Source organism: Mesorhizobium sp. M1428 (assembly GCF_040317515.1).
Lineage (GTDB): Bacteria > Pseudomonadota > Alphaproteobacteria > Rhizobiales > Rhizobiaceae > Mesorhizobium.
The window spans coordinates 112,365-166,082 of record NZ_JAMYKT010000014.1 but is presented as its reverse complement, the minus strand read 5'-3'; the positions used below and the strand labels follow the sequence as shown (position 1 = coordinate 166,082).

59 protein-coding genes, 2 tRNA genes and 3 pseudogenes (1 of these 64 cut by a window edge) are annotated in these 53,718 nt (G+C 62.6%); 34 read left to right on the top strand and 30 right to left on the bottom strand.

What is annotated here, in order from left to right:
• Positions 1-12 precede the first annotated feature (12 nt).
• The gene (locus NKG60_RS20735) at positions 13-270 is read left to right on the top strand and encodes a type II toxin-antitoxin system Phd/YefM family antitoxin (protein WP_095483249.1); all 258 of its coding nucleotides are present in this window, start codon (positions 13-15) and stop codon (positions 268-270) included.
• Positions 267-650: a type II toxin-antitoxin system VapC family toxin gene (locus NKG60_RS20730; protein ID WP_352670188.1), complete on the top strand. Its 384-nt coding sequence runs from the start codon at positions 267-269 to the stop codon at positions 648-650. The genes NKG60_RS20735 and NKG60_RS20730 overlap by 4 nt, the downstream gene beginning before the upstream one ends.
• A gap of 70 nt (positions 651-720) precedes the next feature.
• Here NKG60_RS20730 and NKG60_RS20725 read toward each other — a convergent pair whose 3' ends face one another.
• Complete coding sequence (locus NKG60_RS20725) at positions 721-1,722, bottom strand: GlxA family transcriptional regulator (RefSeq protein WP_352867362.1); 1,002 nt, start codon at positions 1,720-1,722, stop codon at positions 721-723.
• A 126-nt stretch (positions 1,723-1,848) separates the two neighbouring features.
• On the opposite strand from NKG60_RS20725, the gene NKG60_RS20720 reads away from it, so the two are divergent.
• The gene (locus tag NKG60_RS20720; protein ID WP_352975425.1) at positions 1,849-2,676 is read left to right on the top strand and encodes an alpha/beta fold hydrolase; all 828 of its coding nucleotides are present in this window, start codon (positions 1,849-1,851) and stop codon (positions 2,674-2,676) included.
• A 123-nt stretch (positions 2,677-2,799) separates the two neighbouring features.
• On the opposite strand, the gene NKG60_RS20715 is transcribed toward NKG60_RS20720, so the two are convergent.
• Positions 2,800-2,876: transfer RNA gene (locus NKG60_RS20715), tRNA-Pro, on the bottom strand.
• Positions 2,877-3,036: 160 nt separating this feature from the next.
• On the opposite strand from NKG60_RS20715, the gene NKG60_RS20710 reads away from it, so the two are divergent.
• The 3 genes from NKG60_RS20710 to NKG60_RS20700 all read left to right on the top strand — a co-directional run bounded on the left by NKG60_RS20710 (position 3,037) and on the right by NKG60_RS20700 (position 4,747).
• Positions 3,037-3,342: an ETC complex I subunit gene (locus NKG60_RS20710; protein WP_352670180.1), complete on the top strand. Its 306-nt coding sequence runs from the start codon at positions 3,037-3,039 to the stop codon at positions 3,340-3,342.
• A gap of 49 nt (positions 3,343-3,391) precedes the next feature.
• Positions 3,392-3,468 (top strand) — tRNA-Arg (locus NKG60_RS20705).
• A gap of 58 nt (positions 3,469-3,526) precedes the next feature.
• Complete coding sequence (locus NKG60_RS20700) at positions 3,527-4,747, top strand: anion transporter (protein ID WP_352975423.1); 1,221 nt, start codon at positions 3,527-3,529, stop codon at positions 4,745-4,747.
• A gap of 105 nt (positions 4,748-4,852) precedes the next feature.
• On the opposite strand, the gene NKG60_RS20695 is transcribed toward NKG60_RS20700, so the two are convergent.
• The 4 genes from NKG60_RS20695 to NKG60_RS20680 all read right to left on the bottom strand — a co-directional run bounded on the left by NKG60_RS20695 (position 4,853) and on the right by NKG60_RS20680 (position 7,903).
• A complete protein-coding gene (locus tag NKG60_RS20695; RefSeq protein WP_352975457.1) occupies positions 4,853-5,164 on the bottom strand; it encodes a cupredoxin domain-containing protein in 312 nt (103 codons plus the stop codon).
• A gap of 14 nt (positions 5,165-5,178) precedes the next feature.
• Positions 5,179-5,703 carry a DUF4142 domain-containing protein gene (locus NKG60_RS20690; protein ID WP_352975420.1) on the bottom strand — a complete coding sequence of 175 codons (525 nt, stop codon included), beginning with the start codon at positions 5,701-5,703 and terminating at the stop codon, positions 5,179-5,181.
• Between the two features lie 104 nt (positions 5,704-5,807).
• Positions 5,808-6,479: an RNA polymerase sigma factor gene (locus NKG60_RS20685; protein ID WP_352867371.1), complete on the bottom strand. Its 672-nt coding sequence runs from the start codon at positions 6,477-6,479 to the stop codon at positions 5,808-5,810.
• A 254-nt stretch (positions 6,480-6,733) separates the two neighbouring features.
• Positions 6,734-7,903: a cystathionine beta-lyase gene (locus NKG60_RS20680; RefSeq protein WP_352867373.1), complete on the bottom strand. Its 1,170-nt coding sequence runs from the start codon at positions 7,901-7,903 to the stop codon at positions 6,734-6,736.
• Positions 7,904-8,329: 426 nt separating this feature from the next.
• Here NKG60_RS20680 and NKG60_RS20675 point away from each other — a divergent pair, with 426 nt between their 5' ends.
• The 4 genes from NKG60_RS20675 (at position 8,330) to NKG60_RS20660 (ending at position 12,590) form a co-directional block, all read left to right on the top strand.
• On the top strand, positions 8,330-9,358 hold the full coding sequence (locus NKG60_RS20675) for an amino acid ABC transporter substrate-binding protein (protein WP_254820740.1): 1,029 nt from the start codon (positions 8,330-8,332) through the stop codon (positions 9,356-9,358).
• Positions 9,359-9,421: 63 nt separating this feature from the next.
• Entirely contained in the window at positions 9,422-10,609 is a 1,188-nt protein-coding gene (locus NKG60_RS20670; RefSeq protein ID WP_352867375.1) for an amino acid ABC transporter permease, read from the top strand.
• A gap of 4 nt (positions 10,610-10,613) precedes the next feature.
• Complete coding sequence (locus NKG60_RS20665; protein WP_352867378.1) at positions 10,614-11,771, top strand: amino acid ABC transporter permease; 1,158 nt, start codon at positions 10,614-10,616, stop codon at positions 11,769-11,771.
• 69 nt (positions 11,772-11,840) lie between these two features.
• The gene (locus tag NKG60_RS20660) at positions 11,841-12,590 is read left to right on the top strand and encodes an amino acid ABC transporter ATP-binding protein (protein ID WP_502911905.1); all 750 of its coding nucleotides are present in this window, start codon (positions 11,841-11,843) and stop codon (positions 12,588-12,590) included.
• Positions 12,591-12,713: 123 nt separating this feature from the next.
• Here NKG60_RS20660 and NKG60_RS20655 read toward each other — a convergent pair whose 3' ends face one another.
• Positions 12,714-13,154, bottom strand: coding sequence for a YqaA family protein (locus NKG60_RS20655; protein WP_352867384.1), 441 nt, complete (start codon positions 13,152-13,154; stop codon positions 12,714-12,716).
• Positions 13,155-13,167: 13 nt separating this feature from the next.
• The gene (locus NKG60_RS20650; protein WP_352975419.1) at positions 13,168-14,604 is read right to left on the bottom strand and encodes a multicopper oxidase family protein; all 1,437 of its coding nucleotides are present in this window, start codon (positions 14,602-14,604) and stop codon (positions 13,168-13,170) included.
• A 667-nt stretch (positions 14,605-15,271) separates the two neighbouring features.
• Between NKG60_RS20650 and NKG60_RS20645 the strand changes: the two genes are divergently transcribed.
• On the top strand, positions 15,272-17,188 hold the full coding sequence (locus tag NKG60_RS20645; protein WP_352975418.1) for a multicopper oxidase domain-containing protein: 1,917 nt from the start codon (positions 15,272-15,274) through the stop codon (positions 17,186-17,188).
• A gap of 73 nt (positions 17,189-17,261) precedes the next feature.
• Here NKG60_RS20645 and NKG60_RS32300 read toward each other — a convergent pair.
• The 3 genes and pseudogenes from NKG60_RS32300 to NKG60_RS20625 form a co-directional block, all read right to left on the bottom strand.
• A pseudogene (locus NKG60_RS32300) lies at positions 17,262-17,976 on the bottom strand (HoxN/HupN/NixA family nickel/cobalt transporter).
• Positions 17,977-18,006: 30 nt separating this feature from the next.
• On the bottom strand, positions 18,007-19,029 hold the full coding sequence (locus NKG60_RS20630) for a cation diffusion facilitator family transporter (RefSeq protein WP_502911903.1): 1,023 nt from the start codon (positions 19,027-19,029) through the stop codon (positions 18,007-18,009).
• Complete coding sequence (locus tag NKG60_RS20625; RefSeq protein ID WP_352867392.1) at positions 19,026-19,289, bottom strand: metal-sensing transcriptional repressor; 264 nt, start codon at positions 19,287-19,289, stop codon at positions 19,026-19,028. Before NKG60_RS20625 ends, NKG60_RS20630 begins: the two co-directional genes overlap by 4 nt.
• A gap of 104 nt (positions 19,290-19,393) precedes the next feature.
• Here NKG60_RS20625 and NKG60_RS20620 point away from each other — a divergent pair, with 104 nt between their 5' ends.
• Positions 19,394-20,065 carry a TIGR02117 family protein gene (locus NKG60_RS20620; RefSeq protein ID WP_352867394.1) on the top strand — a complete coding sequence of 224 codons (672 nt, stop codon included), beginning with the start codon at positions 19,394-19,396 and terminating at the stop codon, positions 20,063-20,065.
• Between the two features lie 220 nt (positions 20,066-20,285).
• Here the strand turns inward: NKG60_RS20620 and NKG60_RS20615 are convergent, their stop codons facing one another.
• Both NKG60_RS20615 and NKG60_RS20610 read right to left on the bottom strand, forming a co-directional pair.
• Complete coding sequence (locus tag NKG60_RS20615; RefSeq protein ID WP_352867397.1) at positions 20,286-21,521, bottom strand: FAD-dependent monooxygenase; 1,236 nt, start codon at positions 21,519-21,521, stop codon at positions 20,286-20,288.
• 19 nt (positions 21,522-21,540) lie between these two features.
• Positions 21,541-21,786, bottom strand: coding sequence for a zinc-finger domain-containing protein (locus NKG60_RS20610; RefSeq protein WP_254820632.1), 246 nt, complete (start codon positions 21,784-21,786; stop codon positions 21,541-21,543).
• Between the two features lie 149 nt (positions 21,787-21,935).
• On the opposite strand from NKG60_RS20610, the gene NKG60_RS20605 reads away from it, so the two are divergent.
• The 3 genes and pseudogenes from NKG60_RS20605 (at position 21,936) to NKG60_RS20595 (ending at position 26,791) form a co-directional block, all read left to right on the top strand.
• Positions 21,936-24,137, top strand: a complete 2,202-nt coding sequence (locus tag NKG60_RS20605; protein ID WP_352867400.1) for an RNA degradosome polyphosphate kinase — start codon at positions 21,936-21,938, stop codon at positions 24,135-24,137.
• Positions 24,137-25,669, top strand: a complete 1,533-nt coding sequence (ppx, locus tag NKG60_RS20600; protein ID WP_352867402.1) for an exopolyphosphatase — start codon at positions 24,137-24,139, stop codon at positions 25,667-25,669. Before NKG60_RS20605 ends, ppx begins: the two co-directional genes overlap by 1 nt.
• Positions 25,670-25,725: 56 nt before the next feature.
• Positions 25,726-26,791, top strand: a pseudogene (locus NKG60_RS20595) (serine hydrolase domain-containing protein).
• A 25-nt stretch (positions 26,792-26,816) separates the two neighbouring features.
• On the opposite strand, the gene NKG60_RS20590 reads toward NKG60_RS20595, so the two are convergent.
• From NKG60_RS20590 to betI, 5 genes are all read right to left on the bottom strand, one after another.
• Positions 26,817-27,239 carry a DoxX family protein gene (locus tag NKG60_RS20590; RefSeq protein WP_352867405.1) on the bottom strand — a complete coding sequence of 141 codons (423 nt, stop codon included), beginning with the start codon at positions 27,237-27,239 and terminating at the stop codon, positions 26,817-26,819.
• A 118-nt stretch (positions 27,240-27,357) separates the two neighbouring features.
• On the bottom strand, positions 27,358-27,792 hold the full coding sequence (locus NKG60_RS20585; protein WP_352663318.1) for a DoxX family protein: 435 nt from the start codon (positions 27,790-27,792) through the stop codon (positions 27,358-27,360).
• Between the two features lie 128 nt (positions 27,793-27,920).
• Positions 27,921-29,318: a class II fumarate hydratase gene (fumC, locus tag NKG60_RS20580; protein ID WP_352867408.1), complete on the bottom strand. Its 1,398-nt coding sequence runs from the start codon at positions 29,316-29,318 to the stop codon at positions 27,921-27,923.
• Between the two features lie 146 nt (positions 29,319-29,464).
• The gene (locus NKG60_RS20575) at positions 29,465-30,223 is read right to left on the bottom strand and encodes an SDR family NAD(P)-dependent oxidoreductase (protein WP_352867411.1); all 759 of its coding nucleotides are present in this window, start codon (positions 30,221-30,223) and stop codon (positions 29,465-29,467) included.
• A 112-nt stretch (positions 30,224-30,335) separates the two neighbouring features.
• Entirely contained in the window at positions 30,336-30,938 is a 603-nt protein-coding gene (gene betI, locus NKG60_RS20570) for a choline-binding transcriptional repressor BetI (protein WP_352867413.1), read from the bottom strand.
• A gap of 123 nt (positions 30,939-31,061) precedes the next feature.
• On the opposite strand from betI, the gene choX reads away from it, so the two are divergent.
• The 3 genes from choX to NKG60_RS20555 are packed head-to-tail and all read left to right on the top strand — an operon-like array spanning position 31,062 to position 34,290.
• Complete coding sequence (choX, locus tag NKG60_RS20565) at positions 31,062-31,997, top strand: choline ABC transporter substrate-binding protein (RefSeq protein WP_352867416.1); 936 nt, start codon at positions 31,062-31,064, stop codon at positions 31,995-31,997.
• Positions 31,994-32,833, top strand: a complete 840-nt coding sequence (locus tag NKG60_RS20560; protein WP_352975415.1) for an alpha/beta fold hydrolase — start codon at positions 31,994-31,996, stop codon at positions 32,831-32,833. The genes choX and NKG60_RS20560 overlap by 4 nt, the downstream gene beginning before the upstream one ends.
• 8 nt (positions 32,834-32,841) lie before the next feature.
• Positions 32,842-34,290 carry an amidase gene (locus NKG60_RS20555; RefSeq protein ID WP_352867422.1) on the top strand — a complete coding sequence of 483 codons (1,449 nt, stop codon included), beginning with the start codon at positions 32,842-32,844 and terminating at the stop codon, positions 34,288-34,290.
• 45 nt (positions 34,291-34,335) lie between these two features.
• Here NKG60_RS20555 and NKG60_RS20550 read toward each other — a convergent pair whose 3' ends face one another.
• Positions 34,336-35,130 carry an NIPSNAP family protein gene (locus NKG60_RS20550; protein ID WP_352867424.1) on the bottom strand — a complete coding sequence of 265 codons (795 nt, stop codon included), beginning with the start codon at positions 35,128-35,130 and terminating at the stop codon, positions 34,336-34,338.
• A 150-nt stretch (positions 35,131-35,280) separates the two neighbouring features.
• Between NKG60_RS20550 and NKG60_RS20545 the strand changes: the two genes are divergently transcribed.
• Positions 35,281-35,892, top strand: coding sequence for an LmrA/YxaF family transcription factor (locus NKG60_RS20545; RefSeq protein WP_352867426.1), 612 nt, complete (start codon positions 35,281-35,283; stop codon positions 35,890-35,892).
• 49 nt (positions 35,893-35,941) lie between these two features.
• Here the strand turns inward: NKG60_RS20545 and NKG60_RS20540 are convergent, their stop codons facing one another.
• A complete protein-coding gene (locus NKG60_RS20540) occupies positions 35,942-36,535 on the bottom strand; it encodes a hypothetical protein (protein WP_352867428.1) in 594 nt (197 codons plus the stop codon).
• 119 nt (positions 36,536-36,654) lie between these two features.
• Here NKG60_RS20540 and NKG60_RS20535 point away from each other — a divergent pair, with 119 nt between their 5' ends.
• The gene (locus tag NKG60_RS20535) at positions 36,655-37,785 is read left to right on the top strand and encodes a metallophosphoesterase (RefSeq protein ID WP_352867430.1); all 1,131 of its coding nucleotides are present in this window, start codon (positions 36,655-36,657) and stop codon (positions 37,783-37,785) included.
• Between the two features lie 64 nt (positions 37,786-37,849).
• Here NKG60_RS20535 and NKG60_RS20530 read toward each other — a convergent pair whose 3' ends face one another.
• Positions 37,850-38,029 carry a CsbD family protein gene (locus tag NKG60_RS20530; RefSeq protein ID WP_352867433.1) on the bottom strand — a complete coding sequence of 60 codons (180 nt, stop codon included), beginning with the start codon at positions 38,027-38,029 and terminating at the stop codon, positions 37,850-37,852.
• 147 nt (positions 38,030-38,176) lie between these two features.
• Between NKG60_RS20530 and NKG60_RS20525 the strand changes: the two genes are divergently transcribed.
• Positions 38,177-38,845 (top strand): glutathione S-transferase family protein, encoded by a 669-nt coding sequence (locus NKG60_RS20525; RefSeq protein ID WP_352867435.1) that lies wholly within the window; start codon positions 38,177-38,179, stop codon positions 38,843-38,845.
• Positions 38,846-38,928: 83 nt separating this feature from the next.
• Positions 38,929-39,684 (top strand): SDR family NAD(P)-dependent oxidoreductase, encoded by a 756-nt coding sequence (locus NKG60_RS20520; protein ID WP_352867437.1) that lies wholly within the window; start codon positions 38,929-38,931, stop codon positions 39,682-39,684.
• 19 nt (positions 39,685-39,703) lie between these two features.
• On the opposite strand, the gene NKG60_RS20515 is transcribed toward NKG60_RS20520, so the two are convergent.
• Complete coding sequence (locus NKG60_RS20515) at positions 39,704-40,555, bottom strand: LysR family transcriptional regulator (protein ID WP_352867439.1); 852 nt, start codon at positions 40,553-40,555, stop codon at positions 39,704-39,706.
• A 97-nt stretch (positions 40,556-40,652) separates the two neighbouring features.
• Here NKG60_RS20515 and NKG60_RS20510 point away from each other — a divergent pair, with 97 nt between their 5' ends.
• Together NKG60_RS20510 and NKG60_RS20505 are read left to right on the top strand one after the other, a co-directional pair.
• Positions 40,653-41,114, top strand: coding sequence for a RidA family protein (locus NKG60_RS20510; protein ID WP_352975411.1), 462 nt, complete (start codon positions 40,653-40,655; stop codon positions 41,112-41,114).
• A 67-nt stretch (positions 41,115-41,181) separates the two neighbouring features.
• Entirely contained in the window at positions 41,182-41,973 is a 792-nt protein-coding gene (locus NKG60_RS20505) for an SDR family oxidoreductase (protein WP_352867441.1), read from the top strand.
• Positions 41,974-42,278: 305 nt separating this feature from the next.
• On the opposite strand, the gene imm45 is transcribed toward NKG60_RS20505, so the two are convergent.
• Positions 42,279-42,620 carry an Imm45 family immunity protein gene (gene imm45, locus NKG60_RS20500; protein ID WP_352867444.1) on the bottom strand — a complete coding sequence of 114 codons (342 nt, stop codon included), beginning with the start codon at positions 42,618-42,620 and terminating at the stop codon, positions 42,279-42,281.
• Between the two features lie 688 nt (positions 42,621-43,308).
• On the opposite strand from imm45, the gene NKG60_RS20495 reads away from it, so the two are divergent.
• From NKG60_RS20495 to NKG60_RS20475, 5 genes are all read left to right on the top strand, one after another.
• On the top strand, positions 43,309-43,518 hold the full coding sequence (locus tag NKG60_RS20495) for a cold-shock protein (protein ID WP_010915421.1): 210 nt from the start codon (positions 43,309-43,311) through the stop codon (positions 43,516-43,518).
• Positions 43,519-43,862: 344 nt separating this feature from the next.
• Positions 43,863-44,090 carry a hypothetical protein gene (locus NKG60_RS20490; protein WP_352492637.1) on the top strand — a complete coding sequence of 76 codons (228 nt, stop codon included), beginning with the start codon at positions 43,863-43,865 and terminating at the stop codon, positions 44,088-44,090.
• Positions 44,090-44,497, top strand: coding sequence for a hypothetical protein (locus NKG60_RS20485; protein WP_292664441.1), 408 nt, complete (start codon positions 44,090-44,092; stop codon positions 44,495-44,497). The genes NKG60_RS20490 and NKG60_RS20485 overlap by 1 nt, the downstream gene beginning before the upstream one ends.
• Position 44,498: 1 nt before the next feature.
• Positions 44,499-44,663 carry a hypothetical protein gene (locus NKG60_RS20480; RefSeq protein ID WP_352867447.1) on the top strand — a complete coding sequence of 55 codons (165 nt, stop codon included), beginning with the start codon at positions 44,499-44,501 and terminating at the stop codon, positions 44,661-44,663.
• Positions 44,664-44,713: 50 nt separating this feature from the next.
• On the top strand, positions 44,714-45,052 hold the full coding sequence (locus NKG60_RS20475; protein WP_352867485.1) for a YkgJ family cysteine cluster protein: 339 nt from the start codon (positions 44,714-44,716) through the stop codon (positions 45,050-45,052).
• 38 nt (positions 45,053-45,090) lie between these two features.
• On the opposite strand, the gene NKG60_RS20470 is transcribed toward NKG60_RS20475, so the two are convergent.
• Complete coding sequence (locus NKG60_RS20470; RefSeq protein ID WP_352867450.1) at positions 45,091-46,011, bottom strand: AraC family transcriptional regulator; 921 nt, start codon at positions 46,009-46,011, stop codon at positions 45,091-45,093.
• A 162-nt stretch (positions 46,012-46,173) separates the two neighbouring features.
• On the opposite strand from NKG60_RS20470, the gene NKG60_RS20465 reads away from it, so the two are divergent.
• Both NKG60_RS20465 and NKG60_RS20460 read left to right on the top strand, forming a co-directional pair.
• The gene (locus tag NKG60_RS20465; RefSeq protein WP_352975407.1) at positions 46,174-46,593 is read left to right on the top strand and encodes a nuclear transport factor 2 family protein; all 420 of its coding nucleotides are present in this window, start codon (positions 46,174-46,176) and stop codon (positions 46,591-46,593) included.
• An 86-nt stretch (positions 46,594-46,679) separates the two neighbouring features.
• On the top strand, positions 46,680-47,291 hold the full coding sequence (locus NKG60_RS20460) for a LysE family translocator (protein WP_292664434.1): 612 nt from the start codon (positions 46,680-46,682) through the stop codon (positions 47,289-47,291).
• A 58-nt stretch (positions 47,292-47,349) separates the two neighbouring features.
• Here NKG60_RS20460 and NKG60_RS20455 read toward each other — a convergent pair whose 3' ends face one another.
• Positions 47,350-47,673, bottom strand: a complete 324-nt coding sequence (locus NKG60_RS20455; RefSeq protein WP_352867456.1) for a helix-turn-helix domain-containing protein — start codon at positions 47,671-47,673, stop codon at positions 47,350-47,352.
• Positions 47,674-47,790: 117 nt separating this feature from the next.
• On the opposite strand from NKG60_RS20455, the pseudogene NKG60_RS20450 reads away from it, so the two are divergent.
• Positions 47,791-48,305: pseudogene (locus tag NKG60_RS20450) on the top strand (OsmC family protein).
• Positions 48,306-48,406: 101 nt separating this feature from the next.
• On the opposite strand, the gene NKG60_RS20445 reads toward NKG60_RS20450, so the two are convergent.
• The 3 genes from NKG60_RS20445 to NKG60_RS20435 are packed head-to-tail and all read right to left on the bottom strand — an operon-like array spanning position 48,407 to position 50,315.
• On the bottom strand, positions 48,407-48,793 hold the full coding sequence (locus tag NKG60_RS20445; protein WP_352867460.1) for a nuclear transport factor 2 family protein: 387 nt from the start codon (positions 48,791-48,793) through the stop codon (positions 48,407-48,409).
• Between the two features lie 16 nt (positions 48,794-48,809).
• Positions 48,810-49,256 (bottom strand): OsmC family protein, encoded by a 447-nt coding sequence (locus NKG60_RS20440; protein ID WP_352867462.1) that lies wholly within the window; start codon positions 49,254-49,256, stop codon positions 48,810-48,812.
• A 48-nt stretch (positions 49,257-49,304) separates the two neighbouring features.
• Positions 49,305-50,315, bottom strand: a complete 1,011-nt coding sequence (locus tag NKG60_RS20435; RefSeq protein WP_352867464.1) for a zinc-dependent alcohol dehydrogenase family protein — start codon at positions 50,313-50,315, stop codon at positions 49,305-49,307.
• Between the two features lie 99 nt (positions 50,316-50,414).
• Between NKG60_RS20435 and NKG60_RS20430 the strand changes: the two genes are divergently transcribed.
• A complete protein-coding gene (locus NKG60_RS20430; protein ID WP_352663251.1) occupies positions 50,415-51,014 on the top strand; it encodes a TetR/AcrR family transcriptional regulator in 600 nt (199 codons plus the stop codon).
• Between the two features lie 216 nt (positions 51,015-51,230).
• Here NKG60_RS20430 and groL read toward each other — a convergent pair whose 3' ends face one another.
• Together groL and groES are read right to left on the bottom strand one after the other, a co-directional pair.
• On the bottom strand, positions 51,231-52,886 hold the full coding sequence (gene groL / locus NKG60_RS20425) for a chaperonin GroEL (RefSeq protein WP_352481739.1): 1,656 nt from the start codon (positions 52,884-52,886) through the stop codon (positions 51,231-51,233).
• Between the two features lie 62 nt (positions 52,887-52,948).
• Entirely contained in the window at positions 52,949-53,245 is a 297-nt protein-coding gene (groES, locus tag NKG60_RS20420; RefSeq protein WP_006203049.1) for a co-chaperone GroES, read from the bottom strand.
• 218 nt (positions 53,246-53,463) lie between these two features.
• Between groES and NKG60_RS20415 the strand changes: the two genes are divergently transcribed.
• A protein-coding gene (locus NKG60_RS20415) for a bifunctional helix-turn-helix transcriptional regulator/GNAT family N-acetyltransferase (protein ID WP_352867470.1) crosses the window boundary here: on the top strand, positions 53,464-53,718 show its 5' end (the start). It continues 681 nt past the right edge of the window; only the first 255 of its 936 coding nucleotides appear in the window; the start codon lies at positions 53,464-53,466; its stop codon lies beyond the right edge, outside the window.

The window sequence follows — 53,718 nt, the reverse complement described above, 5'->3', positions numbered from 1 at the left end:
GAGGAGCGGCTCATGCAGGTATCCGTTACAGACGCCAAGGGACAGCTGACCGAATTGGTGCGTCGTGCCGAGGCAGGTGACGAGATCATTCTGACCCGTCACGGTCATGCGGCCGTGCGCCTAGTTCCCGTCAAGGCAGTGCCGGACAGGAAAAGCCGTCGGGCGTTGCTGGAGGCGATGCGCGCATCCGGCGCCGCGAGGGCGAAGGCCGGGCCATCTGCCGCGCGAAGCCAGGATTTCCTCTACGGCGATGATGGCCTGCCTGAATGATCGTGGTCGATACCTCGGCGCTGATGGCGATCGTTCTTGACGAGCCGGAGGCTGATGTCTGCATCGCGGCGCTCGAGGCCGAAGACGAAATTCTGATTTCCGCCGGCACCGTGGCAGAAGCGCTGATCGTCGCGTCGCGGCGAAATGTCGGCGAAGAGCTGTCCGGCCTGATCGACGGGCTTGGTTTCGAAATCGCGGCAGTGACGCCGGCCTCTGCGCGTCGCATTGCCGAGGCCTACGCAAAATGGGGTAAGGGCATTCACTCGGCCGCGCTCAATTTCGGTGACTGCTTCGCCTATGAAGTGGCGAAGGAACATGCCTGCCGCCTGCTTTATGTCGGCGACGATTTTTCGAGGACCGATATCGAAAGCGCTCTCTAAGGAAGCAAGGCAAGGACCATAGGCGCGATTTTGCTTTGCTGCCCGGGTCGAGCCGCCACCGCTGCCACGTTCAGTTCCCGCCGTCCGACAGGGCGGCGCGTTCCGTGCCGAAGCGCTTGCGATAGTCGCCGGGCACAAGCCCGGTTATCCTGGCGAATACTTTGCGGAAGGAGCCGGGATCGTCATAGCCGACCTCCCAGGCGATCTGGTCGATCGATCGCATCGTGGTTTCCAGCATCTCGCGCGCCTTGCCGACGCGCAGGTGCTGGCAATATTCGGTCGGCTTGAGGCCGGTGGCGTTGCGGAAGCGCCGCAGGAAAGTCCGCTCCTCCAGCCCGGCTTGCTCTGCCATGGCGCCGAGCGTCACGTCACGCGCGCCGTTCGCCTGCAGCCAGTGCTGCACCTTGAGGATCGCTTCGTCGCCATGGGTCAGCCGTGGCGCGAACGGGCTGTAAAAACGTTGCTCGCGGCCCGGCGGATCGACCAGCATGAAACGCGCCGTGTCCATCATAACGGTCGGCCCGAGCACCCTGTCCACCAGCTTCAGGCCGAGGTCGGTCCAGGCCATGTAGCCGCCCGCGGTGATGATGTCGCCATCGTCGATGACCAGCCTGTCGGCGTCGAGCAGGATGCCTGGAAAGCGTAGCGCCAGCGCGTCGCGATAGGCCCAGTGCGTTGTCGCCGCGCGACCGGACAACAGGCCGGTCTCGGCAAGCACGAAGGCGCCGGCGCAGACCGAACCGAGCGTCGCCCCTGCCGCATGACGGTCCCTGAGCCAGCCGGCATAGGGCGCGGCTGCTTCCCGAGCGATCGGATCTCCCAAGGTCGGCGGGATGATAGCCATGGCTGGTTCATTGTCGGCGTCGGGGTCGCTGTCGAAGGTGCGGACTACAGTCTGGCCGGCGTTCTCCAATTGCCAATGGCTGACGCGAAGCCTCAACGCGTCCAGCGACCGATCGGCCGCCAGCCGGTTGGCCAGCATGAAAAGATCGGTCAAGCCGAGCACGGCTGCTTCCTGAACGCCGGGGTACAGGACAAGGCCGATCTCGACCGATTTACGTGCGACGCTCATTTGTCAGTTTTGCCATGCCCGATGTCCGTTTTGCCAATCCCATAATGACGGTGCTTCAATATTTGTCTAGCCGAAGGAGCAAAACCTCTGACTGCAACTCCAATTTTCGGATCAAGGACTACGAAAATGAGCACATTCACCACCCATGACGGCACCGAGATTTTCTACAAGGATTGGGGCAAGGGCCAGCCGATCGTGTTCCATCACGGCTGGCCGCTGAGCGCCGACGACTGGGACAACCAGATGCTGTTCTTCCTCGAAAAGGGGTATCGCGTCATCGCACACGACCGCCGCGGCCACGGCCGCTCGTCGCAGACCGCGACCGGCAACGAGATGGATACCTACGCCGCCGATGTTGCGGCGCTGGCGGCGCATCTCGATCTCAGGGATGCGATCCACATTGGCCACTCGACCGGTGGCGGCGAGGTGGCGCGTTACGTCGCGCTTTATGGCGGCGGCGGCCGTGTTGCCAAGGCGGTGCTGATCGGCGCCGTGCCGCCGATTATGGTCAAGACCGACAGCGACCCCGGCGGCTTGCCGATCGAAGTCTTCGACGGCTTTCGCGCGGCTCTGGCCGCTAACCGCGCCCAGTTCTACAGGGATGTGCCGGCCGGCCCGTTCTATGGCTTCAACCGCGAGGGCGCCAAGGTCTCGCAAGGCGCCGTCGACAATTGGTGGCGCCAGGGCATGATGGGCGGAGCCAAGGCCCATTACGACTGCATCAAGGCATTCTCGGAGACCGATTTCACCGACGACCTCAAAAAGATCGAGGTTCCCGTCCTGATCATGCATGGCGACGACGACCAGATCGTACCGATCGCCGATTCCGCGCTGCTTGCGGCCAAGCTGGTGAAGCACGGCACGCTCAAGGTCTACAAGGGCCTGCCGCACGGCATGTGCACCACCCACCCGGAGATCATCAATCCGGATCTGCTGGCCTTCATCCAGGGCTGACGGCTTACATGTCGGACGGGCAGCGCGGGCTCGTGCTGTCCGTCCGTCGCTTAACCATGACCGGGGATGGAGACACGCTAGAGCGCGATCCGCTTGCCCTGCCGACGAGATTTGCTTGATGAATGGTCGGAGTGGAGAGATTCGAACTCCCGACCCTCTGGTCCCAAACCAGATGCGCTACCAGGCTGCGCTACACTCCGAACGGTCTGTTGCCTAGTGATTTCAGCCCGCCAAAGCAAGCGTAAAAAGCCATCGGCCTTGCTGCCGGCGGCATTGCGCAGTAATGACGGGCTAGTGCATGGCCAGAGAACAGTAATCCGGTCTCGGGGTCGTGTGCTTGCAACCAGCAATGAGGTGGTCATGTCAGTCCGCATTTTCAGCCCAGCCAAAACCGCGATGCAGTCCGGCAAGGCCAAGACCGGCTATTGGGTGCTGGAATTCGATCCTGAGCAGCGCAAGAAGATCGATCCGCTGATGGGCTACACCACGTCCGGCGACATGCGAAGCCAGATCAGGCTGACCTTCGACACAAGAGAAGAGGCGGTCGCCTATGCCGAGAAGGAAGGGCTGGCTTTCCGCGTCGAGGAGCCGAAGGAAATCAAGCGCCGCCAGATTTCCTATGCGGAGAATTTCCGCTATGACCGCAGGACGCCCTGGACGCATTGATCCATACCGGCCCTGCCGGCACAATCCGCCGGTCACGCGGCCGGCCAGCGGTCCCGTAGCTCAGCTGGATAGAGCACCGGCCTTCTAAGCCGATGGTCACAGGTTCGAACCCTGTCGGGATCGCCAATATTTCCAGGTCCATTCCGGACAGGTTCACTCGCCAGTCGCACAGGATTTCCGACACATGACAGCGATGGGCGCGGCGGCATTGCTGATCCTGGTCCTGACCTATGCCGGCGTCGCCATCGGCAGGATACCCGGGCTGCGCCTCGACCGGGCAGGCATCGCGCTGCTCGGCGGTGCGGCGATGATCGCCATCGGCGCCCTCGATATGGAAGACGCCTACCGCGCCATCAGCTTCGACACCATCACGCTTCTGCTCGGCATGATGATCGTCGTGGCGCATCTGAAAGTGTCGGGCGCCTTTCGCGCGCTCGGCGGGTTCGCCATCGAGCATGCGCATGCGCCGTTCATGCTGCTGGTGATGGTGACGCTGTTGACCGGCGTCCTGTCGGCATTCCTGGTCAATGATGCCATCTGCCTGGTCATGGCGCCGATCGTCGTCCATGTCACCCGCGTCATCAACCGCAACCCGGTTCCCTACCTGATCGCCACGGCGACCGCATCCAATTGCGGCAGTGTCGCCACCATCACCGGCAATCCGCAGAACATGGTCATCGGCGCCCTGTCGGGGATTTCCTATCCGGCCTTCTCGGCGGCGCTTGCGCCGGTCGCGGCGTTCGGCCTCGTCGCCGTCATCGTTATCATCCGCATCGTCTACCGCACTGAATTTTCACGCAAGGCCGAGCTCAGCCCCGAAGTCTATCGCGGCCGCATGCTGCCGGGGCAGGTGCTGAAGGCGGTGGTCGTCTGTATCGGTTTGGCGATCGCCTTCTTTGCCGGCGTTCCGGTCGCCAAGGCAGCGCTGATCGGCGGCGCGATTCTGTTGCTGACCCGCGCCATCAAGCCTGAGCGCATCTATCGCGAGATCGATGGGCCGCTGCTGTTCATGTTCGCCGGGCTGTTCATCGTCGTCGCCGGGGCGGAGAAGACATTGCTTACGCCCGACATCGTCGCTTGGGCAAAAGACCTCGGGCTGAATGATGTCTGGCGACTGTCCGGCTTCACCGCAGTGCTGTCCAACATCATGAGCAATGTCCCGGCCGTGCTGGCGCTGAAGCCGTTCGTGCCCGGACTGGAAGATCCCGAGCGGGCCTGGCTGGTCGTCGCCATGAGCTCGACGCTAGCGGGCAATTTCACGCTGCTCGGCTCGGTCGCCAACCTGATTGTCGCCGAGCACGCGCGGGTCTCCGGCAAACCGCTGGGCTTCATCGCCTTCTTCAAGGTCGGCCTGCCGTTGACGCTGGTCACGCTTCTTGTCGGGACGGCGTGGCTGGCGGCCTAAAACGCGTCGCATTCGACCGGCCGCATGCGACGCACTTCAGGCTCTTTTTATACATGTCGTTATCGCAAAACCGCTGCACACTTTTGCGCGACATGCAGTAGCCAGTCAGGGCGACGTCACCGTGAGATGGCCTCTCATGTTCGGATGGAAGCGGCAGAAATAATCGACCGATTCCGCCTTCTTCACCGTCAGGCTCGCCGCCTTCTTCGGCGGGATCATCACTTCCCAGCCGCCGTTGACGGTTGCCGTGTGGGCGAACACGTCCTTGTTCACCCACTTGATCGTGTCGCCGACCTTCGCCTCGATCTTTGCCGGCGAAAACACAAGCTTCTCGATCGTCACCTCGATGGTTTCGGCCTTGGCCGGCGCGGCGCCGATGGTCAGCGCCAGCGCAACCCACAGATGCCGCCTCGACATCATTGGCTCAATCCTCACTTCAGCATGCCGGCGACGTGTTCGGCGTGCTGTTCGTGGCCCTGGAATATTTTCAGGCCGGTTTCCAGCAGGCTCTTCAGCTCGGCATTGCTGGCCGACGGGATCAGCAGTGTTTCGAGCGCGCCGTCGACCTGCTTGTGGTAGGCCACTTCATTGGCGACATAGGCCTTGTCGAACGCTGCGCCCTTGAGCTTGGCAAGCTTGGCACGTTCCTCGGCCGCCGCCTTGGTCAGCGCCTTGCTGGTCGGATTGTCCTCAGGCGTGACCTTGAGCTTCTTGACCAGGTCGAGAGCCTGTTTGTTGACCGCTTCGTGATCTCGCAGCATGTCCTTGGCGAAATCCACGACCTCCTTGTTCTTCGATTTCTTCAGCGCCTGCTTGGCCGCCTCGACGTCAAGCACGCCGGCTGTGTAGGCGATATGTGCGATCTGCGGATCGGTCGGCTTGTCGGCAGCTTGCGACAAGGGTGCTGCGCTAAGCAGGAGAAATGCGGTCAGTGCCGCGGTCGATCGAATAAACATGATGCTCTCCTTCGCCCCGACGCGGAACGGCATCGGGCTTCGTTTTCAGTGATGCTCATTGGATGCAGGTCGCCGCCAAACGTTCCCGCGAAAATCGGCGCGGCCTATCCGGAAAGACCAAGCCGCTGCATCACGGCATTGGTCAGCCGCTCGCAGCGCCGGCCGGCGAACGGAAAGGCGTCGAGCAGCACCGGCCCGATCTGGTCGTCCAGCGCTTTGCGCACTAGCACACGGGCGCGGTGGAGCCGGGTCTTGATGGTTTCTGGTCGCACGCCAAGCAGTTCAGCGGTCTCCTCGATGCTCAATCCCTCGATGACTCGCGCCACGAACACCATCCGGTAGACATCGGGAAGACTGTCGGTTGCCCGTTCGACAAGCTCAAGGATCTGCCGTTGCGCCATCGTCCGCTCCGGATCGTCGCTCGGGTTGAGGGGAAACCGGATGATTTCGGCTTGCGGGTTTTCGGGCATCGCTACCATTCGCCGCCTTTTGCGCAAGCGGCCGAGCGCTTCGTTGATGACGATACGCGACAGCCACGTGGCGAGTGAGGCATCGCCGCGAAAGGACTCGAGATGGGCAAAGGCGCTGACATAGGCCTCCTGGACGATGTCCTCGGCCTCGCTGTCGTTACGCACGACGCCGCGGGCGATGCGGTAGAGCCTTTGGTTGTGCGTCTTGATGATGGTACGGAATGCATCGCCATCACGTGCCAGCGCGCGGCCGACAAGCTGCATGTCGCCAGAAGCGGCGGGCGTTGCCGTCAACGCAGCAGGCATGGCCGATCTCCTGATAGGCTTCTCATCGCGACATTGGATGCATCAGCCGACAAAAGGTTCCCGACCGATTCCGCCGGCCAGCCTCAATCAGTGTCAAGGACTGGCATAGGCTGTTCTACCGCCTTCACCGCACCGCCGCCTCTATTTTGTAGACACCGTTTTCATCGGCTGATCGGTCGCATGACATCGCTCAGGATCGCAAGTTTTCCAGGCTGTTACGTCGATTTCCTGACTCAGCCTGGAAAGGTGCTGGCTCAGGCCTCAGCGGCCGCCGCCAGCCCGCGCGCCAGGTCGGCTTTCAAATCCTCGACATCCTCGAGCCCGATCTGCAGACGCACTAGCGGCCCGTCATACGGGCCTTTGGCGACAGTGCGGTCGCCCAGGAATACCGGCACGGCAAGGCTCTCATAGCCGCCCCAGGAATAGCCGAGGCCGAAAAACTTCAACGCGTCGAGGAAGGCGTGCTGCTGCTTCTGTCCGCCGCCTGCAAGAACGATCGAGAAGATGCCGCTCGATCCGCAAAAATCGCGCTTCCACATCGCGTGGTCGGGATGGCTGGGCAGCCCCGGATGCAGCACCTGCGCTACGCCCGGCTGACCCTCCAGCCAGCCGGCGAGGGCAAGCGCGCTCTTTTGATGGCGCTCCAGCCGCACACCCATCGTGCGCAGGCCGCGCAGCACCTGGTAGACGTCGTCAGGCCCGGCGCAGCAGCCCATCGTGTTGAACGTCTCGAAAAGCTGCTTCCAGCAGTCCGCATTGGCCGACACCGTACCGAGCAGCACGTCGGAATGGCCGGCCGGGTATTTCGTCGCCGCGTGGATCGAGATGTCGACGCCATGGTCGAGGGGGCGAAAGTAGAGCGGCGTCGCCCAGGTATTGTCCATCATGACGATGGCGCTGGCGGCATGTGCTGCCTTGGCGATGGCCGGTATGTCCTGCACCTCGAAAGTGTTGGAGGCCGGCGATTCGGTGAACACCACCCTGGTGTTGGGCTTGATCAGCGCCGCGATGCCGGCGCCGATGCGCGGTTCGTAATACTCGACCTCGATGCCCAGCCGCTTCAGCATCATGTCGGCGAGGTTACGGGTCGGATGATAGACGGAATCGACGATCAGCAGATGATCGCCGGCCGACAGGAAGGCGAGCAGCGGCAACGTCACCGCCGCCAGGCCGGACGGCACCGCGACCGTGCCGGCGGAGCCTTCCAGCGCATCGATCGCGCTATTCAGCGCATCGGTGGTCGGCGTGCCGCGCGTGCCGTAGGTGTATTTCTGGCTGCGTGAAGCCATCGTCGCTGCGTTGGGATAGAGCACGGTCGAGGCATGCACCACCGGCGGATTGACGAAGCCGAAATAGTCATGCGGGTTGTTGCCGGAATGGGCGAGCCGCGTGTTGATGCCCATCTCGCTGCCGTCTTTTGCCATTGCTTTTCGTCCCATGGATTGGTCGTTAGCCATAGTGCGGCGGCATTGGCCGCGCAACCGCAGCGCACTCGCCAGGCCAAGCTCTTGAATATGCCAATTCAGCAATGCGCCGTAGTTCTTCTGGACGGCTGCCAGCTGTGCTTGGCAAGTCACGGTCGGACTTTGCCGGCTTTATTGGCGCGCTGACCAATTTGCGGGCGCGTTTGTCTGCAATTTCAGGCATTTCAGGCGGTTGGTTTTCAAAGTCTTTCGAATTCGGTCATTTCCCTTGACCTCACAGGAATAATCGCCTTCGATGTTGTTCGTGAATGGGAGGCAGCGCGTCGATTACGATGCGGGATTCCGGTAATGGGCCGGGATACATAGCTGCGTTCACACGGGAAAAGTCAGGTTCGCCTGGAAAAAACAGAAAAGGGTCTGTGGGTCATGAAACACATTGCAATCGGCGTTTTGGGCGCCGCCGCGTTTGGATTCGCGGCTTCGGCGGCTTCGGCGGCCACGCTCGACGATGTCAAGGCGAAGGGCTTCATCCAATGCGGCGTCTCGACCGGTCTGGCCGGCTTCTCGGCGCCGGACGACAAGGGTGAGTGGCAAGGCATCGACGCGGACTTCTGTCGCGCTGTGGCGGCCGCCGTGTTCGGCGATGGCACCAAGGTGAAGTTTACGCCGCTCAGCGCCAAGGAGCGGTTTACCGCTCTGCAGTCGGGCGAGATCGACATCCTGTCGCGCAACACCACCTGGACCATCAATCGCGACACCGCACTCGGCCTGAACTTCATCGGCACGACTTATTATGACGGCCAGGGCTTCATGATCAACGCCAAGAAGCTTCCGGGCGTGAACTCGGCGCTGCAGCTTTCGGGCGCGGCGGTGTGCGTGCAGAGCGGCACCACGACCGAGCTCAACCTTGCCGACTATTTCAAGTCGAACAAGATGGAGTACAACCCGGTCGTCTTCGAAAAGCTGGAAGAGGTCAACGCCGCCTATGATGCCGGCCGCTGCGACGTCTACACCACCGACCAGTCGGGCCTCTATGGTATCCGCCTGACCCTCGGCGCGCCGGCCGACCATGTCGTGTTGCCTGAGATCATCTCCAAGGAACCGCTTGGGCCGGCCGTGCGCCAGGGCGACGACCAGTGGTACCACATCGTCAAGTGGACCTATTTCGCGCTGCTCGACGCCGAGGAGCTCGGCATCACCAAGGCCAATGTCGACGAGATGAAGAACTCGGACAGTCCCGAGATCAAGCGCGTGCTCGGCCAGGAAGCCGACACTAAGATCGGCACCGATCTCGGTGTCTCCAATGACTGGGTCGTTAACATCGTCAAGGCCGTCGGCAATTACGGCGAGATGTTCGAGCGCAATGTCGGCTCCGGCAGCCCGCTGAAGATCGCGCGCGGCATCAACGCGCTGTGGACCAAGGGTGGCCTGCAATACGCTCCGCCGATCCGCTGATCGACAATGGATACGGAAGGCAGATCGTCTGCCTTCCGGTCTCTCTTTCCAGGGGACTGTCGAATGGCATCGCAGGAAGTTCTTCGCGAGGAGCCAAGCCGCGGTTCCTTCATCAATGATCCTCGCGTCCGCGGTATATTCTTTCAGGCAGTGGTCCTCGTCCTGCTGGTAGCGGGAGTCTGGTGGGTTACCCACAACGTCATCGTCAATCTGACACGCTTGCACATCGCCTCCGGCTTCGGCTTTCTCAAGGGCCGCGCCGGTTTCGACATCAGCGAAAGTGCCATCGCTTATTCGTCAGATTCGACTTATTTCCGAGCCATCCTGGTCGGCTTCATCAACACCGTGATCGTGGCCGTCGTCGGCATCATCACCGCCACCATCATCGGTTTCATCGTCGGCATCGGCCGACTGTCGCGCAACTGGCTGATCAGGAAGATCTGCACGGTCTATGTCGAGGTGTTTCGCAACATCCCGCCGCTGCTGGTCATCTTCTTCTGGTATTCCGGCGTGCTTGCGGTGCTGCCGCCGCCGCGCGAGAGCATCAATTTGCCGTTCGGCTCCTTTCTCAACCAGCGCGGCTTCTATTTTCCGCGCGCTATTTGGGGCGACGGCTCCTGGCTGATCCTGGTCGCTCTGCTCCTCGGCATCGCTATGGCCTGGTTCGTTGCCCGCAAGGCGCGACAGCGGCAGATGGCGACGGGTCAGCCGTTCCCGGTGCTCTGGACATCCATAGCGTTGATCGTCGGCCTGCCGCTGCTGGCCTACGCGTTGAGCGGCTTTCCGTTGAGCTTCGAATTCCCGAAACAATCGACCTTCAACCTGGTCGGCGGCTTTCAGGTCAGGCCGGAGTTCCTGTCACTTTATCTGGCGTTGTCCTGCTATACGGCCGCCTTCATCGCCGAGATTGTGCGCGCCGGCATCAGGGGCGTCAGCACGGGCCAGACCGAGGCGGCCGCGGCACTCGGGCTGCGCTCGGGATCGATCCTCAGGCTTGTCGTCGTGCCGCAGGCGATGCGCATCGTTATCCCGCCGCTGACCAGCCAGTATCTCAACCTGACCAAGAACTCTTCGCTCGCCATCGCCATCGGCTATCCGGACCTGACGGCGACCGCTGGCACTGTCTTGAACCAGACCGGGCAGGCGGTCGAAGGCGTGGTGATCATGATGGCTGTCTATCTCGCGCTCAGCCTGATCACGTCGGCGATCATGAACGTCGTCAATGCCAGGATGGCGCTGGTGGAGAGGTAGGGCCATGCAGGAACACGACATGTCCTGGGTGCGGACGGAGATGGTGCTGGCGCAGCCGGCGCCGTCGAGCGAGCGTGGCCTCACCGCCTGGATCCGCAAGAACCTGATTGCCACCACGGGCGACACCATCCTCACGATCGTCGGCATCGCGCTGGTCGCTATGATCCTGCCGCAGATCGTCAATTGGGCCTTCATCAACGCCCAGTGGATCGGACCGGACCGCTCGGTCTGCGCCACCGTGGCGCAAGGCGGCATCCAGCCGGATGGCTGGACCGGTGCTTGCTGGGCATTCGTCAACGCCAAGTTCGGCCAGTTCATGTTCGGCACCTATCCTATCGAGGAGCGTTGGCGGCCGATCGTTGTGGCCATCCTGTTCGTGGCACTGCTGGTACCATTGCTCATCCCGCGCGTACCGCGCAAAGGGCTGAACGCCATTCTTCTCTTCCTGGCGCTGCCGATCGTCGCCTTCGTTCTGCTGGTCGGCGGCATGTTCGGCCTGCCGCATGTCGAGACGTCGCGTTGGGGTGGGCTGCTGGTGACGCTCAGCCTGTCCTTCGTCGGCATAGCCGTGTCGCTGCCGATCGGCATCGTGCTGGCGCTCGGCCGGCGCTCGAACATGCCGATCGTCAAGCTGCTGTGCGTGGTCTTCATCGAGACGGTACGCGGCATCCCGCTGATTACCGTGCTGTTCTTTGCCAGCGTCATGCTGCCGCTGTTCCTGCCGGCCGGCGTCAGCTTCGACAAGTTCCTGCGCGCGCTGATCGGCGTGTCGCTGTTTGCCGCCGCCTACATGGCCGAAGTGGTGCGCGGCGGCCTGCAGGCGATCCCCAAAGGCCAGTATGAGGGCGCCGATTCGCTCGGCCTCAGCTACTGGCAGAAGATGGGTCTGGTCGTCATGCCGCAGGCGCTGAAGCTGGTCATTCCCGGCATCGTCAACACCTTCATCGGCATGTTCAAGGACACCAGCCTGGTCATCGTCATCTCGATGTTCGACCTCCTCGGCATCGTCAAGCAGAACTTCTCCGACGCCAATTGGGCGACGCCGCAGACGGCCAGATCCGGCCTGGTGTTCGCGGCCTTCATCTTCTGGCTGTTCTGCTTCGGCATGTCGCGCTATTCAATGTATACGGAACGCCGTCTCGACACCGGCCACAAACGCTAAAAAGGGGACCTTGTCATGGTCATAGAAAACGCCGTCAGCGCGGAAGAGATCAAGGTCAATGCCGCCAAGATGCACATTTCCACCACCGATGTCGCCATCGACATCATTGCCATGCACAAATGGTACGGCGAATTCCATGTGCTGAAGGACATCAATCTAAAGGTGATGCGCGGCGAGCGGATCGTCATCTGCGGCCCGTCGGGCTCCGGCAAATCGACGATGATCCGCTGCATCAACCGGCTGGAGGAACACCAGAAGGGCAAGATCATAGTCGACGGCAAGGAACTGACCAACGATCTGAAGAAGATCGACGAGGTGCGCCGCGAGGTCGGCATGGTGTTCCAGCACTTCAACCTGTTCCCGCATCTGACCATTCTGGAAAATTGCACGCTGGCGCCGATCTGGGTGCGCAAGATGCCGCGGAAGCAGGCCGAGGAAATCGCCATGCATTTCCTCAAGCGCGTCAAGATCCCGGAACAGGCCAACAAATATCCCGGCCAGCTTTCCGGCGGCCAGCAACAGCGCGTGGCGATCGCCCGCTCGCTGTGCATGAACCCGCGCATCATGCTTTTCGACGAGCCGACCTCGGCTCTCGATCCGGAAATGATCAAGGAAGTGCTGGAGACGATGGTCGGGCTGGCCGAGGAAGGCATGACCATGCTCTGCGTCACCCACGAAATGGGCTTTGCGCGCAAAGTCGCCAACCGGGTGATCTTCATGGATCAGGGTCAGATCGTCGAGCAGAACACGCCGTCCGAGTTCTTCGACCACCCGCGCCATGAGCGCACGAAGCTGTTCCTGTCGCAGATCCTGCACTGATCCTGTACGCCGGTTCGGGACAAGACCGGCGGACGGCCTCTCTGCCTTGCTTGGCTCCGTGCCTATTCGACGAGTGGTGATGCTCGGGGGATCTGCCCTTTGGTCGATGGCGAGCATCGAGAACTATATTAGCACCCACAATCCTCCTGCGACGATCACCGCATATCGTGCAGCCTTGCCCAATGCGACAAGCATCACGAATACGCCGAGATGGATGCGGGCCGCGCCTGCCGCGACGGTGAAGGCGTCCCCGACGACCGGCAGCCAGGCGAACAGGAGCAAGAACGCACCAAAGCGGCGAAAGGTCCGGCTCGCCCGCTCGTATCGTTCACGAGTGACGGGAAACCATCGCCTGGACTGGAGCATGTCGATGCCACGCCCCAGCATCCAGTTCACCACCGAGCCGAGCGTGTTGCCGATCGTGGCGATCGCACAAAGCAGCACCGGATCGCCACGGCCGCCGGCGATCAAGCCGGCGAGCACAACTTCCGACGAGAACGGCAAGATCGTTGCGGCGAGGAATGCGCTGGTGAACAGGACGCCATAGATTGCCAGTGCAGCCACGTCGAACGACCGACTAGGCCTGCACGTCGACGATGCCCATCATGCCGAGCTGCTCGTGCTCCAGGATGTGGCAATGATACATCCTCCGCCCGGGGCGATCCTGGCGCAGCAAAAGCCGCACCGTTTCGCCGCGTGCCACGTTGACCGTGTCCTTCCAGGCGAGATAGGCCGGTTTCGAGACCTGCCCACGACGTTCGTGCTCGACCACCTGGAACTGCGTCCCGTGCACATGGAACGGATGGTCCATGTCGGCCTTGTTGACGATTTCCCAGAGCTCGACCTGTCCTGTTTTTGACACCACGTCGATGCGGCCCATGTCGAACGCCGCGCCGTTGATCAGGAATCCCATCTGCATATCCGTCGCGCCCATCGTCATCGTTTCGGTGAACACGAAACGCCGGCTGACAGCAGGGGTGCCAAGTTGTGCAATTGGTCGAAGCCTTTCCGGCAGCGGAGGAAACGTCTCTGCAGGCGTGTCCGAAACATTAACCGTAAGCAATGTCTGGCCTGCATCGGCGGGGCGGCCTGCGCCCATCCAGCCGCGATCGTAGTCGAGCGTGTTCAGGGTGACGGGGCCGGGCTTCTCAAACGAGACGATCAGTTCAAGGCGTTCCGCCGGGCTGAGCAGGACGTCCTTGGCTGCCACCGGCGCCTCCAGCAGACCGCCATCGGTGCCGATGATCGTCATGGGTGCGCCGTCGAAGGAGAGCCGCAAAAAGCGCGCGTTGGTCGCGTTGTAGAACCGAAATCGCCGCTTTGTTCCAAACGGGACCGATAGGGCGGGATTTTTCTGTCCGTTGACCAGCACGTGATCGCCGACGCGCCCGTTCATCAAATCGACCATGGTGTTGTCCGGCATGGTGCCGTCGGCGGCAAGGCGAAGGTCTGTGAACACCAGCACAGTGTCGCCATACTCGGCCGGGATCGGGTCCGCCTTCGGCTTGACCACGAACGCGCCGGCAAGCCCGCGATAGACCTGCTCGGCCGTCTTGCCGTGCGGATGCGGATGATACCAGTAGGACCCCGCGCTTCCTTCGGGCAGTTCGAAGCTGTAGGTGCGCTCCGTGCCCGTCGCAACGGGGTCCATCGGATTGCCATCCTGGTCAGCCGGAACCGGCATGCCATGCCAATGGATGGTGCTCGTCTCTTCAGGAATTCGGTTCGTGAATGCAATCTCGACACGGTCGCCTTCAGTCACCTCGATCAATGGCCCCGGGCTCATGCCATTGTACCCAAGGATTGGCGTGTCGAGCCCCGCTGCAAAGCGAACCATGGCGGGTTCAGCCGTGAGGTTCGCTCTGAACAGGCGGGGCGTATCGGCTTCATTGACTAGCAGCTGTAACTCGCGCAACGCCTGGCCCTCAGGCAGCATGGCTGCGCTTTTTGGCGCCGCGCCCATGTCGTGGCCCGCCTGCCCCATATCCATGCCGGGCATCTCGTCCATCTTCATCTGGGCGATGGCGCGCGGACTAGCGAGAACCGTGGCAGCGCCTGCCGCCAGAAAACTGCGTCGATTCATGTGTTGTCTCCGAGATTAAGGTCACGCGCGTCGGCACGCGGTATAGCTCAGGTGGCACGCTCCGTAGCCAGATTGACATTGGCCTCGGTCACGTCATGCCACCCGTCTTCAGCGCCTTTTCGGGCGGGCGACACAGGAGGCGCAAGGTCATGCCCCTCGGTGCCAATCTGAATCGCGGGAGCGGAAACAGGCTCGTCTGGGATTCGAGGAGTGACGGCAGTCATGGGTTTGCAGCTCCAACCGGGCAGTTGCCACACGACATAAAGGTTCCCATCATGGGAAGGTCAAGAGGCAAATTTCGATGTGCTGCCTCGGCACAGCAGCGATGATTTGAGCTGGCTCAAAAGCCCTTGACCTTCCCGTGATGGGAAGCCTCATGACAACCCCACTAGGGGAGAGCCGCAATGATAAGACTGAAAGTTCCGGAAATGGGCTGCGGGCAGGCGTCATCAGATCAGTCGGTTACAACGAAAAATAGGCCGCCCGTGCGGCGTACGGCCGGCACGGATCATAAGCGCGCCAGCCGCGTTTGTTGCCATTAGGAGTTGCATAACAAGCCGCGTGGGCACGTGCGGCGGCAGGTCAAGGGCTCATCCTGATGCTTATCCAACCGATCGATTATTTCCTCGTCGTCTGGTTCGCGCTGGCGCTGGCTTCGAGGCTTTATGTCGGCTTCGACCAATATCGCAACAATCCCGAGCCGGTGGTGATGAAATGGGGCTTCATCCTGGTCACCCTCTATATGGGTCCGCTCGGCTTGCTGCTCTACGTGCTCGCCGACAAGGAGCCCCGGCCGGGCGAGCATGAACTCTTCACCCGGCCGCTCTGGAAGCAGGGCGTCGGCTCCACCATCCACTGCGTCGCCGGCGATGCCACCGGCATCATTCTTGCCGCCGCCATCACGGCGGCGCTTGGCCTGCCGATGTGGATCGACCTGATCGTCGAATATCTCGCCGGCTTTGCCTTCGGCCTGTTCATCTTCCAGTCGCTGTTCATGAAATCGATGATGGGCGGCACCTATCGGGAGAACGTACGCAAGAGCTTCCTGCCCGAGTTCATCTCGATGAACTTCATGATGGCCGGCATGGCGCCGGTCATGAGTTTTCTGATGATGGGCCGCGACATGCGCGCGATGGAACCGACGGAGCTGTTGTTCTGGGGCGTGATGTCGATCGGCGTCATCGCCGGCTTTGCGCTTGCCTACCCGGCCAATGTCTGGCTGGTCGCCCGCGGCTTGAAGCATGGGTTGATGACACAGCGCGCGCAGGCAGCCGGCATCGATGGTCGAGAGCAGCCTGGAACGAGGCAACATGCGCAGATGCAAATGCAGCAGGCCGACGCCAGTGGCCATCGCGGACAGCGCCACAATATGGCTTCCCACAAAGGCAAAGGCGGCGGCCATCACATGGAGACAGATGCCACGACGCCGCAGGTCGCTGCCCTGGGTGCCGTCTCCCTGCTGGCGCTCGCCATCGGCATGGTCGCGCCTGCGAACTGGCTGAACCTGACGCTGTCGGCACGCGACGTTGGCGGGGTGATCATGCCGCAAGGCATGATCATGGATCGCGACACGCCGGCCGATACGATGCGCGACATGGCCGCTACCGATCCACGCCTCGTGGCCGCCTCTTATGGCCTGACGGCAAGGGGCGACCAGGAACTGCCTTTTCGGATGGAGAACGGCATCAAGGTGTTCGAGCTCAGGCCTTCAGTGGTCCGCTGGCAGATCCTGCCGGACGTCGCGGTCGACGCCTATGCCTATAATGGCCAGATTCCCGGTCCGCGAATTCACATTCGTCAGGGCGATCGGGTCAGGATCAACGTTACCAACGGCCTGCCCGAGGAAACGACGGTGCATTGGCATGGCTTGATCTTGCCGAACCAGATGGATGGGCCGGCCGAAATCACGCAGGCGCCGATCGAAACCGGCCAATCCTATTCATACGAATTCACTGCAACCCAGCACGGAACCTATTTCTACCACCCCCATGCGAAGCCCGACCGGACCCAGGCACTCGGCCTCTACGGTGCGCTGATCATCGATCCCGCCAATCCCGCCGACGAGGTCGCGGCCGACCATGACTACGTCATCGAGCTTCAGGAATGGCTGGTGCGGGAAGGGCTGACCTACCCGTCGATGCCGATGGACGGCGGCATGCCGAATTTCTTCACCATCAACGGCAAGGCCTATCCCTCGACCGAGACGATCCCGATGAAGGTCGGCGAGACGCTCAAGGTGCGGTTCATCGGCACCAACAACGGCTTCATCCATCCGATGCATATCCATGGCGGACCGTTCGAGGTCGTTGCCCGCGACGGCGAAACGATTCCTGCGTCCGGTCGTTTCCTTGCCGATACGATCAACGTCGGGCCTGGTCAGCGCTACGACGTGATCTGGAAGGCGCAGCGTCCGGGCAAATGGCTGATCCATTGCCACATCCCGCATCACACCACGAACAACAATGTCGAGGAGAAGGGCGGCGGCGGGCTGATGGTCGTCATCGATGTGACATGACCGACGTCGCCTGGGCTCGTTCCAACCGCTGCACCGGCCCGGACGCCTGCAGTGGCTGAAACCATATTTTCTCTCAGGTTGATGTGATCTGCCAGACAGCGACGCCGGCAAGGGCGAGACCGGCGGCGCCCTCGATGGTCCGGGAGATGGTTTCGAACAGCCGTGGCTGGCGCGCGAAAAACTGTACAAGCCGTTCCCGAAACAGGATCGACAACACCGCGACGCAGGACAGCGTCAGCGCCACGCCGACCATCATGGTGATGGCAAACAGGACGCCCGCGACCGGAACACCCCTGGAGATCGCGAAAGTCATCGCGAAAAGCGTCAGCGGGCATGGGATCAGGCCTGCCATGACGCCGACAGCCTCGCCCTCGTGCCTGTGGTGATGGCTGTGGCTCAAAGCGCGCCAGAGCAATCCAGACGCCAATGAGGCCCAGCAATCCGCGACTGATATGCTCCAGAAGCGGAGCGCGGCCGACGCTGCCCAATGCTATGGAAACCAGTGGCAGCGAGAGAGCCGCAATCAGAACGGCAATCGTCACATGCGTGAACGATAGCGTGATAGATACGAGCAGGCCGCGCGAGACCTTCGCATCCGAACCGGCAAGATAAGTCGCCAGCACGGCCTTGCTGTGACCCGGCGTCAGCGCATGGGCAGCCCCGAACACGACACCCATCGGCAGGAAGGCCACGAACGCCAGCCAATTGCCTCCTGCCGAAAGCAGCTTGATCTGTTCGCCGAGCGTCAGATAGATCGTGCGCTGAAATTCGACGAGCGTCTGGAACATCGGACGAGACTAGCAGAAAATCGGCGAGCGTCAGTGCATGTGGCCATGGTCCTGCGTGTGCTCGTGAGGATGGTCGTTCTCTCCACGTTCGGTTGAAAACCGCACATTCGCCTCAGCCAAGGCCGGCATATGCTGGGACAGTTCGTCCTTCAGCGCTGCTGCGATCTTGTTCGCATCCGACAGCGGCAGGCTTTCGTCTGCGGCAATTGCGATGTCGGCGTGCAATCGATGACCGATCCAGCGCGCCTTGGCATCGACAATGCGTGCGCCCAGAACATGCTCGGCGGCATGTCGGATTTCATCCATCACACCGGGTTCGATTCCATCCAGCATGCGGGTCAGCACCGAGCGGGCCGATTGCCAGACGATACCGAAGATCGCAATCGTGATCAGCAGGCCGACGATCGGGTCGGCCAAGGAAAAACCGAGCCAGACGCCGAGGGCTCCGATGACCACGGCAAGACTGGTAAGTCCGTCGGTGCGGGCGTGGTAGCCGTCGGCAATCAGTGCCGCGCTGTTGATTTCGCGGCCGACGCGGATACGGAACACGGCAACCGCCTCATTGCCGAGGAAGCCGACAATGCCCGCCGCAGTCAGCCAGCCGAGGTGTGTCACCACTTGTGGATTGATCAGCCTGTCGATGGCTTGGTAGGCGGCGACTACAGCGCTGAACAGGATGATGAGCACGATGATGATGCCGGCCAGATCCTCGACCCGACCCAAGCCATAGGTGAAGGTTCGCGACGGCTTGCGCCGCGCCAGCACGAACGCAATCCATAGCGGGATCGCCGTGGTCGCGTCGCCGATGTTGTGGATCGTGTCGGCCAGCAGCGCCACACTTCCCGACAACGCAACCACGACCATCTGCAATGCCGCGGTGATGGCCAGGATCACAAACGACCATTTGATTGCCCAGATGCCCCGGTCGGTGGTGGCAATTGTCGCATCGATGACGCCATGGGTGTGGCCGTGCGAACCGTGATCGCCATGATGATGTGCGGCGTGCGAGCCGAACCCGAGCCATTCCAGAATGGGGGCTACAATGGCATTCATAGATACTTCGCCAGCTGCTTGAGTTCCGCCAGCGAGTTGCCGCCGGTTTCCACGCTGTCCGTCAGGCAGTGCTCGATATGGTCGTTGATCAGCCCGCGCTTGGCGCTGCTGATCGCTTTTTCGACGGCATGAAGCTGCTGCGCCAGGTCAACGCAAGGGCGATGCGCCTCGATCATGGCCAGCACCGCCGCAAGGTGGCCTTGCGCGCGCTTCAGCCGCTTTATGATGGAAGGATGCGAGGCGTGGAGGTGATCTGACATGCCTCAGCATATCCTCCGGGGGAGGATATGCGTCAAGCTCTAAGTCAGCTGTGCAACTTTCGGAGAGGCTTCACCTTGAGCGTTGCTTGTTCTATGCCTTTCCCATGAAGAAGCTTGCCCGTTTTCTTGGCCTGCTGGTCGTTGCAGCAGTCCTTGCGGTGGCGCTGGGCACGCTGCTGCCGCGCCCGCTCTGGCCGGCGGCCATTGCCGATCCGATCGGCACAAGCCACCGTATCCTGGTGCTGCAAAATCCGATCCACACCGACATCGCCATCCCGGTCGACGACGATGTGCGCCGGCGCTTCCACTTTCTGGTCGATGCCGGCATTCCGGTCGACATGGCGGAGGTCCGCTACATCGTCTTCGGCTGGGGCGGCCGCGCCTTCTATCTGGAGACGCCGACCTGGTCGGAGCTGAAGGCAGTGCCGGTGATGAAGGCGCTGACCGTCGATGCCTCGGTGATGCATGTCGACATTTCCGGCGAAATCGCCGAGCCGCATCCCGACGTCGCCGGCTTCGATATCGGCGACGAACGCTTTACCGCGCTGCTCGATTACATTGCGGCAAGTTTCCAGCAGGGGCCGAACGGGGCCATCCTGATCGAGAATGCGGCCTATTCCCGCTTCGATCGTTTCTTCGAAGCCAATGGTCATTTCAATTCGCTGATCGGCTGCAACACCCGGACGGCGGCGGCACTGCGCACGGCCGGCCTGCGCACCGGATGGTGGAATCCGCTGCCGGCCTCACTCGGCCTGTCGATGCGGCTTTACAATTGACCGGGCGTTTCCAGCCGATCAGAGCCGCGATCCTTCGCGCGCCACTCTGTCCTATCGGACATCTCCCCCACGAGGGGGGAGATTAGCGGCTTCGGCGCCTTGCCAGGTCATGCAACCTTGAAGATTGGCGAAAGCCAATGTGATGGCCAATCTCCCCCCAATTGGGGGAGATGTCCGGCAGGACAGAGAGGGGCGCTGTCCCGCCAGCCTGTCGTGCGTATCATCGCGCGCCATCGTCCAACGCCCGCCAGCCATAGAGCCAGTCGAGATCGGCGGCGAGCTTTTCGGGTGAGCGCATCGCCAGGAACAGGTTGCGGACCATCGCCACCGGCCCGGCCGCATGCCAGGCGAGGCGATTGACGGCGCCGCGGCGGGCAACCTGGGCGACGCGCGGCCGCCGCGCCTGTTCCCAGGCGGCAAGTGCCCGCTCAAGATCGGCTGGCGAAGCGGCAACGAAGCCGGCAAGCGTCGCCGCGTCCTCGATCGCCATCGCCGCGCCCTGCGCGGCAAACGGCGTCATCGCGTGCGCCGCATCGCCGATCAGCGCGATGCCTTGCGGCGTCGTCCACCGCCGCTGCTCGACGGTGTGGATCGGCCATGCCGTCCATGGTGCCGCTTCGCTCGCCAGACGGACCAGCGCCGGCGCGGTACCGTGCATGGCGCTTGAGAGGCTGGCGGGGTCGGCATGCCCCGACCAGCCCTCGGCGATACGCTTGCCCTTGGTGAAGGCGGCGAGATTGAAGGCAGTGCCACGGCTGACCGGATAAGCGACCATATGGAAGCCGGGATAGAGGAATGCGCTAACGCAATCGGGCGCACCGATCACCTTTAGGGCTTGTCCGGCGGGGCTGTCGGCGGCCACCGTGGCGCGCCAGGCAAGCTCGCCCGAAAACCGGCTCCTACCGAATTCGGCCGCCTTGCGGGCAAGCGTTTCTCGCACCGAAGACCAGACGCCATCCGCGCCGATCAGCAACGATGCTTCCGTTTTGATGGCCGTGCCGGCAACCTCTACCGTTGCGGTGATGCCATGCGGTTTGACAGCGGCACCGATGACGAGAGCGCCGGTGACAAGTTCGATGCCGGGCCGCTCGGCTATCCGCTCCATCAGCGCTGACTGCAGATCCGCGCGGTGGGCAACGAGATAGGGCGCGCCCCAGCGCGTTTCGGCCGCCTGGCCAAGCGGTACGCGCGCCAGCTCGCGCAGCGTGGCGGCATCCTTGAGCACGACCGCCTCCGGCCGCACCGCCGTCGGCAGCAGCCGATCGAGTACGCCGAGCTGCCGTAGGATGCGCGTCGCGTTGGGTGAAAGCTGGATACCGGCGCCGGCAGCCTCGAGGTGCTGCGCCTGTTCGAACAGTTTTATCCGATAGCCGCGCTCGGCGAAGGCCAGTGCCGCGCTCAGCCCGGCGACGCCCGCCCCGGCGATGACCACCTGCCGGCACTGCGTTTCCTGCATCAGGCTTATCGCGGAAGAATCAGGCGGCCTGGTCGATATAGAGGCAGCCCGGCGGCTGCGTTTCCAAGGCCTTCAGCTTCGGCGAATAGCGATAGAGCGTCGAGCAGTAGGGGCAGACCTTTTCATTGTCGTCACCCATGTCGAGAAATACATGCGGATGGTCGAAAGGCGGATTGGCGCCGGTGCACATGAATTCCTTGACGCCGATGTCGATTGCCGGATAGCCCGCATCGTTCTGGAAATGGGGAATGGAACCGCCTGCCATCGTCGTCTCCTGATCTTATCGATTGCATCTGGATCATAACCCGTCTCTTTGCAAGATCGATGAAATGAAACTGTCGCAAAAGCCTGTCAGAGGATAAGTTAAGCCGGTTAAGGCTGTGGTCGTCGAACGGTGTGGGAAGAGCGGAAACCATGAACGAACTGAAGCCGGTCCAGAACGAATTCATCACCGTTGAGGCGGCGAGCCGCGAAGGCGGCAATCCCGACCGCTTCGTCAACCGCGAGTTTTCCTGGCTGCAATTCAACCGGCGCGTGCTCGAAGAGTCGCTGAACGCCAATCATCCGCTGCTCGAGCGTGTTCGCTTCCTGTCGATATCGGCAGCCAATCTCGACGAGTTCTTCATGGTCCGCGTCGCCGGTCTTGCCGGCCAGGTGCGCGAGGGCATCGTGCTGAAGAGCCCGGATGGCCGCACGCCCGAGCAGCAGCTCGAACAATTGCTGCGCGAGGTCGAGCGCCTGCAGGAGGACCAGCAAAAAAGCCTTTCGGCGCTGATGCTGCTGCTCGACAAGGAAGGCATTGAGAGCATCACTCGCGAGGCGCTGAGCAAGGACGAGAAGGCCTGGCTGGAGGACCATTTCCAGGAGCAGGTATTTCCGGTGCTGACGCCGTTGTCGATCGATCCGGCGCATCCGTTCCCGTTCATTCCCAATCTCGGTTTCTCGATGGCGCTGCAATTGCGCCACCGCAAGAACGGCGAGGAGATGAGTGCGCTTTTGCGCCTGCCGATGGCGCTGAAGCGGTTCATCCGTTTGCCGGATCGCAAGCGCCATGTCCGCTTCATCCCGCTCGAGGAGGCGGTCGGTCTTTATATCGGCAAGCTGTTCCCAGGCTATGAGGTCAAGGGCTCCGGCACGTTCCGCATCATCCGCGACAGCGATATCGAGGTCGAGGAAGAATCAGAGGATCTGGTGCGGCTGTTCGAGACGGCGCTGAAGCGCCGCCGCCGCGGTTCGGTCATCCGTATCGAATTCGACATGCTGATGCCGCCCGAGTTGCGCGACTTCGTTGCCGGCGAGCTTGGCGTCTCGGCAAGCCGCATCAGCGTGCTCACCGGTCCGCTGGCGCTCAGCCAGATTTCGGAGATCGTCGCCGTCGCCCGCGACGATCTGAAATTCACCCCCTACAATCCGCGCTTTCCCGAGCGCATCCGCGAGCATGGCGGCGATTGCTTTGCCGCCATCCGCGAGAAGGACATCATCGTCCACCACCCCTATGAATCCTTCGACGTCGTGGTGCAGTTCCTGCGCCAGGCAATGGCCGACCCGGAAGTGGTGGCGATCAAGCAGACGCTCTACCGCACCTCCAACGACAGCCCGATCGTGCGCGCTCTGGTCGACGCCGCCGAGGCCGGCAAGTCGGTGACGGCGCTGGTCGAGCTCAAGGCGCGTTTCGACGAGGAGGCCAACATCCGATGGGCGCGCGACCTCGAGCGCGCCGGCGTCCAGGTCGTTTTCGGCTTTCTCGAACTGAAGACCCACGCAAAGATGTCGCTGGTGGTGCGGCGCGAGGATGGGAGGCTGCGCAATTACGTGCATCTGGGCACCGGCAACTACCACCCGGTCACCGCCCGCATCTACACCGACCTGTCCTTCTTCACCACCGACCCGACAATCGCGCGCGATGTCGCCCAATTGTTCAACTTCATCACCGGCTATGCCGAGCCGGCCGAGCAGATGCGGCTGGCCATCTCGCCGTTCACGCTGCGCGACCGCATCCTCCAGCACATTTCGGACGAGATCAGCCACGCGCTGGAGGGCAGGCCGGCCCGCATCTGGATGAAGATGAATGCGCTGGTCGATCCGATCGTCATCGATGCGCTCTACGATGCCAGCCGCGCCGGCGTCGAGATCGATCTCGTCGTGCGCGGCATCTGCTGCCTGAGGCCGCAGGTGCCCGGCCTATCGGAGAACATCAGGGTGAAGTCGATCGTCGGCCGTTTCCTCGAGCACAGCCGCATCTACTGCTTCGGCAACGGCCACGGCCTGCCATCGGACGGGGCGATCGTCTACATCTCCTCGGCCGATTTGATGCCGCGCAATCTCGACCGCCGCGTCGAGACCATGGTGCCGATCACCAATCCAACTGTGCATGAGCAGGTGCTCGGCCAGATCATGCTCGGCAACATCATGGACAACCAGCAAAGTTTCGACGTATTGGCTGACGGAACCTCCCGGCGCGTCGTGCTGGAAGAGGGCGAGGAACCGTTCAACGCGCAGGAATATTTCATGACTAATCCGAGCCTGTCCGGACGGGGCGATGCGTTGAAGTCGCATGCGCCCAAGCGTATCGCGCAGTTCAAACGCCGCAAGAGACAGAACGCAGCGACGGGCTGATGATTTCAGCGTCCCAGGGCCGGCTCCAGGACCGCCGACCGCTGTCCATCATCGATATCGGGTCGAACTCGATCCGTCTTGTCATCTATGAGGGGCTGGCGCGCTCGCCGACCTTGCTGTTCAACGAAAAGATGCTGGCCGGCCTCGGCCGCGGCATCGTTTCGACCGGAAAACTCGATCCCGAGGCGGTGACGCGCTCGATGGAAGAGTTCCGCCGCTTCCGCGCGCTCTCCGACCAGGCCGGCGCGGAGCGCATGTATGTGCTGGCGACCGCCGCCGCTCGCGAGGCCGTCAACGGCCCCGACTTCATCCACCGCGCCGAGGATGTGCTCAAGACCGAGATCCAGGTGCTGAGCGGCCGCGAGGAAGCCCATTATTCGGCACTCGGCGTGATCTCCGGGTTCCACCCGGCCAACGGCATTGCCGGCGACCTTGGCGGCGGCAGCCTCGAACTGATCGACATCGATGGTGAGACGATCGGTGACGGCATCACGCTGCCGTTGGGCGGCTTGCGCCTGCAGGACATGGCGAAGAACTCGCTGGCCCAGGCGGCAAGGATCACGCGCGAGCAACTGGCGCGGGCGAAATTGCTGAAGGGCGGGCAGGGCAGGGCGTTCTACACGGTCGGCGGCACCTGGCGAAACCTCGCCCGGCTGCACATGGAAATGACCAACTACCCGCTCGGCGTCATGCACCATTACGAGATCGGCATCGAAAGCGCCGCGAATTTCCTCCGGCAGGTCGCCAAGGCCGAGATCGACAAGATCAAAGGCATCGAGGGCATCTCCAAGAACCGCCGCTCGCTGCTGCCCTATGGCGCCATCGTGCTGCAGGAGATCATGGCGGCGATGCAGCCGTCGAAGATCATCGTCTCGGCGCTGGGCGTGCGCGAGGGCTTTCTCTATTCGCTGCTCGACAAGGCCGAGCAGAAAGCCGATCCGCTGATCTCGGCGGCAGAAGAGCTTGCCCGCCTGCGCTCGCGCTCGGTCGACCACGCGCATGAGCTTGTCGAGTGGACCGGCAAGGCCTTCGCCGCCTTCGGCATCGACGAAACCAGGGATGAGGCGCGCTACCGCCACGCCGCCTGCCTGCTCGCCGACATCGGCTGGCGCGCCCATCCCGAATATCGCGGCAAGCAATCGCTCAATATCATCGCCCATGCCTCCTTCATCGGCGTCGACCATCCCGGCCGCGCCTTCCTGGCGCTTGTCAGCCTGTTTCGCCACGAGGGCGTGTTCAATGAAGCCGCTCCGGAAATCCGCGGGCTGGCGACACCGCGCTACCTCGAGCGCGCCCGCGTGCTGGCCGCGCTGCTGCGCGTCGTCTATTTGCTGACCGCGGCAATGCCCGGCGTCATGCCGCGGTTGAAATGGGAAAACCGCGGCAATGGCGTGCTGGCGCTGGTGCTGCCGGCAGCGCTGGCCGATCTTTACGGCGAGCGGCCGGCCGGCCGGCTGGCACAACTGGCAAGGGTCACTAACCGTCGGCTGGTGCTGGCGGTCGAGGGTGGGCCGAGCATGTCGGTGAAGTGAACGGACGGTCCGAGGCTGAATTCCGGGCGGTGGGGTAACGCGGAGCGAAGAATTCCATGACCATCCCAGAGTTATCGTCATCTCCGTCCGTAGCTGCGGCCGAAGCGCTCGGCTTCGATCCAGCGATCCACCGTAAGCTGCTTGCCGGGCTTGAGTCCGGCCTGTTGCGCGACTTGCACATCGTTCTCGCTGCCCGCTCCGAGAAGGTCTTCCTGGAGCACTATGCCGAGGGCAGGGACGAAGAATGGGGGCGCCCGATCGGGCAGATCGCCTTTGACGCCGGTACGCTGCATGATCTGCGCTCGGTGACGAAGAGCATCGTCAGCCTGCTTTACGGCATTGCGCTCGACAAGGGACTGGTGCCGCCACCCGATGCGCCGCTCTTCGCCCTGTTTCCCGAGTACGCTGATCTCGCCGCCGATCCCGCGCGCGCGAAGATCACGATCGGCCATGCGCTGACGATGACGCTCGGTATGGAGTGGGACGAAAACCGTCCCTATAGCGATCCGCAGAACAGCGAGATCGCGATGGAGAACGCGCCCGATCGTTATCGCTTCATCCTTGAGCGGCCGATCATCGCCGACCCCGGGAGCCGCTGGATCTATTCCGGCGGCAGCGTCGCTGGTTGGCGCGATCATTGAAAGAGGCTGCGGTAAATCCCTGCCGGATTTCGCGCGCGCGGCGCTTTTCGCGCCACTTGGCATCGAGCGCTTCCACTGGTCGGCTGGTCGTGACGGCGTCGCCTCCGCAGCCTCCGGCCTCAGGCTGGCGGCTCCAGACCTTTTGAAGATCGGTCAGCTCCTTCTTCGCAAGGGCTTGTGCAATGGGGAGAGGATCGCGTCGGAAGGCTGGATCAACGCGTCATTCACAGCCGCGACCTCGACGCCGGACGGCCTTGGTTATGGCCGGTTGCGGTTCACCGGCGACGCGCCGGCGCCGGCATTCGCCGCCCCGAAACCATGGTATGGCGGTTTCGGCAATGGCGGACAGCGGCTATGGCTGATGCCTGAAACCGACATCGCGGCGGTGATCTATGCCGGCAAGTACAATGCCTGGGATGCCTGGGTGACGCCGACCCGCGTCTGGCGCGAGATCATCCTGGCCAATTTCCTGAACGCTTGATGATCTGTGCTGACGCCAAAGTCTTTCACGTCGCTTCGGCACCGATGCCGATGCCACGCCCGTCGGCCGACCAGGCGCCCGCACCAGCCATTGCCAGCGCCAGAAAACCGCCGGATATGGCGATGTCCTTCATCAACATCTGTGAATGCATGAAGGTCAGCGTCGGATCGTCGCCGCCCTGGCCATAATGACCGATGAAGCCCGCCGCGATGCAGAACGCGGCGAGCAACAACGCCACGATCGGCGTCTTGAAGCCGACGAGGATGAGCAGCCCGGCGATCAGCTCGAACAGGCCTGTCGCCCAAGCCACCAGCGTCGGCAGCGGCAGGCCGAGGCCGGCGAAATAGCCCGATGTACCGGCGATGTCGGCAAGCGCATGGAAGCCGGACGGCACGAACAGCGCGGCGAGCAGCAGCCGGGAAAGCAAGAGCAGCGTATTGCGAGGCATGGTCTCCTCCGATATCGGCGGTCGATCCTAGCAGAGTTCCAGCCGGCAGATATAAACCGACAACGAAAAAGGGGCGCGGAAAATTCCGCGCCCCTTTGTTCAGGAATGCTGGGCTGCTTCAGCCGCGCTTGGCATCGATCGAATACGAGCCTGGACCCGAGGAGGCGAGTACGAGGAAGCCGCCGGCAATGCCGAGGTTCTTCATGAAATTGATCATCTGCATCTGATCGGCCCAGCCGGTGTGGGCGACCAGTGCGGTGGCGACTGTGAAGATCGCCATCACCCAGCCGACGATCCGGGTCTGGAAGCCGACGAGGATGGCGAGGCCGCCAAGCAGTTCGATCAGGCCGACGACAATGGCGGTCACCATCGGCAGCGGCAGGCCGAGGCTGCCGAAATAGCCGGCCGTGCCGGCAATCGCCGTCAGCTTGCCGAAACCGGAAAGCAGGAAGATGACAGCAAGCAGGATGCGGCCGAGCAGGATCGTGCCCGAGGCGCCGGAGGCGGTGCCGGAACCGGCAAACGAAGTGTTGGTGGACGTGTTGGTGGACATGCGTAACTCTCCAGAAGGGTTTGGCCAAACGACTTGGGATAGCCGTCCAGTTAGCGCATGCCGACTGTTCACCAAAGACGTCAGATTGGTTACGGATTGTTCACTCAGGTAACGTTTTCGCGATCAACTCACCCTGGGTGCGTCATGTCCTCCGGCCGCACCAGCCGCTCATAATCGGCTTCGCTGACCAGCCCGGTAGCCAGCGCTTCCTCGCGCAGCGTCGTGCCGTTCTTGTGCGCCGCCTTGGCGATCTTGGCCGCGTTGTCATAGCCGATCGTCGGCGCCAGCGCCGTCACCAGCATCAGCGAACGGTCGAGTGCCGCCTTGATGTTGTCTTCGCGGGCCTCGATGCCGACGACGCAATTGTCGGTGAACGACACCGAAGCGTCGGCCAGCAGCTGTACCGATTGCAGGAAACAATAGGCCATCAGCGGATTGTAGACGTTGAGCTCGAAATGGCCTTGGCTGCCGGCGAAGCTGATCGCCGCATTGTTGCCGAACACCTGCACGCAAACCTGCGTCATGGCCTCGCATTGGGTCGGATTGACCTTGCCCGGCATGATCGAGGAGCCCGGTTCGTTTTCCGGCAGCGACAATTCGCCCAAGCCCGAACGCGGGCCCGAGCCGAGCAGGCGGATGTCGTTGGCGATCTTGAACAGCGCCGCCGCGCAGGCATTGATGGCGCCGTGCGAGAAGACCATGGAATCATGGGCGGCCAGCGCTTCGAATTTGTTCGGCGCGGTGACGAAATCGATGCCGGTGATCGCAGCGATGCGCGCCGCCACCTTTTCGGCAAAACCGACCGGTGCGTTGAGGCCGGTGCCGACCGCGGTGCCGCCCTGTGCCAATTCCTGCAGGCCGGGCAGGGTCATCTCGATGCGCTTGATCGACGAGGCGACCTGCGCCGCGTAGCCCGAGAATTCCTGGCCGAGCGTCAGCGGCGTCGCGTCCTGGGTGTGGGTGCGGCCGATCTTGACGATGTGGGCGAAAGCCCTGGTCTTGGCCTCGAGTGCCGCATGCAAATGTCTCAGCGCCGGCAGCAGGTCGTGGATGATGCGCTCGGCGCAGGCGATGTGCATGGCCGTCGGATATGTGTCGTTCGACGACTGGCTCATATTGACGTGGTCATTGGGATGCACCGGCTTCTTCGACCCCATGACGCCGCCCAAAAGCTCGATCGCGCGGTTGGAAATCACCTCATTGGCGTTCATGTTGGACTGGGTGCCTGAGCCGGTCTGCCAGACGACCAGCGGGAAATGCTCGTTGAGCTTGCCGTCGATGACCTCCTGGGAGGCCTCGATAATGGCCTTGCCGATCGCCGGATCGAGCCGCTTCAGCTCCATATTGGCTTCAGCGGCCGCCCGCTTGACGATGCCCAGCGCCCGCACGATCGATGCCGGCTGCTTTTCCCAGCCGATCTTGAAATTGGCCAGCGAACGCTGCGCCTGCGCACCCCAATAGCGGTCGGCGGCGACCTCGATGGGACCGAACGTATCGGTTTCGGTTCTGGTCTCTGGCGCGCTCACGAAGTCTCTCCGGTTTGCAATTTGCAAACGGCGTATCGCGTTGCACAAACGCCTTCAAGCGGAGATTGCGGGCGATGGAGATGCAAATCGGTTGAAGCAGCGCCTTTTCCTCCTCCCGCAAGGGGAGAAGGAAGAGCGCGCGCTCCTCACCCCGCCGTGTATCCTCCATCCACGGCGAAGATTCCGCCGCTGGTCCATGCCGCTTCGTCGCTGGCGAGATAGACCGCGATGCCGGCAAGGTCGCTGGTTCGTCCGATGCGGCCGAGCGGATAGCTGCGCTCGACATAGGCCTTGAGCTCGGCTTGCGCGGCTTCCGGCAGGTTTTCGATCGACCGGCGCCGCATCGCCGTGTCGACCGTGCCGGGCGCGATGGCGTTGACCCTTATGCCGCGCGGCCCGAGCTCGAAGGCGAGCGACCTGGTCAGCGAATTGAGCGCGCCCTTCGACAGCGAATAGAGGCTGGATGGCCGCTTCGGGATCATCTTGTGCGCGAAATAGGACGAGATGTTGATCACCGAAGCCGCGCCCGGCGCGAGATGCGGCAACAGCCGCTGGGTGAGGAAGAATACCGCCGTGACGTTGAGTGCGAAGGACTGCTGGAACTGGTCCTCGCTGACGGTTTCGAACGGCACCAGGAACGCCACGCCGGCATTGTTGACGAGGATATCGAGAGGTGGGCCGCGCCTGGTATGCTCGACCACGGCATCGATGCCGGCGCTGGCCGACAGATCGGCCGACAGCGTTTCGACGCCGTCCCCGAGCTGCTTGCGGGCGGCGTCGAGTTTTTTACCGTCGCGGCCGACGATCAGCACGTCCGCCCCTTCGCGCAAGAAAGCTTCGGCGATTGCCAGCCCGATCCCGTCCGAGCCGCCGGTGACCAGTGCCCGTTTGCCGCCCAGTCTCATCCAACACTCCCACGCATTGCCGTCTTGTCTGATAAGGAGAACAGCGCCATTGCCAATTGTGGTCAAGCCGCCGGCCTATCCTACAATATGAACTTTCGGCTGATGCGCCTGTCTATTCGGCAGCGGCTGCACCGCGCCGAACAGCCAGCCGCGTAGCGACGAAATCCTTGACCTGATGAATGGCCTGTTCACGCGTGACGCCGCCGGGCTGCAGGCCAAGCCGCAACCACAGCCCGTCGATCAGGGCGGTGACGCCGAAAGCGATCTCATCAGCATCGCGCGCTGGCGCCAGACCGCGCAGGCCGGACAGCAGGTTAGAGCGCATGCGCGCATGGATCACCTTCTGGATGCGGGCAAGCTTTTCGTCGCGCGGCACCTCCGCGCAAAGTGAAAGCCAGGCATGGCAGAGGGACGGCTGGAAAAGATGCGGCTCGAAATTGCCTTCGATGATGGCATCTATTCGTTGCATTGGCGTGCGCGCCTGTCTCAGCCGCTCGACCACCGCATGCCGCAGCACCAGGTTCGATTCTCGCATGGCGTGCTCGAACAGTTCCTGCTTGCTGTTGAAATAATGCAGCACGATGCCCTTCGACGCGCCGGCCTGCGCCGCCACCTTTTCTATGGTCGCGCCAGCTATGCCTTCGCGCTGAAGCACGGCAAAGGCGGCCTGCCGCAGCTCTTTGCGGCGTATGTCGCTGAGACGCTTGAGTTTCACGAGCCTGGATCCATGCATCGAGAACCGACGTTGACATTTTCGTCCGCTGAGATCAAGAATTGACCGGTGGGACAATTTAAAAACCGAATGGTCAACATCGTTGGTGAAATGAGGAGAACCGAAATGCTTCGTAGCCTTGGAATGGGCGCCTCGCTCTGCGTCCTGCTGGCTAGCCAGCCGGCCTTTGCGGCTGAACCCGAGCAATGCAAGGTCGTGCGCATGGCCGAGCCTGGATGGAACGACCTTGCCTTCACCACCGGCGTCACCAGCGTCTTGCTCGATGCGCTCGGCTACAAGCCGGCAAGCTCGCTTCTGGGCATCAACGTCATCTATGAATCCTTGAAGAACAATGATTTGGACGTATTCCTTGGCTATTGGGATCCGGCGATGATCACCTACTACGAGCCCTATAAGAAGGACGGCTCGGTAGACGATGTGCGCGTCAATCTCGTCGGCGCCAAATACACCTTTGCCGTGCCGACTTACGTCTGGGAGGCCGGCGTCAAGGATTTTGCCGACCTGCAAAAGTTCGCGGACAAGTTCGGCAGGAAGATGTACGGCATCGAGCCGGGCTCCAACCAGTTGATGATGGACGCCATCGCCGACAAGTCGCTGGGCCTCGATGGCTGGCAGGTCGTCGAATCGAGTGAAGCCGGTATGCTTTCCGAGGTCGGCTACGAGATCAAGGAAAAGCGCTTCATCGTCTTCCAGGGCTGGGCGCCGCATCCAATGAATACGATGTACGACTTCAAATATCTGAGCGGCGGCGACAAGTTCTACGGCCCGAACTTCGGCGCCGCGACGGTGACGACGCAGGTGCGCAAGGGCTATCTGCAGCAATGCCCGAATGTCGGGCAGTTGCTGAAGAACCTCGCCTTCGATATCGATTTCGAAAATCTCGGCATGGGCTATCTCATCAATGACGGCATGAAGCCGGAGGAAGCCGGCCTGAAGGCGGTCAAGGAGAATCCGGATAGGCTCGGCGCCTGGCTTGCCGATGTCACCACATTCGATGGCAAGCCCGCGCTCGACGCAGTCAAGCAGCAGCTCGGCCTGTGATATCGGCCGATCAGGCGGGCTGGAACCGCCGCAAGCGGAAGGTCGGTGCTGAAACGGCCTGCGTCGAAATCGCTGGGCAGGAGCCCGCGCTGGTGCTGGTGCACGGCTTCTCCGATACGAGCCGCAGCTTCTCATTGCTGGCGCCGCATCTCGCCGGGCGCCGGCTTGTCATTCCAGACCTGCGCGGGCATGGCGCCTCGCCGGCCGGCACGCGCGGCTTCGCCCCAGCGGATTTCGCGGAAGACGTGGCGGGTTTGATCGAGCGATTGCGGCTCGAGCGGCCGGTTCTGGTCGGGCATTCCCTGGGCAGCATGGTGGCGATCGAGGCAGCCGCGCACTACCCCGAGATGATCGGCGGCCTTGTGCTGATGGCCGGAACGCTACGGCCGCAGATCGGCGAGGACCACCCGATGACCATTGGTGTGCGGGCGCTTCGAGATCCAATATCGCCGGCCGATCCGTTCTATGACTATTGGCATGCCTGCGAGGCCGAGGTTCCAGCGGACTTCCTGACCATGGCTGCAGAGGAGGCGTCAGCCATGCCGGCGGCACTTTGGCGCGCAATCCTGGAGCAGGTTCGGCGCGTCGATCTGACCGACAAGGCGCGCATGCTGCGCCTGCCGGCGCTTGTCATTGCCGGCGGGCGCGACCTGCTCTTCGACGAAACGCACCAACAGCGGCTCCTCGAAGAAATCCCTGGCGCCGCGTTCGTAGGCGCGGTGCGCTGCGGACACAACCCGCACTGGGAGGATCCGGCATTGGTTGCGGCAGCCATTGCCCGATATTTCAAGGTCTGGAGTGAAGCCGACCTCGAAGCGACCGGCAATCCGGGGTGAGAGCAGTCATGAACCTTTCCGAATACGTGGCGCTGGATGCCGTCGCCCTGGCCGGGCATGTTCGCTCGGGCGAATTGTCCGCCGTCGAGGTCGTCGAGGCGGCTATCGAAGCGATCGAAAGCATCAATCCCGCCATCAATGCCGTGACGCTGATCGATGCGGACCGTGCGCTTTCCGTAACGGCAAGCTGCAACCGGCAGGCCGCACTCGCCGGCATTCCCTTCCTGGTCAAGGACACCGGCGTCAATGTACGGGAGTGGCCGACGACGCACTCCTCGCTCTACTTCAAGGATGCCGCGCCGAAGCCCGACAGCGAGATCGTCCGGCGCTGGCGGGCCGCCGGTCTGATCCTGCTGGGCAAGACAAACACGCCTGAATTTGCCAACGACTTCGTGACCGAACCCAGCTTTCGCGGCCCCACCTTGAACCCCTGGGATCCGTCGCTGACGGCGGGCGGCTCAAGCGGCGGAGCTGCTGCCGCGGTGGCAAGCGGCATGGTGTCGGTCGCCCACGGTTCCGACATTGGCGGCTCTATCCGGGTGCCGGCTGCCTGTTGCGGTGTGTTCGGCATGAAGCCGTCGCGCGGGCTCACGCCTGTCGGCCCGTGTCGAGGTCAGGTCGGTGCCGGGCTCTACGCCGAGAACGTCCTGTCCCGCACCGTTCGGGACAGCGCCGCCATGCTGGACATGACTGCCGGTCCAGAACAAGGAGCGCCTTACTCCGTGTCCAAATCGGTGCCGTCCTACCTGGATTGGCTGTCTTCCCCCGGCGAGCGTCTGCGCGTCGCGTGCCTGGCGCACCGGCCGGATGGCACGCCCGTCGCGTCCGAGATCGGGGCAAAATTCCAGGAGGCCATGATCCTCCTCGAGGACATGGGGCACGAGGTCATAGAGGCGCGTTTCCCGCGGGAAGCCAGCGCCGAAGCGGACTGGAGCATCTTCTGGATGTCGGAGGTCGCGCGGCTGGTTGACGAGCGCGCCGACGAGATCGGGCGGATGCCGGGGGCCGGCGAAATCGAAAGCCTGACTCGTCACGCGCTCGACTGTTTTCGGCGGTCTTCTGCCGCCGACTATCTGAGAGCGCAGGACCATGTGCACAGCGCTTCGCTGGCGATGGCGAGAGCCTTCGATGCGTTCGACCTGATCATGACGCCGACGACGGCCGACCTGCCGCCCCGGCTTGGCGCCATCCATGGCGATGGTGCTGTCTTCGATTACGAGGCTTGGGCGAGCCGGGCCTACGGCTTTGCGCCTTTCACCGAAATCTTCAACGTCACCGGGCAACCGGCCGCCAGCCTGCCGCTGTTCCAGTCGAAAGGCGGCCTGCCGATCGGCATCCAGCTCATCGGCCGCAAGAACGAGGATCACCGGCTGCTGCGCGTTTGCCTTGACCTGGAGCAGGCAACCGCATGGACCACGCGTTACCAGGTGATCCATGCCAGATATTTTCAGGCGTGAACCAGACAGGGCTTCGGCGCACATAGGTGGCTTCGACGGCGTTGGTCACGCCGGCGTTGGCTGTCCGAGCAGCGATCGCGCCGTCGGCGCCAGGCGCAGAACCTCCACGGGCCTGGCAAATTCCCGCTGCGCGGTCTGCTCGAATGCCTGCCACTCCGGGGAGGCAGTCAAGGCTGCCTCATGGCGGGCATGGGCTTCGGCGCTGGCGAAACCTGTGATGCTGATGAAGACGTTTTCGCCGGCCCGCACCGGCAACCGCGGAAAGCTGTTTTCGGCATGTTCGGTGACGAAGGCGGCAAGCGGCCGTGCGCCAAGTGCGGCGAGCACAGGAAGAGCCCCGGTCTGGAAATCCTTGGCAAAACGGGCTTCCAGGCCCGGTTGCAAATGATGAATCCTGATGACAACAATTGCCTGCAAATCGCTGCCTGCGCTCGGTTTTTCGAGGTCCGCCTGGGGTAATCGTTGCGATCCAGAGAGGTCCAGGCCGGCGCCTGGCCAGGCCGGCTTCAGCAGCAGCACGTCGTCGGATGAGATCATCGTGGCGTTCGCGGCGTCGCGCCAGGCAGCCCAGACCGGCCCGTCATAGAAGGCGGTCAGAGCGTTTTTTCGCGCTTCCATGCCGTCGAAGCCGCGCAGCCAGACGAACATGTCCGGCCGGTCGAGATCGCGGAACTGGCCGATGATCGTCATTCCCGCGGTTTCCTGGCCCTCGATCAGCTGATTGTCGAAGATGCCGATCAGCGTCTCGCGCCGGCCGGGTTTCAGCGTGTATTGCCTGAGTTCAACAACGGGCGAGGCGAGCAGATCGGATTTAGGCGCGGCGTTCAAAGGCAGGTTCATCGCTCGATCTCCAAAACAGGACAGTCATCCTGTTTTACAAAACAGACCGGTTGTCCTGTTTTGTCAATCTGCTATCGTGTGAAGATGTCAGCAGAGATAACAGCCCGCCCAAAGTCGCGGGCTCAAAAACGCACCAACGACCCCGAAGGCATGCGCAAAAAGGTGCTCGATGTCGCCGAGGAGGCGTTTCAGGCACGCGGGTATCAGGCCTCCAGCATGGGCGACCTGATGGCGACGGCGGGCGTCACCGGCGGCGCGCTGCACCATCATTTCGCGACCAAGAAGGCGCTGGCGCTTGCAGTGATCGAGGAGCGGGTCGCCGCCGCGGTGGAAGAGACGTGGATCGAGCCGGTGCGGATGGCCCCCTCAGCGCGCGAGGGCGTGCGCTCCGTGTTCGCGGCCGTCGCGGCGGAGCTGGAGCAGCAGGGTTTCGTGCGCGGCTGCCCGCTCAACAACCTGGCGCATGAACTGTCGCTTGCCGATCCGGATTTCCGTATTGCCCTTGCCGGCATCTTTTCGGGCTGGCGTCAGGCGATCGCCGACAAGATCAGCGCCGACCAGCAGGCGGGCCGGGAGCTGGGCACCGATCCGCAGCGCTTCGCAGCGCTCGCCGTCGCCAGCTATTCGGGCGCCATGTCTATGGCCAAAACCGCACAGGACGCAAGCGTGCTGCGCGACTGCCTGATGGCGTTGGAGCAGGGAGTTATGTCGTCCAAAACAGGAACGAGGCGACGTAACAGGATACTGCACAGAGCCCTTTGACGCCGGCAGGACGGTCGCTCACTATGACCGAGGCGGGGAGGCCGAGCTCTTAATTGGGCAGCGGCTTGATCAGCTGGTAGCCGACCACGCTTTCGGCGCTGGTGCCCTCGTCATAGCGCCTGGCCAGAACTGCCTGCAGGTCGGGTGCGTAAAGCGCGGTAAACTCGTCCCGCATCTCGCCGGCCTCGCTCCTGATGGTTTGCTTGACCGCGAGCACGGAGTATTTGCAATCACCCAGGCTGAACGTCTCCTTGCCCTTGACGTTGATCTCCAGCGTCTCGGTGCCCTTCGGCGACTTATTCGGCGCGAGGCGAGCAAACACGATCTTGCTCTTAGCCCCCGCCTTCAGCGGGAACACCTTCCTGAGATCGGAAAACGGGATCATCGCCAGCTGCCCCGTGCTGCTGTCGCGAAACACTTCGATCAGCCCGCCGAACAGGTACTGCGACTGCGGCGATTGCGACTGGTATTTGTTGGCCACGGCAACCATTCCGCCCGCCGCCGGACGAAATTCGCTGTGGATGCCAGGCCTTTCGAGAATGAAGCCGGCCTTGGCCGATTTGGCGTCGATGCACGCGGAGCCATGCGCTGCGCTCGTCGCCGCCAGAATGGCCATTGTCATGCCGATGGATGCAGTTTTCATGGCGTCCTCCTCTGCTCGCGCAAGTTGAATGCCGAAAGCAATGCCAGACCTGGGAGAACGTGTCGACATACTTTGCGAGCAACTGGACTGCCGGTCCGCGTCGTGCTGAATTTTAGCGCATGATGCATCGCATTCCCGCACGACCGGTTTCCCGGCGCAGCTTCCTGATGAAGGCAGCGGCCGTTGCCGCTGCCGGCGCCGTTTCGCGCCCGGCCTTCGGCCAGACCGGGCAGCGCATTCCGTCGATCGACGCCACCTTCCTGTTTATCGCTGATGTCCATGCCTGCCGCACGGCGAACGGATTGAGCCCGCACTGCGAGCAGGAGGGCAAGACCGACGCCGCCTTGCTGCGCAATGTCGCCGCCCTCAACAGCGTCGGCGACAGGCAATGGCCGGCTGAAATCGATGGCGTCGCCACCGGCCTGCGCTCGACGGGCAACATCGGCGCGCCGCTCGGCCTCGTCGTTGGCGGCGACATCACCGATGATGGCGGCGGCCAGATCACCCAGCCCAGCGAGGGCACGCAGCTGCTCCAGTTCAGCCAGCGCTACCAGCAAGGCGTCGGCCCCGACCGCGTGCACATGCCGGTCTATGTCGGCCTCGGCAATCACGACCTCGACCAGAACGGCCCGCGCTCGCATGTCGACTGGTACCGCCGCGAAATGCGCGACTACGTCGAGGTCAATCACCGCCCCGGCGTATTCTTCAAGCCACCCGCGCCGGCGACCGACTACGATGTCGGGACCGATTGCTATTCATGGGATTGGGGCGGTCTGCATCTTGTCCAGACGCACCGTTTTGCCGGCGATACCGGCCATGGCGCCGCCAGCAGCCTGCCCTGGCTGAAGCAGGATCTGGCGACCTATGCCGGCGACGGCCGCCCGGTCATCCTGTTCCAGCATTATGGCTGGGATACTTTTTCGATCGAAAGGTGGGACGCCGCCGAGAAAACCTTCGACGACAACGGCACGGGTCCACCGCACTGGTGGAGCGAAGCCGACAGGCAGGCGCTGCTGGCTGTGCTGAAGGGTTACAACGTCGTCGGCATCTTCCATGGCCACCAGCACGCGACGCCGATGATCTACCACCGTAACGGGCTGGATTTGTTCAAGCCGAAGGCCGCCTTCATGGGCGGCTTTGCGTTGGCGCGGGTGACGGGAAACAGCATGGATGTGGTGCTGGGCGAAGCCGCCGGAGATCATGGCGAGGTCACCTTCACCAATGCATACAGCAAAAGCCTGACTTTCTGACGGGCAGGCGAGGACGCAAAAAAGGCGGCGGAGCCGCCCTTTCCTGGTTTGCGAAGGGCTGGCGTCAAAGCGCCTTCTTCACCTTGTCCTTCACGTCGCCGTAAGCCTTCTGGATCTTGCCGGTGGCCTTGTCGACGTTGCCTTCGGCCTCGGTGCGCCTGTTGCCGGTGGCCTTGCCGGCGGTCTGCTTGACCGAGCCCTTGGCTTGCTTGGCAACGCCGGCAACTTGATCCTTGTTCACCATCTCGCATCTCCTGAACCGTTCGCCTGGAGAAACGGTCGCGGATCGCTTAGGTTCCGGGTTCGGCCGGTCGAGTTGGGCCGGCTTCCGGCCGCGAAGCCGACAGGATAGGGTGCGCGAGAAGCCCGGGCAGACAGGGCCGGAGGGACAATGGCTGAATTCACGCTCTTCATCGGCAACAAATGCTTCTCGTCCTGGTCGCTGAGGCCATGGCTGGCGATGAAGCATCTGGAGATCCCGTTCGAGGAAGGTCTTGTCCGCCTGCGCACGCCCGAGACCGCGGCCAATCTGGCCAGGATATCGCCGACCGGCCAGGTGCCGGTGCTGAACCATCGGCTGCCGGCTGGCGAGGTCCGGATCGTCTGGGAAACCCTTGCCATTCTTGAATATCTCGCCGAGCTGTTTCCGGAGAAAAAGCTCTGGCCGGCCGACATCGGCGCTCGCGCGCTGGCACGCTCGGCCGCAACAGAGATGCATTCGGGCTTTCGCGAGGTCCGCTATGGCTGGCCGATGAATTTGCGCCGGCCGAAAGGCCACAAGCCGCTCGACGCCGAAGGTGAGGCGCAACGGGCGCGCATTGAGGAGCTATGGCGCGAATGCCGCGAAAAATACGGCAAAGGCGGCCCGTTTCTGTTTGGCAGTTTCACCGCGGCCGATGCCATGTACGCGCCGGTCGTCACCCGCTTCGACACCTATGGCGGCACGCTGGCAACCGATACCCGCGCCTATGTCGACGCCGTGCTTTCAATGCCGGCGATGCGCCACTGGTATGCCGAGGCGGCGAAAGAGCCTTGGCCGGAGCCCGGCCCAGACGAATAGAGCCGAGCAACCGGCAAGCTCGTCTTCCACTTCGCGGCCCGCGGCCTATCTGAAGATCGGGCAGGGGTTTTGGAGACTTCACAATGACATCTGTTCCTTCCGCACTGGCCGGCAAGGTCGCACTCGTCACCGGCGCCTCCTCGGGCATCGGCGAGGCAACGGCTGTGGCGCTCGCGGCCGCCGGGGCCAAGGTTGCCATTGCCGCACGCCGCGCCGATCGGCTCGAAGCGCTGGCCGCACGTATCGAAAAAGCCGGCGGCACGGCGCTCCGCATCGAGGCCGACGTCACCAGCAACGACGATGTCACCGCCATGGTCGACAAGGTCGTCGCCGAATGGAGCCGTCTCGACATCCTCGTCAACAATGCCGGAGTGATGCTTCTGTCGCCCGCCGCCGAGGCGGTGCTCGACGACTGGCGCCGCATGATCGAGCTCAACCTGCTGGCGCTGATGGGCGTCACCAAGGCGGCGCTGCCGCATCTGAGGGCCGCCAAGGGGCACATCGTCAATGTCTCGTCGGTCGCTGGCCGTGTCGCCAATCCGGGCGCCAGCGGCTACGCAGCAACCAAGTTCGGTGTCGTCGGCTTTTCCGAATCGCTGCGCCGCGAAGTCTACGCCGACAAGGTTCGCGTCACCGTCATCGAGCCTGGCCTGGTGCGTACCGAACTCGGCGACCACATCACCAATCCGGCGGCGAAGGCCGGGCTCGACCAACGGCTCGCCGCCATGGAAGCGCTGACCGCCGAGGACATAGCCGCGGCCATTCTCTACGCCGTGAGCCAGCCGGCACACGTCAACGTCAACGAGATCGTCATCCGCCCGACCGACCAGGAACGGTGAACGGCGTCAGATATTTTCGCTACGCTTCGAACCCCGCCCTCAGGAAATCGCCACACTCCTCGACCAGCCGCGACGGATCCCTCGCGAGGTAGACGCCGAAATCCGCCATCGGCGCCGGCGGCAGGTTGAAGCGTCCGTTGAGGCTTTGGCAGTCGGGCGGTAGTCCTTCCTGCAGCAGAAGCCCGATGCCAAGCCCGGCCCTCAGCGCCGAGATCAGTGTCGCGAAGGTCGACACGCGGCAGCCGATCTTCCAGCCGATCCCGGCCTCGGCGAGCGAAGCCAGCATCCTGTCCTGCCAGGAGCAGGCGCCCTCGAAGATGATCAGCGGAAGCTCAACCTCGTCATCGATCTCGATCATGCGGCTTGCCGCCCAGACCAGCTGTCGTGACAGATGGCCTCGCGGCGCCATCGTGAAGCGTGCCGGATCGGCCATTACGATGTCGCATCTTCCTTCGCCCAGCGACTTGCTGAGATCGCTGCTGCTGGCCGATGTCAACTCGATCTCCACGGAAGGATGCCGGCGCCGGAAGTCGGCGATGATCAACGGCAGCCGTGTCACCGCCAAATCCTCGACGATGCCCAGCCGGACACGGCCGACCAGCCTGCGGCCTTCTATCTCGCGCCTGGCATCGTCGCCGATCTCGATGGCCTTGCGGGCGAAGGCGAGCAGGATCTCGCCTGCCTCGGTCAGCGTCACGCCGCGCGGCGAACGGCGCAGCAGCTTGGCGCCGACTTCACCCTCGAGGCGCTGAAGCTGCATACTCACCGCCGCCTGGGTGCGGGCAAGCCGATCGGCCGCCCGGCTTACCGTTCCCGTATCGGCCACGGTGACGAAGGCGCGCAGCAGCTTGACGTCGATATCTCCAGTCATAAGAATTCCTGATAGCTGTGTCAGCACTATCAGGCTATCCGAAAGCCCGATCTGAATTCAAGGTCCGCTCGCACGAACGGAAACAGGAGCAGCCACCTTGTCGTACAGAAGAAGATTTGAGGAGTTCGGTGTCGCCTGGCCCTCGCTCGAGCGGCCCGCTTTGCCGTTCTCGCCGACGGTTCGGGTCGCCGACATCATCTATGTCTCCGGTCAGATCCCCGAGATCGGGCAGGAGATCGCTGCGATCGGCCAGGTCGGCAGAGAGATCGATCTGACTGCGGCGCGGAACGCTGCCCGGCTCTGCGCGGCCAACATCGTCTATTGGCTGGACAAGGAACTGGACGGCAATCTCGACCGCGTCGTGAAATTCGCCAAGCTGACCGTCTATGTAAATGCAGCGGCCGGCTTTTCGGCCTATTCGGAGGTCGGCAACGGAGCATCCGAATTTCTGCTCCATGTTTTCGGCGAGCGTGGCGAGCACGCCCGCTGCTCGCTCGGCATGGCCGGCTTGCCGGCCAATGTTCCGGTCGAAGTCGACGCTATCGTGCATATCCGCTGATGCACGCCCAAAGCACGGCCTCAGGCCTGACCCGAGGCTGCGCAGTCGAACCAGGAGGAGGCTTGGCTTGATAAGTACAGATCTTGAGGGACGGAGGGCGCTCGTTCTCGGCGGAGGCAAGGGCCTCGGTTTCGGCGTTGCCGAAGCGCTCGCGGCGAAGGGCGCCGAAGTCATCCTGGTCGGACGAGGGGAGGCCACCCTCGATGCGGCCCGGCGCGCGATCGAGGCCGCCGGCCACATCTGCTCGACCTTCAGCGCCGACCTCTCCGACAACGACAGCGTCTCCGGGCTGATCCGTGCCGTCGAGGGCGAGGATCAGCGGATCGACATCATCCTGCTCAATGGCGGCGGCCCGCCACCCTTCGCGGCCAGCGTCTTCGATGCGAGCGTCTGGGAGAAGCAGTTCACCAGCATGGTGCTGAGCCAGATGCGCATCGCCGTTTCGTTCCTGCCTGGCATGCGGGCGCGGCGCTGGGGACGCATCATCGCCGTTTCTTCGACTTCCGTCCGCGAGCCGATCCCCGGCCTTACCGCTTCGAACGCGCTGCGTGCGTCGCTCGCCGGCTGGGCCAAGACGCTGGCCGGCGAAGTGGCGGCGGACGGCGTCACTATCAATCTGTTGCTGCCGGGCCGTTTTGCGACGGACCGGACGAAACAGTTCGACGCCATGGACGCCGCCGACAGGGGTGTCGACGCTGCTGTGATCGCCGCCGAGAGTCAGGCTGAAATCCCGGCAAAGCGCTACGGCACCCCCGCCGAATTCGGCGCAGTTGCCGCATTCCTGGCCAGCGACGCGGCGACCTATGTTACCGGCGTGGCCTTGCCGGTGGATGGCGGGCTCAGCCGCGGCATGCTGTGAGGGGCAGCGGCGCGAATGGTCGTATCACACAGGAACGCCCCTCGTGCCTTTTATCTGCGCGGGGGGCGTCCTGTTTGTCGTCCGCCTTTCTCAAGATCGCTCTTTCGAGAACGGCTTTCGACACCAAAAAAATGCCCTGGCGCCGAAATGGTTCCCGGCTAAGTGGCTTGGGCTCGCCCGGCTTTCGCTCTCAAATGTGCTTGCACAGGCAGTCGCGGCGCCCCCGGCGAGTGTGACAAATCGGTAGTGTCTCAGTCTGAATTTTCAGGATTGGGCGGAAAGGCTGCCCGACATGTCAAAGGGCATCACTCGTCTGGCAGCCGCTCCGGCGACTCTTGCGCCTCTTTGGATACCCAAACTTGGCTTGGAATAGAATGACCGATCCATTCGCGCCAATGCGAGGCGAGCCACTTGGGCGATATTGCCACCGCCCCTTCTGCCTTCGCTTCTTTTGGCAGGTAAACGAGCACGTGACCTGCGTCATAGCCGCTGCACCGTACAAGACCCAGACCCGATGCCTCAAACGTATTAAACAGCATGTACTCTCGGATTTCCTCTACTGGAGTTCGAGCGCGGAAGCGGAACACCGCGCCACGGTAGAGGAGATCGTTTTCCCCCAGTGAATCAAGAGTGGTCCAAGTCAGCATCCTGCCTCTAGACTTCGCCGGTGTTCTTCTTGTATGGGCCCGCGCGACCCGGCTTCGGCGCAACGGCGTCCATCTTCTCGCAAAGATCGGCAATTGACCGGAGCGCCTCGGACTGCCGCCATGGCTGACGAAGTCTTAGGCGTCTTATAGATGTGAATGAAGTTGATGCGGGCTGCATTGCCGATTACGTCGGACGGGCGTTTCTGGCCTTTAGGTCCGGTCGGCATTGTTCAAGTCCGCCAACTCGGCTTCTGCCTCAGCTAGCTCCGCTTTGTATTCGGCGATCTTCTCAGGCGTTGGTTCCCATATTTCCGGGTCACCCATTGTCAGAGCGCGGATCATAGCAGTTGCCGCAGTTACCCGCGCTTCCGCCGCCTGTCGCAGGAGCGAATTCACAAGGCCGTTCGTTTCGTCTGGTTGCTCACTCATACGGCGAACGTATAGGACAGAGCGTCGCAACGCGGCAAGAGAGGCGTCAAATTTCAAACTGAAACACCACCGGCAAATCAAAAAAATTGACACGGCGCGCAAAGAAGTCTACAAGAATTTTGTCGATGTTTGTTTGACCGACTTTTGTTATCCGCGCGCCGAGGCGCGCCTTTGACGAACTTCCCCATCAAAATCGAGACAAACGTTGTTATGCATCCGCATGACGGCGAATGAATATTTGCCATGGAAAGGGTTCGTTATGAGCACAGGCACAGTTAAATGGTTCAACGCCACCAAGGGTTTTGGTTTTATTCAGCCTGACGACGGTTCTGCCGACGTTTTTGTCCACATCTCTGCCGTCGAGCGCGCCGGAATGCGCGACATCGTCGAGGGCCAGAAGCTTGGCTACGAGATGGTCCGCGACAACAAGTCGGGCAAGATGTCCGCCGACCAGTTGAAGGCGGCCTAAAACGGAATTCAGCCTCACCGGTGACCACGGATGTACTGGCACCGGTGAATGGCAAATTCCAGCGCATGGTCGCGGGGAGGTTAAGTCCCCGCTCATGCGCATGAGAAGAACGTTTCTTTGCGCGTCTCTCGGGATGCGCGGGCGCTCTCATGGAAGGTCAGGCGGTGCCTGGCCTTTTTCATTTTTGCGCTTCGACCGCCGAAAGAGCGCTGCTCGACGGCCCGGACGTGCTAAGGACGTTTCAGCAATTTGAAACCGGCTGCCGTATTGCTTTGTGCGGGGTCCTGGCCGAAAGACCAGTCTCGCCACTTTTCGGCGGCGCGCTCCGAACCGGGAGAAAGACCTTGACCGAAACTTCAAAAAAACCCCGCGACCAGGCCGAATCCATTTTTAGCAAGACGCGGACCCAGTCGATGTCGCTCGACCGTATCAATTCCGAACGGGATGCCGTCAGCCAGGCCCGCGAAGCCAAGACCGCGCGGCTGCGCGAACTGCGCCTGGAAAAGGAAGCCGACGAAATGGCGGCAGCGGTTGCGCTCGCGGCCTCGCCAAAACGCGCAGGCAAACGCTAATGGCCACCAAACGCGTGCCTCAAAAGGCGATCGCCGCCGATTCGACCATCGCCGATGTCGTGGGTGAACTCGACAAGCCGGTCGAATATGTCCGGCGCGTGCTCGAAAAGCTCGAGCGCTGCAGGCGTGTCCACGGCGATGCCCAGGTTCGGCTCGGCGTGCGCGGCCGCGCCGAATGCCCCAATTACCTTATCGAATACGTCCGGGAAAACGCCAAGACCCGCGAGCGCGTGACCTTTCAGGATGCCGCCTACAGCGGCAGCACGCATCGCGAACTGGCGCCCCGGCACATCGAGGAAGCCAGGAACTGGTCGCCCGAAGAAATGAACATCACGGCCGTTTCGGCGCTCATCGGCCGCCTTCGCAATCCGAATGCGCCATCATCGCGTTTCTCTGACGAGGATTGATATGGCAATCAAGTTTTCCGCCAAGGGCCAGCCGGCAGCACCTGCTGCCGCCGTGAAGCCGGCCAAGCCGTCCGCCGCGCCAAAAACCGGTGAAGCCGCCGAAGCCGGCACCGATCTGTTCAGGTCGCCGGCCGAAGCGCCGCCGCGCAAGCCGAAGAAGAAATAGCGCCCTTGCAGCAAAATGCCGGCCGGAAATCCGCGCCAAGGCTGCTTGCCCTGGCGGTCGCGGGGGATTTTTCGTCGCCACAACAGGGCGCCGATCCGGTTGCCTTCGATTGCCAGACCTGTGGCGCCTGCTGTGCCTACTCGTCCAGATGGCCGCGCTTCTCCACCGAGGATGACGCGCAACTCGACCTTATCCCGCAAAAATACGTGGCTGCCGACGAAGCCGGCATGCGCTGCGACGGCGCGCGCTGTTCGGCACTGTGCGGCGAGGTCGGCAAGTCGACGGCCTGCGGCATCTACGACATCCGTCCTGACGTCTGCCGCGCCTGCATGCCGGGCGATGACGACTGCCTGATGGCACGCCGAGCTCACGGTCTGCCGACGCCGTAATGGCGGCCCTCGGGCTGGCGTCTCAGGTTTGAAATTCGTCAGTCAGATGATCGAAAGTCGCTGCGGTAGAGGCCGGGCGATCGTCCGGTCAACCGTTTGAATGCCTGCGAGAACGACGGCACCGATTCATATCCGACGGCGCGCCCGATCTCGCCAATGTTCTGGTTCGTTTCTCGCAGAGCCTTGGCGGCAAGGTTCATCCGCCACCGGGTCACATAGGACAGCGGCGGCTGTCCCACCAGTTGAGCGAAGCGACGCGCGAAGGTGGCTCGGGACTGTGCCGCGCCGCTGGCAAGGGAAGCGATGGTCCAGGGATTGCCCGGCCGCTCATGGATCAGGCGCAAAGCCTGCGCAATGCCTTTGTCGCGCAAGGCGCCAAACCATCCCCCTGTTCCGAGTGGCTGATGTTCGATCCAGGCACGCAACAGGAAGATCAACGTGCTGTCGAGAAGGCGTGGAGCGACAATATCGTGGCCGCCGAGATTGCCTTTCGCTTCGACCTGCAGAAGTTCCAGGGCAAGCCGCAGCGGCTCGCTGGTGCCTATCTGATTTCGGGTCAAACGGATCAGCGGAGGAAGCAGCGAAACCATCGGGTACGGCCCGACGCCGTCGAGTGAATATCTCGCACAAAGAAGAGTTGTCGCGCCGCTCTCGCTTTTCGGTTCTGGTCCGCTCCGATTTGCGGAAAGGACGGCGGATATCGATGCCGTCGGTGCATCAGCCGGATTGCAAAGGGCATGCCCGATACCGCTCGCGACAAGGATGACGTCTCCCTCGCCTAAGCGGACCGGCTCCTTTTCACCGGCTAGCCGCAGCCAGCATTCGCCGTTCTGTATGACGTGGATGGCGGCATTCCTTGTCGGATCGACCGAAATACCCCACGGCCGATGCAGGGTCGCGCTGCCGATCATGGCGCTGCCAAATCTCAGCGAAGCAAGAACTTCGGACAAGGCGTCCATGAGAACCAACCTCCAACGAATAGGACTATTAGACGATTGGATAAGAATCTAGCGGAATAGCGTATCGACCATCTCACAATCGCGACAGATCATGTTGGCAATGTCGGCGTGCGGACGCTCCTGTCCACACCGGGCAGAAGCGGGCACCTGACGGAGCAAAACATGCGTGATGAACCATCAAATCCAATTCCAGCCAAGGCTCATAGTTCGCTCGAGACCAACAAGATGATCGCCCTGGACTTCATCGACAAAGCGGTAAACCAAGGCAACATCGAAGCTGCTTCGATGCATTTTGGCGAACGCTACATCCAACACAATCCGAACATTGCGGATGGTGCGGACGGCTTCAAAGCCTATCTGCAGCAGCTCAAACAGTCATTTCCCCTCGTGAAGGGAGAGGTGAAGCGGATTTTTGCCGAAGGGGATTTCGTCATCGTGCACATGCACGCAAAACGTGAACCCGAAGAGGAGGGCTTGGCCATCGTCGACATTTTCAGGCTGAAGGACAGCAAGCTCGTCGAACACTGGGAAGTTCGCCAGCCTATTGCCGATAGCAAGCTGCACGCCAACAGCATGATCTGAATGCGCATAGGCTCTCAGGCTGGCTTGTGCCCGCACGTTTCGCTGATTAGGCTGCCGGCGGCTGGGGCAGCACCGGGAGACCATCTGTGAGCATCGAATTTCTGTTGACGTCGCTGATTGTCGTGGCTTCGCCCGGTACCGGCGTTCTCTATACGCTGAGCGCCGGGCTTTCGCGTGGTGCGCGCGCCAGCATCATTGCCGCTTTCGGCTGCACGCTCGGCATCATTCCGCACATGGCGGCCGCCATCACCGGCCTCGCGGCTCTGCTGCACACCAGCGCCGTCGCCTTCGAGACGCTGAAATATCTCGGCGTCGCCTATCTTCTCTACATGGCCTGGAACACGCTGAAGGAGAAGGGCGGCCTGAGCGTCGATGAAGATGTCGCGCCGCGCTCCGCCGGCAAAGTGATCACTTCGGGCATCCTCATCAACATCCTCAATCCGAAGCTGTCGATCTTCTTCTTTGCCTTCCTGCCGCAATTCGTCAGCACCACCGAACCGCATGCGCTGTCGAAGATGCTGGAGCTCAGCAGCGTCTTCATGCTGCTCACCTTCGTGGTCTTTGTCGGCTACGGCGTTTTCGCGGCGTCAATCCGCAGCCATGTCGTGTCGCGGCCAAAGGTGCTGACCTGGATGCGCCGTACTTTCGCCGGTGCCTTTGTCATGCTCGGCGCCAAACTGGCGCTGGCGGACCGGTAGATCTCCCTGTTTTGAGGCAATTCCGGACGGAAAACCGTTCGCACATTCCTGGAATTGCTTACCGCTGCGGATCGGCCGGCCCGCTTTCGGTTTCGGAAGCCTCGCCGCCTCCGAAACCTGGCGCAGCGCGAACACCCAGCCGCCAGGCCGATGGCGGGACGCCGATCATCTTCTTGAAGGCACGGCTGAACGCCGCCTCGGACTCGTAGCCGATTTCCGCCGCTATGTTTGCGACGTTGCTGTTGCCGGTGCTGAGCAGTTCCGAGGCAATCTGCATCCGCCATTTGGCGAGATAGTGCACCGGCGGCATCCCGACGAGCCTGGTGAAACGCTCGGCGAGCACGGTGCGCGACAGCGCGGCCTCCTTCGCCAGCGCCTCCACGGTCCGAAGCTGAAGGACTTCCCCGCCGAACTCGGGAGCTCGGGTGTGAGCGTGCCGGAGTAACCCGGCAATGCCATACGATTTCGAACAGCGACATCTCACGGCAGGAGAATATGCATGGACATCACGACATTTCGCGCCACGCAGGAGCCGATCAAGGATCTATATCGCAAGGATGCGCGCGCGGCACTTCTTACGCTAAAGGCCAGGGGCAGTGCCGACGACTCCAAGGTCACCTGCAAGGTCGAGACAGGACGTGGGCTCGCGCTAGCGGGTATCCATCCGAAGGCCGGGGGCAGCGGACAGGAGCTTTGTTCCGGCGACATGCTGCTGGAAGCCCTTATCGCATGCGCCGGCGTTTCGATGAGGGCGGCGGCCGCCGTCCTCGAAATACCGATCAAGTCGGCCGAATCTCCGCCGAGGGCGACGTCGATCTTCGCGGCACGCTCGGCGTCACCGAAGGTGTGCCGGTCGGCTTCAAGGAGATCCGCCTGCGGTTCGACATCGAGACCGACGTTGCGCAAGACCGGCTGACTGACCTGCTCGAGCTCACCGATCGCTACTGCGTGATCTTCCAGACGATCCAGCGCAGTCCCAAGACCTTCGTGAAGCTTCACAAAGTCGTGCGGTAGCCCACGACCTGCCCGGAATCCTAAACTTTGGGGATTCCGGGCAGGGCCTGAGCGCGGCCTCACTGAATGCAGCTTGGCTGAATGCAGCTTGTCGCCAAGCTCTATCCCTTAACGTAGCCCATGGCCTCGACGATCTGCCCGTCCTTGACGCGCATTAGGTTGACGCCGCGCAGCGAATTGCCGTCGGCCATCCAGTAGCGCCAGCGGATCGTCGCTCGGTCGCCGGCGACGAAGGTTTCTTCGATGTCGAAGCGCGTGCCGGGCCCGGTCGCGATCGCCGACCATAGTTCGACGCAGGCGCCCTTGCCGATGCGGCGGGCGCCGTCCGGGGCCGGCGTGGTGTTCTCGATCACGCAGTCTTCCGCCACCAGATCGTCGAGCGCCGACGGGTCGTGGCGCTGGAAGACGTCGTTGTAGCGCCGCATGATTTCGGCGGTCTCGGCGGAGCGTTCGGCTGCGGCGATGTCGATGATGAGTTCCTGTGTCATTGGATATTCCTTCCCTTCAGTGATCGGTAGCGGTTTCGATGAGCCGGGCCTTGAGCGTGATCACGGCGACGCCGGCCAGCGCCCGCGATACGAGGCAGCTCTCCTTGGCGGTCTGCGCCAGCCGCTCGAACTCCGCCGCTGCCAGCCCAGCGACGCTTGCCTCCGTCTCCAGCTCGATACGGGTCAGCGTCGGTCCGGCCGCGCTGGCGCCGAGATGGGCTTTCGCGATCGTGTGGATGTGCACGGGAGTGTGACCTTCGCGGCCGAGGATGGCGCTCAGCGCCATCGAGAAGCAGCCGGCATGCGCCGCCGCAATCAATTCCTCGGGGTTGGTACCGGGACCGTTCTCGAAACGCGACGGGAAGGAGTAGGCACCTTCAAAGACGCCGCTGCCGAGCCTCAGCCGGCCCGAACCTTCCTTCAACGATCCCTGCCATTGGGCCTCTGCTTCACGAATGGTCATTGTGTCTCTCCTTTGATTTGAGGGTTGATCAGTTTTTGAGCGAACCAGTCAGGCGCCGTCGACGACCACCTTTCCGAAGACGTCGCCTTGCTGGAAATAGCGGTAGGCGTCGTTGGCCTCGTCGAAGGCGAACACCTTGTCGATGACAGGCTTGAGCCGATGCACCGAGATGGCGCGCAGCATGGCTTCGAGGTTGGTGCGATTGCCGACGAACAGGCGGCTGATGGTGGCGAGGCTGCGCTGGTAGACGGGGCCGGGGATCTGCACCGTCCCGCCTTTCGCATCCTGTATGGTGAGAAGCACGATGCGCCCGTAAAGCGCGCAGGCGATCATCGATTGCGCGAAGGTCGGCGGGCCGCCGGTCTCGACGACGAGGTCGATGCCGCCGGTCTGCTCGCGCACCGCAGCACCCCATTCCGGCATGTCGGCGGTCGAGACGACGAGGTCGGCGCCCAGCGCCCGCAGCCGGTCCAGCTTCTCGCTGCGCGAGGTGACTGCCACGACACGGCAGCCGAGCAGCTTGGCGAATTGCAGCGCAAACAGCGCGACACCACCTGAACCGATGACGAGAACCCATTGGCCGGGCTTCGGCATTTCGGCCGCCGTCACCGCATTCCAGGCGGTCAGGCCGGCGCAGGTCAGTGTCGCTGCTTGATGCCAGTCGAGATGATCGGGAAGCCGTACCGCCCATTGCTCGTCGAGCACGGCGTATTCGGCCAGCATCCCGTCCAGCGTGCAGCCAAGCTGGTCGATCAGCCCGGCATTGATGCGGCCGTCGATCCAGCGCGCGAAATAGCTGCCGATGACGCGGTCGCCTGCCGCAAAGCGGTTGACGGCGTCGCCGACGGCAACGACTTCGCCGGCGCCGTCACTCAGCGGGATAACGCCTTGGCGCGGCGCCAGCGGATAGGTGCCGTTGAGGATCATCGTATCGCGGCGGTTGAGCGAGGTGGCGCGAACACGCACGACGATCTCGTGCGGCTTCGGGGTCGGCTGCGCCTCGTTGCGCATCACCAGGCACTTGGTCCCGCCGGTTCCTTCAAGACGATAACTGCGCACTAGCCCTCGCTCAAATATGTAGACTGATCTACATATTATATAGACCGGTTGTCATATTCGAGGCAAGGCCTATAGTGCTCACTCCTGACAGAGGTTGACATGGCGAACGACACTCGCACCCGCATGCTCGAGGCGACGGCGCTGCTGCTGAGGCAGCGCGGCTACCACGGCACGTCGCTCAACGACATCTTGAGCGCCTCCTCTGCGCCAAGAGGCTCGCTTTACTTCCACTTTCCGGGCGGCAAGGACCAGCTGGTCATCGAGGTGACGCGCAATAGCGTCGCCGATGTGACGCAGAGGCTGGACGCCGCGCTCGCCGCTGAAAAGGACCCGGCGGTGGCTGTCCACCACATCTACCAGTCGGTCGCGCGCATGCTGGAAGACAACCAGTTCACGCTCGGTTGCCCGATCGCGCCCGTGGTGTTGGATTCGCCGACCGACATGCCGGAGTTGGTTGAGTTGTGCCGGTCAGCCTTCGAGCAATGGATAGGCTTGCTCCGGGCGGCCTTCGTCAGGGCAGGGGTGCCCGAGCGCCGCGCGCATACGCTGGCGCTGCTGGTCGAATCATCGCTGGAAGGGCTGATGGTGATCGCGCGCGCCACCCACGACCGCGCCCCGGTGCTAGCGGTAGCCGATGAGGTCGCGGCGCTGATTGAGGGGGCATTGCCGGCGAAAGAGATCGCCATCACGGCGCATTGACGTTTCGCGCTTCCAGGGCATCAAGGCCAGCGCGGAGCCCTGCTGAAGTGCCGACACTCCAGCTCGGCGATTCACGTTCTGCGCCGACGCCGAAGAGGGGTGAGGGGTATGCTTCCGCTTGGTTTGGAATCGAACAGCCTCTCATCCTCCGTCCCATCAACAAAAAAGGGCGACCTCTCGGCCGCCCTTTCCGTATCTGAAGGCTGACGGGTTGGATTAGAAATCCATACCACCCATGCCGCCCATGCCGCCGCCGCCCATGCCGCCAGGCATGCCGCCGCCAGCCGACTCCTTCTTCGGAGCCTCCGCGATCATGGCTTCGGTGGTGACCAGCAGGCCGGCGACCGAGGCCGCGTCCTGCAGAGCCGTGCGCACAACCTTGACCGGATCGACGATACCCATGGCGATCATGTCGCCATATTCGCCGGTCTGGGCGTTGTAGCCGAAGGTCGCGCCCTTGTTCTCAAGGATCTTGCCGGCAACGATCGATGCTTCCGCACCGGCGTTGGCCGCGATCTGGCGGGCCGGAGCCTGCAGCGCGCGACGCACGATGCTGATGCCCGCGGTCTGGTCGGAGTTGGCGCCGGTTGCCTTGATGCTCAGCGAAGCGCGCAGCAGTGCGACGCCGCCGCCGGGAACGATGCCTTCTTCGACGGCCGCACGGGTCGCGTTGAGGGCGTCATCGACGCGGTCCTTCTTTTCCTTGACTTCCACTTCGGTCGCACCGCCGACGCGGATGACGGCAACGCCGCCCGCCAGCTTGGCGAGACGTTCCTGCAGCTTCTCCTTGTCGTAGTCCGAGGTGGTCTCCTCGATCTGCTGCTTGATCTGGGCGACGCGGCCCTGGATCTCGGCCTTCTTGCCGGCACCATCGACGATGGTGGTGTTCTCCTTGGAGATCGACACCTTCTTGGCGCGGCCGAGCATGTTGAGGCCGACATTCTCGAGCTTGATGCCGAGGTCTTCGGAGATGACCTGGCCACCGGTGAGAATGGCGATATCTTCCAGCATGGCCTTGCGGCGATCACCGAAGCCCGGCGCCTTGACGGCAGCGATCTTCAGGCCGCCACGCAGCTTGTTGACGACCAGCGTGGCCAGGGCCTCGCCTTCGACGTCTTCCGAGATGATGACCAGCGGCTTCGAGGTCTGCACGACAGCCTCGAGGATCGGCAGCATGGCCTGCAGGTTGGAGAGCTTCTTCTCGTGGAGAAGGATGTAGGCGTCTTCCAGATCCGCAACCATCTTCTCGGCGTTGGTGACGAAGTAGGGCGAGAGATAGCCGCGGTCGAACTGCATGCCTTCGACGACCTCGAGCTCGGTCTCGGCGGTCTTGGCTTCCTCGACGGTGATGACGCCTTCATTGCCGACCTTCTGCATCGCTTCCGCGATCATCGAGCCAACCGAAACATCGCCATTGCCGGCGATGGTGCCGACCTGGGCAACCTCTTCCGAGGTCTTGATCTTCTTGGCGTTCTTGATCAGCGTCGCGACGACGTCGGCGACGGCGAGGTCGATGCCGCGCTTGAGGTCCATCGGGTTCATGCCGGCGGCAACCGCCTTGTGGCCTTCCTGGACAATCGACTGTGCCAGAACGGTCGCGGTCGTGGTGCCGTCGCCGGCGATGTCGTTGGTCTTCGAAGCAACTTCGCGGACCATCTGCGCGCCCATGTTTTCGAACTTGTCTTCAAGCTCGATTTCCTTGGCGACGGTGACGCCGTCCTTGGTGATGCGCGGTGCGCCGAACGACTTGTCGATGACGACGTTGCGGCCCTTGGGGCCGAGCGTGACCTTCACCGCGTCGGCGAGGATGTTGACGCCGCGCAGCATGCGCTCACGAGCGTCGCGGGAGAATTTTACGTCTTTGGCAGCCATTTTTAGCTCCTGGCAGGGGCTTGGATTGAGCCCGAAGATTTAAATGAGGGTGAGGCCGATATTCAGCCGATGATGCCCATGATGTCGGATTCCTTCATGATCAGAAGGTCTTCGCCATTGAGCTTGACTTCGGTGCCCGACCACTTGCCGAACAGGATGCGGTCGCCGGCCTTGACGTCCAGCGGGACGAGCTTGCCGGCTTCGTCGCGGGCGCCGGAACCGACGGCGATGATCTCGCCTTCCTGCGGCTTTTCCTTAGCCGTATCGGGGATGATGATCCCGCCCGCGGTCTTGGATTCGGATTCGACCCGACGAACGACCACGCGGTCATGAAGCGGGCGGAACTTCGACTTTGCCATTTTTTATTCCTCGATGAGAATGGTGAGAACAGTTCCTCCGTCCGGCGGCGCCGGACATGTGGTTAGCACTCATCTTGGTGGAGTGCTAACGTGGCCGTGAAATAGGCTGGCAGCTCGCGTGAGTCAAGGCGCCCGGTGAGCATCATCAGGACAATTGCTTCAAACATGATCATTGACTAAGTCAACTAAATCGCTGATCTTGCCGGGAGGAGGATGCCATGACCATTCATCATCACCCAGGCAAGGAGCGGATCGACGCGGTGCGGGCTTTCAACCGCTTCTACACTCGCCAGATCGGGCTGCTCGACGAAGGGCTGCTGAAAAGCACTTTCTCGCTGACCGAGGCGCGGGTGCTCTATGAACTGGCGCATCGCGATGGCCTGACCGCCACCGACCTTGCGCGCGATCTCGGCCTCGATGCCGGTTATCTCAGCCGGCTGCTGAAGAAGTTCGAGGAGCGTGATCTGGTTGAG

What these genes read in the sequence shown, in the direction of transcription:
- NKG60_RS20585 (WP_352663318.1), bottom strand. Translation starts at nt 27,792, where the DNA reads ATGTCCACCAACACGTCCACCAACACTTCGTTTGCCGGTTCCGGCACC.
- NKG60_RS20440 (WP_352867462.1), bottom strand. Translation starts at nt 49,256, where the DNA reads ATGACCATTCGTGAAGCAGAGGCCCAATGGCAGGGATCGTTGAAGGAA.
- NKG60_RS20735 (WP_095483249.1), top strand. Translation starts at nt 13, where the DNA reads ATGCAGGTATCCGTTACAGACGCCAAGGGACAGCTGACCGAATTGGTG.
- NKG60_RS20680 (WP_352867373.1), bottom strand. Translation starts at nt 7,903, where the DNA reads ATGGCAAAAGACGGCAGCGAGATGGGCATCAACACGCGGCTCGCCCAT.
- NKG60_RS20545 (WP_352867426.1), top strand. Translation starts at nt 35,281, where the DNA reads ATGCGCAAAAAGGTGCTCGATGTCGCCGAGGAGGCGTTTCAGGCACGC.
- groES (WP_006203049.1), bottom strand. Translation starts at nt 53,245, where the DNA reads ATGGCAAAGTCGAAGTTCCGCCCGCTTCATGACCGCGTGGTCGTTCGT.
- NKG60_RS20700 (WP_352975423.1), top strand. Translation starts at nt 3,527, where the DNA reads ATGACAGCGATGGGCGCGGCGGCATTGCTGATCCTGGTCCTGACCTAT.
- NKG60_RS20520 (WP_352867437.1), top strand. Translation starts at nt 38,929, where the DNA reads ATGACATCTGTTCCTTCCGCACTGGCCGGCAAGGTCGCACTCGTCACC.
- NKG60_RS20540 (WP_352867428.1), bottom strand. Translation starts at nt 36,535, where the DNA reads ATGAAAACTGCATCCATCGGCATGACAATGGCCATTCTGGCGGCGACG.
- NKG60_RS20690 (WP_352975420.1), bottom strand. Translation starts at nt 5,703, where the DNA reads ATGTTTATTCGATCGACCGCGGCACTGACCGCATTTCTCCTGCTTAGC.
- NKG60_RS20605 (WP_352867400.1), top strand. Translation starts at nt 21,936, where the DNA reads ATGAACGAACTGAAGCCGGTCCAGAACGAATTCATCACCGTTGAGGCG.
- NKG60_RS20650 (WP_352975419.1), bottom strand. Translation starts at nt 14,604, where the DNA reads ATGAAGATGGACGAGATGCCCGGCATGGATATGGGGCAGGCGGGCCAC.
- NKG60_RS20495 (WP_010915421.1), top strand. Translation starts at nt 43,309, where the DNA reads ATGAGCACAGGCACAGTTAAATGGTTCAACGCCACCAAGGGTTTTGGT.
- NKG60_RS20645 (WP_352975418.1), top strand. Translation starts at nt 15,272, where the DNA reads ATGCTTATCCAACCGATCGATTATTTCCTCGTCGTCTGGTTCGCGCTG.
- NKG60_RS20515 (WP_352867439.1), bottom strand. Translation starts at nt 40,555, where the DNA reads ATGACTGGAGATATCGACGTCAAGCTGCTGCGCGCCTTCGTCACCGTG.
- groL (WP_352481739.1), bottom strand. Translation starts at nt 52,886, where the DNA reads ATGGCTGCCAAAGACGTAAAATTCTCCCGCGACGCTCGTGAGCGCATG.
- NKG60_RS20670 (WP_352867375.1), top strand. Translation starts at nt 9,422, where the DNA reads ATGGCATCGCAGGAAGTTCTTCGCGAGGAGCCAAGCCGCGGTTCCTTC.
- NKG60_RS20730 (WP_352670188.1), top strand. Translation starts at nt 267, where the DNA reads ATGATCGTGGTCGATACCTCGGCGCTGATGGCGATCGTTCTTGACGAG.
- NKG60_RS20660 (WP_502911905.1), top strand. Translation starts at nt 11,841, where the DNA reads ATGCACATTTCCACCACCGATGTCGCCATCGACATCATTGCCATGCAC.
- NKG60_RS20630 (WP_502911903.1), bottom strand. Translation starts at nt 19,029, where the DNA reads ATGAATGCCATTGTAGCCCCCATTCTGGAATGGCTCGGGTTCGGCTCG.
- NKG60_RS20555 (WP_352867422.1), top strand. Translation starts at nt 32,842, where the DNA reads ATGAACCTTTCCGAATACGTGGCGCTGGATGCCGTCGCCCTGGCCGGG.
- choX (WP_352867416.1), top strand. Translation starts at nt 31,062, where the DNA reads ATGCTTCGTAGCCTTGGAATGGGCGCCTCGCTCTGCGTCCTGCTGGCT.
- NKG60_RS20610 (WP_254820632.1), bottom strand. Translation starts at nt 21,786, where the DNA reads ATGGCAGGCGGTTCCATTCCCCATTTCCAGAACGATGCGGGCTATCCG.
- NKG60_RS20445 (WP_352867460.1), bottom strand. Translation starts at nt 48,793, where the DNA reads ATGACACAGGAACTCATCATCGACATCGCCGCAGCCGAACGCTCCGCC.
- NKG60_RS20620 (WP_352867394.1), top strand. Translation starts at nt 19,394, where the DNA reads ATGAAGAAGCTTGCCCGTTTTCTTGGCCTGCTGGTCGTTGCAGCAGTC.
- NKG60_RS20675 (WP_254820740.1), top strand. Translation starts at nt 8,330, where the DNA reads ATGAAACACATTGCAATCGGCGTTTTGGGCGCCGCCGCGTTTGGATTC.
- NKG60_RS20685 (WP_352867371.1), bottom strand. Translation starts at nt 6,479, where the DNA reads ATGCCTGCTGCGTTGACGGCAACGCCCGCCGCTTCTGGCGACATGCAG.
- NKG60_RS20535 (WP_352867430.1), top strand. Translation starts at nt 36,655, where the DNA reads ATGATGCATCGCATTCCCGCACGACCGGTTTCCCGGCGCAGCTTCCTG.
- NKG60_RS20525 (WP_352867435.1), top strand. Translation starts at nt 38,177, where the DNA reads ATGGCTGAATTCACGCTCTTCATCGGCAACAAATGCTTCTCGTCCTGG.
- ppx (WP_352867402.1), top strand. Translation starts at nt 24,137, where the DNA reads ATGATTTCAGCGTCCCAGGGCCGGCTCCAGGACCGCCGACCGCTGTCC.
- NKG60_RS20465 (WP_352975407.1), top strand. Translation starts at nt 46,174, where the DNA reads ATGCGTGATGAACCATCAAATCCAATTCCAGCCAAGGCTCATAGTTCG.
- NKG60_RS20615 (WP_352867397.1), bottom strand. Translation starts at nt 21,521, where the DNA reads ATGCAGGAAACGCAGTGCCGGCAGGTGGTCATCGCCGGGGCGGGCGTC.
- NKG60_RS20720 (WP_352975425.1), top strand. Translation starts at nt 1,849, where the DNA reads ATGAGCACATTCACCACCCATGACGGCACCGAGATTTTCTACAAGGAT.
- NKG60_RS20480 (WP_352867447.1), top strand. Translation starts at nt 44,499, where the DNA reads ATGGCAATCAAGTTTTCCGCCAAGGGCCAGCCGGCAGCACCTGCTGCC.
- NKG60_RS20695 (WP_352975457.1), bottom strand. Translation starts at nt 5,164, where the DNA reads ATGTCGAGGCGGCATCTGTGGGTTGCGCTGGCGCTGACCATCGGCGCC.
- NKG60_RS20590 (WP_352867405.1), bottom strand. Translation starts at nt 27,239, where the DNA reads ATGCCTCGCAATACGCTGCTCTTGCTTTCCCGGCTGCTGCTCGCCGCG.
- NKG60_RS20725 (WP_352867362.1), bottom strand. Translation starts at nt 1,722, where the DNA reads ATGAGCGTCGCACGTAAATCGGTCGAGATCGGCCTTGTCCTGTACCCC.
- NKG60_RS20550 (WP_352867424.1), bottom strand. Translation starts at nt 35,130, where the DNA reads ATGAACCTGCCTTTGAACGCCGCGCCTAAATCCGATCTGCTCGCCTCG.
- imm45 (WP_352867444.1), bottom strand. Translation starts at nt 42,620, where the DNA reads ATGCTGACTTGGACCACTCTTGATTCACTGGGGGAAAACGATCTCCTC.
- NKG60_RS20665 (WP_352867378.1), top strand. Translation starts at nt 10,614, where the DNA reads ATGCAGGAACACGACATGTCCTGGGTGCGGACGGAGATGGTGCTGGCG.
- NKG60_RS20575 (WP_352867411.1), bottom strand. Translation starts at nt 30,223, where the DNA reads ATGAGACTGGGCGGCAAACGGGCACTGGTCACCGGCGGCTCGGACGGG.
- NKG60_RS20710 (WP_352670180.1), top strand. Translation starts at nt 3,037, where the DNA reads ATGTCAGTCCGCATTTTCAGCCCAGCCAAAACCGCGATGCAGTCCGGC.
- NKG60_RS20530 (WP_352867433.1), bottom strand. Translation starts at nt 38,029, where the DNA reads ATGGTGAACAAGGATCAAGTTGCCGGCGTTGCCAAGCAAGCCAAGGGC.
- NKG60_RS20485 (WP_292664441.1), top strand. Translation starts at nt 44,090, where the DNA reads ATGGCCACCAAACGCGTGCCTCAAAAGGCGATCGCCGCCGATTCGACC.
- NKG60_RS20430 (WP_352663251.1), top strand. Translation starts at nt 50,415, where the DNA reads ATGGCGAACGACACTCGCACCCGCATGCTCGAGGCGACGGCGCTGCTG.
- NKG60_RS20470 (WP_352867450.1), bottom strand. Translation starts at nt 46,011, where the DNA reads ATGGACGCCTTGTCCGAAGTTCTTGCTTCGCTGAGATTTGGCAGCGCC.
- NKG60_RS20625 (WP_352867392.1), bottom strand. Translation starts at nt 19,289, where the DNA reads ATGTCAGATCACCTCCACGCCTCGCATCCTTCCATCATAAAGCGGCTG.